Origin of the sequence: Staphylococcus sp. EG-SA-10, assembly GCF_017151945.1 — a bacterium.
In the GTDB taxonomy this organism is placed as follows: domain Bacteria; phylum Bacillota; class Bacilli; order Staphylococcales; family Staphylococcaceae; genus Staphylococcus; species Staphylococcus aureus.
On record NZ_JACVZJ010000017.1, the window covers coordinates 1 to 44,504 of the forward strand.

Annotated in this window: 37 protein-coding genes; 11 read left to right on the top strand and 26 right to left on the bottom strand. The window is 32.7% G+C overall.

Annotation, left to right across the window (positions count from 1 at the left end):
• Window positions 1-243 precede the first annotated feature (243 nt).
• Entirely contained in the window at window positions 244-1,080 is an 837-nt protein-coding gene (locus IDG45_RS10490) for a lipoate--protein ligase family protein (protein ID WP_000362356.1), read from the bottom strand.
• Window positions 1,081-1,082: 2 nt separating this feature from the next.
• Window positions 1,083-2,069: a phosphate acetyltransferase gene (gene pta, locus IDG45_RS10495; protein WP_000774287.1), complete on the bottom strand. Its 987-nt coding sequence runs from the start codon at window positions 2,067-2,069 to the stop codon at window positions 1,083-1,085.
• 167 nt (window positions 2,070-2,236) lie between these two features.
• On the opposite strand from pta, the gene hemQ reads away from it, so the two are divergent.
• The 3 genes from hemQ (at window position 2,237) to IDG45_RS10510 (ending at window position 4,766) form a co-directional block, all read left to right on the top strand.
• Complete coding sequence (gene hemQ / locus IDG45_RS10500) at window positions 2,237-2,989, top strand: hydrogen peroxide-dependent heme synthase (RefSeq protein ID WP_000075712.1); 753 nt, start codon at window positions 2,237-2,239, stop codon at window positions 2,987-2,989.
• Between the two features lie 547 nt (window positions 2,990-3,536).
• Window positions 3,537-4,301 (top strand): threonine/serine exporter family protein, encoded by a 765-nt coding sequence (locus IDG45_RS10505; RefSeq protein WP_000354092.1) that lies wholly within the window; start codon window positions 3,537-3,539, stop codon window positions 4,299-4,301.
• A gap of 12 nt (window positions 4,302-4,313) precedes the next feature.
• Window positions 4,314-4,766: a threonine/serine exporter family protein gene (locus IDG45_RS10510; protein WP_000498572.1), complete on the top strand. Its 453-nt coding sequence runs from the start codon at window positions 4,314-4,316 to the stop codon at window positions 4,764-4,766.
• 140 nt (window positions 4,767-4,906) lie between these two features.
• On the opposite strand, the gene IDG45_RS10515 is transcribed toward IDG45_RS10510, so the two are convergent.
• The 4 genes from IDG45_RS10515 to IDG45_RS10530 form a co-directional block, all read right to left on the bottom strand.
• Window positions 4,907-6,391 carry an APC family permease gene (locus IDG45_RS10515; RefSeq protein WP_000412511.1) on the bottom strand — a complete coding sequence of 495 codons (1,485 nt, stop codon included), beginning with the start codon at window positions 6,389-6,391 and terminating at the stop codon, window positions 4,907-4,909.
• 120 nt (window positions 6,392-6,511) lie between these two features.
• Complete coding sequence (locus IDG45_RS10520) at window positions 6,512-6,880, bottom strand: DUF423 domain-containing protein (RefSeq protein WP_000765183.1); 369 nt, start codon at window positions 6,878-6,880, stop codon at window positions 6,512-6,514.
• A 132-nt stretch (window positions 6,881-7,012) separates the two neighbouring features.
• Window positions 7,013-7,393, bottom strand: a complete 381-nt coding sequence (locus tag IDG45_RS10525; protein ID WP_000248116.1) for a DUF5327 family protein — start codon at window positions 7,391-7,393, stop codon at window positions 7,013-7,015.
• Window positions 7,394-8,050 (bottom strand): uracil-DNA glycosylase, encoded by a 657-nt coding sequence (locus tag IDG45_RS10530; RefSeq protein ID WP_000455258.1) that lies wholly within the window; start codon window positions 8,048-8,050, stop codon window positions 7,394-7,396. It abuts the gene before it with no gap.
• A 183-nt stretch (window positions 8,051-8,233) separates the two neighbouring features.
• Between IDG45_RS10530 and thiD the strand changes: the two genes are divergently transcribed.
• Window positions 8,234-9,064: a bifunctional hydroxymethylpyrimidine kinase/phosphomethylpyrimidine kinase gene (thiD, locus tag IDG45_RS10535; RefSeq protein WP_001185462.1), complete on the top strand. Its 831-nt coding sequence runs from the start codon at window positions 8,234-8,236 to the stop codon at window positions 9,062-9,064.
• Window positions 9,065-9,597: 533 nt separating this feature from the next.
• Window positions 9,598-9,765 carry a C1q-binding complement inhibitor VraX gene (gene vraX / locus IDG45_RS10540; RefSeq protein WP_000587958.1) on the top strand — a complete coding sequence of 56 codons (168 nt, stop codon included), beginning with the start codon at window positions 9,598-9,600 and terminating at the stop codon, window positions 9,763-9,765.
• A gap of 190 nt (window positions 9,766-9,955) precedes the next feature.
• On the opposite strand, the gene IDG45_RS10545 is transcribed toward vraX, so the two are convergent.
• The 9 genes from IDG45_RS10545 to nagB all read right to left on the bottom strand — a co-directional run bounded on the left by IDG45_RS10545 (window position 9,956) and on the right by nagB (window position 18,317).
• Entirely contained in the window at window positions 9,956-10,234 is a 279-nt protein-coding gene (locus IDG45_RS10545) for a hypothetical protein (RefSeq protein ID WP_000671090.1), read from the bottom strand.
• Window positions 10,235-10,236: 2 nt separating this feature from the next.
• The gene (locus IDG45_RS10550; RefSeq protein ID WP_111063867.1) at window positions 10,237-10,602 is read right to left on the bottom strand and encodes a VraC family protein; all 366 of its coding nucleotides are present in this window, start codon (window positions 10,600-10,602) and stop codon (window positions 10,237-10,239) included.
• Complete coding sequence (locus IDG45_RS10555; RefSeq protein ID WP_001070664.1) at window positions 10,577-11,716, bottom strand: thiolase family protein; 1,140 nt, start codon at window positions 11,714-11,716, stop codon at window positions 10,577-10,579. Before IDG45_RS10555 ends, IDG45_RS10550 begins: the two co-directional genes overlap by 26 nt.
• A gap of 1 nt (window position 11,717) precedes the next feature.
• Window positions 11,718-13,094 (bottom strand): long-chain fatty acid--CoA ligase, encoded by a 1,377-nt coding sequence (locus IDG45_RS10560; protein ID WP_001100820.1) that lies wholly within the window; start codon window positions 13,092-13,094, stop codon window positions 11,718-11,720.
• 543 nt (window positions 13,095-13,637) lie between these two features.
• Entirely contained in the window at window positions 13,638-15,038 is a 1,401-nt protein-coding gene (locus IDG45_RS10565) for an MFS transporter (protein ID WP_000347073.1), read from the bottom strand.
• A 501-nt stretch (window positions 15,039-15,539) separates the two neighbouring features.
• Window positions 15,540-16,187, bottom strand: a complete 648-nt coding sequence (locus IDG45_RS10570) for an HAD family hydrolase (RefSeq protein ID WP_111063865.1) — start codon at window positions 16,185-16,187, stop codon at window positions 15,540-15,542.
• Between the two features lie 112 nt (window positions 16,188-16,299).
• Window positions 16,300-16,848 carry a 6-phospho-3-hexuloisomerase gene (gene hxlB / locus IDG45_RS10575; protein ID WP_001051587.1) on the bottom strand — a complete coding sequence of 183 codons (549 nt, stop codon included), beginning with the start codon at window positions 16,846-16,848 and terminating at the stop codon, window positions 16,300-16,302.
• 1 nt (window position 16,849) lies between these two features.
• On the bottom strand, window positions 16,850-17,482 hold the full coding sequence (gene hxlA / locus IDG45_RS10580; RefSeq protein ID WP_000422864.1) for a 3-hexulose-6-phosphate synthase: 633 nt from the start codon (window positions 17,480-17,482) through the stop codon (window positions 16,850-16,852).
• A 76-nt stretch (window positions 17,483-17,558) separates the two neighbouring features.
• Window positions 17,559-18,317, bottom strand: coding sequence for a glucosamine-6-phosphate deaminase (gene nagB, locus IDG45_RS10585; RefSeq protein ID WP_000866414.1), 759 nt, complete (start codon window positions 18,315-18,317; stop codon window positions 17,559-17,561).
• Between the two features lie 275 nt (window positions 18,318-18,592).
• Between nagB and IDG45_RS10590 the strand changes: the two genes are divergently transcribed.
• The 4 genes from IDG45_RS10590 (at window position 18,593) to sdgB (ending at window position 22,297) form a co-directional block, all read left to right on the top strand.
• Window positions 18,593-18,955 (top strand): YojF family protein, encoded by a 363-nt coding sequence (locus IDG45_RS10590; protein ID WP_025174486.1) that lies wholly within the window; start codon window positions 18,593-18,595, stop codon window positions 18,953-18,955.
• Window positions 18,956-18,968: 13 nt separating this feature from the next.
• Entirely contained in the window at window positions 18,969-19,634 is a 666-nt protein-coding gene (gene bshB2, locus IDG45_RS10595; RefSeq protein WP_000129068.1) for a bacillithiol biosynthesis deacetylase BshB2, read from the top strand.
• Between the two features lie 12 nt (window positions 19,635-19,646).
• Window positions 19,647-20,525: a GTP cyclohydrolase FolE2 gene (gene folE2 / locus IDG45_RS10600; protein WP_000134235.1), complete on the top strand. Its 879-nt coding sequence runs from the start codon at window positions 19,647-19,649 to the stop codon at window positions 20,523-20,525.
• Window positions 20,526-20,806: 281 nt separating this feature from the next.
• Window positions 20,807-22,297, top strand: coding sequence for a serine-aspartate repeat adhesin O-glycosyltransferase SdgB (gene sdgB / locus IDG45_RS10605; protein WP_001106115.1), 1,491 nt, complete (start codon window positions 20,807-20,809; stop codon window positions 22,295-22,297).
• Window positions 22,298-22,419: 122 nt separating this feature from the next.
• Here sdgB and sdgA read toward each other — a convergent pair whose 3' ends face one another.
• From sdgA to tadA, 7 genes are all read right to left on the bottom strand, one after another.
• Window positions 22,420-23,892 (bottom strand): serine-aspartate repeat adhesin O-glycosyltransferase SdgA, encoded by a 1,473-nt coding sequence (sdgA, locus tag IDG45_RS10610; protein WP_001106718.1) that lies wholly within the window; start codon window positions 23,890-23,892, stop codon window positions 22,420-22,422.
• Window positions 23,893-24,010: 118 nt separating this feature from the next.
• Entirely contained in the window at window positions 24,011-27,478 is a 3,468-nt protein-coding gene (sdrE, locus tag IDG45_RS10615; RefSeq protein WP_206171620.1) for an MSCRAMM family adhesin SdrE, read from the bottom strand.
• A gap of 393 nt (window positions 27,479-27,871) precedes the next feature.
• Window positions 27,872-31,879 (bottom strand): SdrD B-like domain-containing protein, encoded by a 4,008-nt coding sequence (locus tag IDG45_RS10620; protein ID WP_000934510.1) that lies wholly within the window; start codon window positions 31,877-31,879, stop codon window positions 27,872-27,874.
• A gap of 355 nt (window positions 31,880-32,234) precedes the next feature.
• Window positions 32,235-35,123 carry an MSCRAMM family adhesin SdrC gene (gene sdrC / locus IDG45_RS10625; RefSeq protein ID WP_206171622.1) on the bottom strand — a complete coding sequence of 963 codons (2,889 nt, stop codon included), beginning with the start codon at window positions 35,121-35,123 and terminating at the stop codon, window positions 32,235-32,237.
• Between the two features lie 430 nt (window positions 35,124-35,553).
• Window positions 35,554-36,120, bottom strand: coding sequence for an NADPH-dependent FMN reductase (locus IDG45_RS10630; RefSeq protein ID WP_000677260.1), 567 nt, complete (start codon window positions 36,118-36,120; stop codon window positions 35,554-35,556).
• A 19-nt stretch (window positions 36,121-36,139) separates the two neighbouring features.
• A complete protein-coding gene (locus tag IDG45_RS10635) occupies window positions 36,140-37,009 on the bottom strand; it encodes a Cof-type HAD-IIB family hydrolase (protein ID WP_031927684.1) in 870 nt (289 codons plus the stop codon).
• A gap of 146 nt (window positions 37,010-37,155) precedes the next feature.
• The gene (tadA, locus tag IDG45_RS10640; RefSeq protein WP_000180281.1) at window positions 37,156-37,626 is read right to left on the bottom strand and encodes a tRNA adenosine(34) deaminase TadA; all 471 of its coding nucleotides are present in this window, start codon (window positions 37,624-37,626) and stop codon (window positions 37,156-37,158) included.
• A 66-nt stretch (window positions 37,627-37,692) separates the two neighbouring features.
• Between tadA and IDG45_RS10645 the strand changes: the two genes are divergently transcribed.
• Complete coding sequence (locus IDG45_RS10645) at window positions 37,693-38,310, top strand: deoxynucleoside kinase (RefSeq protein WP_001039519.1); 618 nt, start codon at window positions 37,693-37,695, stop codon at window positions 38,308-38,310.
• A complete protein-coding gene (locus IDG45_RS10650; RefSeq protein ID WP_001067263.1) occupies window positions 38,303-38,965 on the top strand; it encodes a deoxynucleoside kinase in 663 nt (220 codons plus the stop codon). Before IDG45_RS10645 ends, IDG45_RS10650 begins: the two co-directional genes overlap by 8 nt.
• Before the next feature lie 115 nt (window positions 38,966-39,080).
• Here IDG45_RS10650 and IDG45_RS10655 read toward each other — a convergent pair whose 3' ends face one another.
• From IDG45_RS10655 to IDG45_RS10670, 4 genes are all read right to left on the bottom strand, one after another.
• Complete coding sequence (locus tag IDG45_RS10655) at window positions 39,081-39,764, bottom strand: HAD family hydrolase (RefSeq protein ID WP_000454784.1); 684 nt, start codon at window positions 39,762-39,764, stop codon at window positions 39,081-39,083.
• 250 nt (window positions 39,765-40,014) lie between these two features.
• Window positions 40,015-41,091 (bottom strand): branched-chain amino acid aminotransferase, encoded by a 1,077-nt coding sequence (locus IDG45_RS10660; protein WP_000076028.1) that lies wholly within the window; start codon window positions 41,089-41,091, stop codon window positions 40,015-40,017.
• A 335-nt stretch (window positions 41,092-41,426) separates the two neighbouring features.
• Window positions 41,427-42,392 carry an L-threonine 3-dehydrogenase, SDR-type gene (locus IDG45_RS10665; protein WP_000723301.1) on the bottom strand — a complete coding sequence of 322 codons (966 nt, stop codon included), beginning with the start codon at window positions 42,390-42,392 and terminating at the stop codon, window positions 41,427-41,429.
• A 213-nt stretch (window positions 42,393-42,605) separates the two neighbouring features.
• Complete coding sequence (locus IDG45_RS10670) at window positions 42,606-44,243, bottom strand: ribulokinase (RefSeq protein WP_000122357.1); 1,638 nt, start codon at window positions 44,241-44,243, stop codon at window positions 42,606-42,608.
• Between the last annotated feature and the right edge of the window lie 261 nt (window positions 44,244-44,504).

Here is a 44,504-nt window from a genome sequence, read left to right on the forward strand (position 1 = left end):
CAGGGCGTCGGCGGGGAGAGAAAGATATGAAAAAAGAGACAGATATATACCCTATTCTCAATCTATTTAATACGTAAAACATGAAATTTTCTTATTAAATTTATTATTTCAATCATATCATTACTTTTAATTTAATGATGTTCAATTTAAATATTAGGTCAATAACATATTTATGCTATTTATGGATACTGTCAAAAATAACAGCCCCAAACGATAACTTGAAAGGGGCTGTTAAATATTTAACTATTGCATTTGGTCTATCATTTTCTTGTTTCTTTCAATCATTTTATCAAAATACGTATCGTATCTTTGCCATTCTTCTTGAGTAATGGGCGTCATATTTAATACACCGCCAAGATCTTTGATTGCATATAATAGTAAAAACATTACATCTTGAACAGTAATCGTTTTGTTAAGCAATGTCTCTAATGAGGCCATACAAGATGGTTCAATTTCAGGATATTTAAATTTAGTCACTTCACCTTTTAAAGCGTGTTCATAAAATGTTTGCATCATCAATGCACGTTCTGAACCAGAGCCTTCAACACAAAGATAAATTTGTACGGCAATACCGCCTCTAACTCTTCGTTGCGATATGCCTGCAAATTTCTTACCATCGATACTTAAGTCAAATTTTCCTGGGCAATAAGAATGTTCAATTTCCATCGTATCAATATCAACATTCTCATCTTCGAACATTTTGCTAATTAAGAGATACATCACAGTAAACGCTTCATCAATCGTTGTTTCTGTTTGTCCTTTGAACATCAGCGATATATTTAATACACCTTGATCTAGAACAACACCTAGGCCTCCAGAATTTCTAACAATGGCATTATAACCAATCTCATTCGTTAAATAATCAATGCCATCTTTTAAAAACGGCAATCTTGAATCATGAATACCAAGAATAACAGTATGTTGATGAATCCAAGTACGCACAACATTATCTGATATATCTTTGCCCACACTTTCGCAAAATGTATCATCGAATGCGAAAGATTGCATAGGCTCTAATCCAGAAGAATGGTCGATATATCGCCAGTTGACGCCATTAAAATATTTACTCGCTAAATCCATCGTTATTGTAAGGCTTGCGCTGCTGTAATAATTGAAAGATTGTATACATCTTCAATTGAGCAGCCACGTGATAAGTCATTTACTGGAGAATTTAAACCTTGTAATACTGGACCAACTGCATCATATCCACCTAAACGTTGTGCAATTTTGTAACCAATATTACCAGCTTCTAAACTTGGGAATACAAAGACATTTGCATCACCTTGTAATTTAGCACCTGGCGCTTTTTTCTCAGCAACACCTGGTACAATCGCAGCATCAAATTGGAATTCGCCATCAATGATTGCTTCTAATTTTTCTTCTTCAGCTTTTTGTTGTGCTAATTTGACAGCTTCTTGAACTTTTGTCACGTCGTCTGATTTAGCAGACCCTTTTGTTGAAAAGCTTAACATTGCAACTTTTGGATCCATGCCAAAGCTTAATGCTGATTTTGCACTTTCTACTGCAATTTCTGCAAGTCCTTGTGAATCAAGTTCTGGATTGATTGCACAATCACCAAAGATGTATTGTTCATCACCTTTAATCATAAAGAAGATACCTGATGTTCTTGATACACCTGGTTTCGTTTTGATGATTTGTAAAGCTGGACGCACAGTGTCGCCTGTTGAATGTGCTGCACCACTAACTAGACCATCTGCTTTACCAGCATAAACAAGCATTGTACCGAAGTAGTTCACATTGTTTAATAATTCTTGTGCTTGTTCTTCAGTCGCTTTACCTTTACGTCGTTCAACAAATGATTGAACTAATTCAGCTTTCAATTCACTTGTCGCAGGATTAATTAATTCAATATTAGAAATATCAAGATTAAGTTTTTGCGCTAAAGATTGAACCTTAGTCTCATCACCTAACACGATTGGTGTAACATAATCTGTTGCTTGTAATTGTGTTGCAGCTGTTAGAACACGTTCGTCCTCTCCTTCAGGTAATACGATTTTAACGTTTTTACCAGAAAGTTTGTCTTTTAATACATTTAATAAGTCAGCCATAATGTCCTCCTGTAATATAAATCTTATTAATCATTCACGGTATAATTATACGCCATTTTATTTCATAATGCCACGTCACCAATTTGTAATCATAATTTTATCGTTATCCCTTTGCTTTATGATAAAATTTATAAAGAACTGATGATTTTTGAAAAGGAGCGATAAACATGAGTCAAGCAGCCGAAACATTAGATGGTTGGTATAGTCTACATTTATTTTATGCAGTTGATTGGGCATCATTACGTCTAGTTCCAAAGGACGAACGCGATGCACTTGTCACTGAATTTCAATCATTTTTAGAAAATACAGCAACTGTAAGATCATCAAAATCTGGTGATCAAGCTATTTATAATATAACTGGTCAAAAAGCAGATTTGTTATTATGGTTCTTACGTCCTGAAATGAAGTCTTTAAATCATATTGAAAATGAATTTAACAAATTGCGCATTGCTGACTTCCTAATCCCTACATATTCATATGTATCAGTCATTGAATTGAGCAATTATTTAGCTGGTAAATCTGATGAAGATCCTTATGAGAACCCTCATATCAAAGCAAGATTATACCCAGAATTACCACATTCTGATTATATTTGTTTCTATCCAATGAACAAGCGTCGTAATGAAACTTATAACTGGTACATGTTAACTATGGAAGAACGCCAAAAATTAATGTATGACCATGGTATGATTGGTAGAAAATATGCTGGCAAAATCAAACAATTTATTACTGGTTCTGTAGGGTTTGATGATTTCGAATGGGGCGTAACATTGTTCTCAGATGACGTATTACAATTCAAAAAAATTGTATACGAAATGCGCTTTGATGAAACAACAGCACGATACGGTGAATTCGGTAGTTTCTTTGTAGGACATATTATTAACACAAACGAATTCGATCAATTCTTTGCGATTTCTTAATACATTGGTACGTTTATAAATTAATAAAAAATTCCAAGCTTATCGGTTTAAGCTTGGAATTTTTCGTTTATCTTCAGTATATTCCCGTATACATAAGACGTGCTTTGGTAAATAGTTGAAATCTGTATGTTTAAACTTATATATATGTGCTAATGTATTATCAATAACAAAGTACACTTTGCTCATAGCAAAGTGTACCCGAGTAGTATTCCTTGGGAGAACTTTAACTACTATCACTACATATAAACGTTAACCTCAATAGAAATTATACAGTCGCTACTCTATACAATTTTTGTAATGGTTAACTAATATTATTTTAACCTATTTGAAATATTTGAAACATATTTTTGTCGAATTTTTTTCAATAAATTTTCCTTTTTATACTTCAAGAGAATTTTAACCACTAAAAATTCCGATGATTATTATTACAATAGTATCAAATATTAGTTTTTTAAAATCAATAACAACTTATCAAAAAGCTCATGTGGTTATTTTATAGTGTATAAACTATAATGAGTATTAAATTCTTATAAACAATGGTGATGAAATGGACATAAATTCAGAAGAATACAAACAAGAGGTACTTATAAAAGATGTTGTCATGCTTGCTGCTCGCATACTTTTAGAATCTGGTGCGGAAGGTACGCGTGTAGAAGATACCATGACACGTATTGCAAAAAAACTTGGTTACAGTGAAAGTAACAGCTTTGTTACAAACACTGTCATCCAGTTTACATTACATTCGGAATCGTTTCCTAGAATATTTAGAATTACCTCTCGAGATACAAACTTAATAAAAATTTCTCAAGCTAATAAAATTTCGCGTCAAATTACAAATAATGAAATTTCTTTAACCGAGGCAAAAACACAACTTGAAAAAATATATGTTGCCAAGCGTGACAGCAGTCTTCCCTTTAAAGGTTTTGCTGCAGCAATGATTGCAATGAGTTTCTTATATTTACAAGGTGGTAGATTGATTGATGTTTTAACTGCGATATTAGCAGGTAGTCTAGGATACCTAGTCACTGAGATTTTAGATCGTAAGTTACACGCACAGTTTATCCCAGAATTCATTGGTTCATTAGTTATTGGGATTATCGCCGTTATTGGACATACACTTATTCCAACAGGTGACTTGGCAACTATTATCATTGCGGCAGTCATGCCTATTGTTCCTGGTGTATTAATAACAAACGCAATACAAGATTTATTTGGTGGGCACATGTTGATGTTCACAACGAAATCATTAGAAGCCTTGGTTACTGCGTTTGGCATCGGTGCTGGCGTTGGTAGCGTATTAATTTTAGTATAGGAGTATCAGACTATGTTTTGGATCTTAAACTTTATCTTTAGCTTTTTAGCTTCAATGTTCTTCTGCGTCATTTTTGATGCACCTAGAAAATTATATCTATCATGTGGTTTCGTTGGTACGTGTGGATGGATGGTTTACACCTTATTCTTCAACGGCTTTAATGTGCACACTATATACTCTAGTTTCTTCGGCAGTCTTGCCCTAGGTTTATTAAGTCACTATATGGCACGTAAACAAAAAGAACCTGCAATCATTTTTATGGTGACGGGTATTATCCCATTAGTGCCAGGTGGATTAGCTTACGATGCAACGAAAAATTTAGTATTATTAAATTTCAGTACAGCAATCAATACCATGCTAGAGGTTACACTTATTGCAGGAGCCATCGCATTAGGTTTATTATTCGCCGACCAAATTTCCAAATTAATTGTTTCTGGGTTCGTGAAATCTTTTAAACGATTATAAATATTGTTAGAGATGGCTCAGCCCAAACTCTTAGCAATTATATATATGGTTTAACTATCTCGTCTTAAATGTCAATTTATAATACAAAAAATCGCACAATACGCCTTCGAATTAAGAAGGTATATTGTGCGATTCTTTTATTATTTAGTTTTTTCTTTTTCAGGTTCTTCAATCATATCATCAACTTCATTTTCACTTCTATTTAAAATCAAGCGACTTAATTCATCATTATCCATATTTTTCAATTTAGGATATCGAATCACAAAGAATATTAAACCGATGATTAACCATCCAAGTAATGCAATATAAGATGGTGCAGTCAGTGCTGCAGGAGAACCTGGCACTAATAACAACGCTAAGAAAATGAATGATACAAATGAGCCGATAATAGCAAACGTTTTGTAAACCGGTGCATACGTATTACTTTGTTTGTTATAACTGAATAATTTCGCAGCAGACAAACATGTAATAAAGTAGGCAATGGATACACCTGTAGATGACATATCTACAATCCAAGTCAATGCCGTTCTTCCTAGCCAAGGTGCAATTAAAGACACACTTACTAAAAATATGATTGCGACATATGGTGTTTTGTATTTACTATGTAATTTACTAAACATTGTTGGCATAATACCTGAACGTCCCATAGAAAATAACAAGCGACTTGAACTCATCAAGAATCCATTTAAACCAGTAAATATACCCATCATAATTGCAATTGCTAATACACCTAATCCAATATAACCAAATGCTGTTTGTGTAACAGCACCTGTTAACCACAAATGTCCATTTAAACTTTGATGACTTGTTGATAACCAACCAGTGTATAAAATCATGACAACATAAGTTAATGATGCTGCTAATAAACTGTACACGATAAGCTTAAATGTCTTGTTTGGTGCAAAGTTAAACTCTTCTGCTGTTTGTGGAATATTATCAAATCCAACATATGCCCATGGTGCCACGGATACAATAACCACAATAGACACTAACCATCCTTTGCTAGGTTCAGCTAACGGTTGTAAATTTTCAAGTGCAAAATTATTACCAAAGAATGAACCAAAGAACATCAATAATACGACGATTACCATCGCCACACAGAAATAATATTGTAATGATCCAGATACACTTGCGCCACGAATCGTTACTAGCATGAATACAAGTAGTAATACGGTCGCAATAATGATTTCCGTAATATAAACGTCCCAGCCCGCAATGGTGTATAGTTTCCCATTATTTAAGACATCTGGCAATAAGAATTTAACTAGTAAACTGAATGCGGTCGCATTTAAAGCAACGACACAGACATAACCAAAAGTTAAAAACCATGATGAGAAGAAACTCACATATCTGCCGAAACTTAAGAAACTAAAGGCAAACGCGCCCCCTGATACTGGAAATCTCTCTACTAATGCGCCATAACTAACCGCAATTAATATCATTAATAATGCACCAATAACAATACCAATTGATGCTGCAATCGGACCTGACTGCTTAATCCAGTCTCCTGGTAAGATGAATGCGCCCCATCCGATACATGAACCATATGCAATCGCCCATACAAATTTTTCAGATAGGTTTTGTTTTAAATCGCCTCTATCTATTTGCTTATTCTTTTTTTCCATAAATAAAAACTCACCTCGAAGGTATTCTATACCCAAAAGATGAGTTTGTAACTCTTTTTCTTGATTATTTTTATTAAAAATTTAATGTTTAGTTACATAGGTAATCTAAAATTTTAAAATTTAACCAGCAAATTTGAATGTCGCAATGATTAACATTATCCATCCAATGATGAACAATACGCCACCAATTGGCGTAATCGCACCTAAAACTTTAATTTGAGTTAATACTAAAATATATAATGATCCACTAAAGAAAATAATACCAGCAAATATTAACCAGCCAGCCCAGTTAACATTGATTGAAGTTGTACCACTAATTACACCTATAATTAATAATGCTAAGCCATGGTACATTTGATACGTCGTTGCTTTTTCCCATACTGATAAATAGTGATCACTTATTTTTCCTTGTAAACCATGCGCACCAAATGCACCTGTTCCGACAGCCATCATCGCGTTTAATGCACCTAAAATAATAAATAATTTCATTGCTACCTCTCCTTATATAATTCAGTATTAATAAATGTTTAAATCCGAACCCTCGAATAAAAGTATATGCGTCTTGATCATTAACCTACATACTTAACAAGCTATTAAGTAATTATGTTTCATTGTTGCTTTTTAAAAATCAAATATGGATTCACCATTGCCAATGTCATCATCTGTCGCTAATCTTTGTTGTTGGTTTGAAGGTTGTGAATATGACTTATTATGATGATGTGCTGAATGCGTATTTACTTTACCACCCATCGCTTCTATTTCAGCAGCTGTCACTTGATGTGTTGGCTGCGTAATTTGTGAGTGTGGCATTTGATTATGGTTAGCAATACGACGATTCATTTGTTGTTCACCAATATGTGGTGTATTTGATGTTGAAGCATATAAAGATGTTAATATATGTATGGCATACATATGTTTTTCAAAGTCATGGTCATGTTGCGCCTGCTCTGCTTGTACTAATTCTTGCTCAATTCGTGCTATTAAAGTTTCTCTATTCACCATCTACGCCTCACTTTCACACCAATTAATTGGTGATTTTCCTACTGACTCTAAATAGGTATTCGCTTTGGAATACGGTTTTGATCCAAAGAATCCTCTATATGCAGACAGTGGACTAGGATGCACTGATTTTATAATACAATGTTTAGATGTATCGATAAGCTTTATTTTTTGCTGTGCAGGTTTCCCCCACAAAATAAAGACAACATGTTCTTTATAATCAGACACTGCTTTAATAATTTCATCAGTAAATGTTTCCCAACCAATATCACGATGAGAATTTGCTTCACCCTGTCTTACGGTTAAAACTGTATTCAATAACAAGACGCCTTCTCTTGCCCAATCTTGTAAATGTGGTGTTTGTCTAACACATCCAATATCATCTGCTAATTCTTTATACATATTACGTAAAGATGGAGGGAATTTTGCGTTAGGTTGCACTGAAAATGCTAATCCATGTGCTTGGTTTGGACCATGATACGGGTCTTGTCCTAATATAACAACTTTGATATTTTCAAACGGTGTTAAATCAAACGCTTGATATATATTTTCCCTATCAGGGTATACGATTGCAGTCGAATATTCTTTTTCTAAAAAATCATGCATAGCTTTAAAGTCATGTTTCGTTGTTATGTCATGAAAAATTTGCGACCATTCCATTCAATCTCACCTCAGGACATATTTTAACATATCACACTTATCTAAAGTGAATGACATTTTCAAAAGTTACAATAGTATGAATGATTCATTTCAACAATCATCAAATATTGAATGCTTAATATTTTTCAATTAGGTTAAAAATGATATGATGAATACAATATTATTATGTAGGAGTGAAGCTCAATGGCTTTAAAGAAAGTTTTAACAATTGCCGGTTCTGACACAAGTGCTGGTGCAGGTATGCAAGCAGATTTGAAAACGTTCCAAGAATTAGATACGTATGGCATGGTCGCTTTAACTGCCATCGTTACTATGGATAAAGATACATGGTCACACGATGTCACACCATTACCTATGGACGTATTTGAAAAGCAACTTGAAACGGCTTTATCAATCGGACCTGATGCTATTAAAACAGGTATGTTAGGTACTGAGGAGATAATCAAACGTGCTGGAGAAGTTTATGAGGCATCTAATGCACAATACTTTGTAGTAGATCCTGTCATGGTTTGTAAAGGCGAAGATGAAGTGCTTAACCCTGGAAATACTGAGGCGATGATTAAATATTTACTACCTAAAGCAACGGTAGTGACACCAAACTTATTTGAAGCAGGTCAATTATCAGGATTAGGTAAATTAAATTCAATTGAAGATATGAAAAAGGCTGCAACAATTATCTTTGATAAAGGCGCACAGCATGTCATCATTAAAGGTGGCAAAGCTTTAGATCAAGATAAATCGTATGACTTATACTATGATGGTCAAACATTTTATCAACTAACTACAGACATGTTCCAACAAAGTTATAACCATGGTGCTGGTTGTACATTTGCTGCGGCAACAACTGCATATTTAGCTAACGGTAAGTCACCGAAAGAAGCTGTGATTAGTGCGAAAGCTTTCGTCGCTTCTGCTATTAAAAACGGTTGGAAAATGAATGATTTTGTTGGTCCTGTGGATCACGGCGCATACAACCGTATTGAACATATCGATGTTGAAGTAACAGAGGTTTAATGCTTCGTTCATAAAAAATAGATTAACCACACCTTATGATTTGAGTGTCATTACTGTGCGCCAGTAAAGTTAGCTTTCAAAGTCTAACTTTGGGTCTCAGTACACAATAAAGTCACTTTCGGTGTGGTTATTTTAGTTATTAAATACTTGTTTGATTTTCACAGTTAAATTGGGCAAATAAGTATTGTAAGTCATCATTATAAGTAGTTTTATTTCAACATATGTATATAACATTCATTTACAGTGTCACGAATCAGTTATCCTAAAAAAACAAATCCTTTCGGAACTTTGTTATGCCCATGTTTAAACATAACGTTTTATCCCGCTCTACTAATTCTGCCATTTTTTTGAAATTAAAAATAACTTCTCAACGACTTTATAAAAATATATTCCTTTTAAAACATGATACATAAATAGTCTTAGTAAATCATACGTTCTATGTCTGATAAAAAGTTGATACTTAAGGTTGATGTCACACATAAAAATGTTATTTATAATATAACCATAGAGTAGCAAAGGAGGTAATATAGGTTATGATTATTTATCGACAGTATCACCATGAAGGCGCACCAGTTTATGAAATTATAACCAAAACGTTTCAGCATGTTTCAATTAAATGTGACGATTCATTTAGTGATACTGAAATATTCAAATTGCTCTCTTTATTACAAGACGATATAGATCATATGAAAGTTAGTTAAATTGACTAATCGTTCCAATAATCCAGAATTTATTAAACATTGATATAGTTGTTATTATTATTTTAGATTAATGCATCCCCGTGCAAAGAAAGAAACGTAACCTATATATATCTCTGTTCCCAATAATAATAACAATACATAACTGATATTAGCTGTCCTTTCATCTCCTAATTAATATGCGTTCATGCAGCTAATATCGGTTATTTTTTGTGCTCAAAGAAATCTTTACTTTAATCTCTCCATCGTCATTAATTGCTATCATTTCTTGCTCGTGTTCTTCAATGAATTCGATATTTTCATTTATTAAAATAGGTTTAACGTAGTTAATTTGACACTGGTTCGCCTCTATTGACATAGCCATCAGCATCATTTGACTCACTAATTGTCCTGGCACAATCTCATTATGTATTGGATTATCATCATTTACGAGCGCCAAATATTCATTTATCCATATCTCATTAAACTTCATATCTACTTCATCGCCTTAATAAAAGTTTGTGTAACCGTTATGACATGCTGATTATTTTTAGTTAATGTTAAAGCCATTGTATAACGTGTGATATTGCGAATCTGTCGGCATTCAATATCTTCTAAATGCCCTACATATATTGTGTCTACTTTTATCTTTTGAGTTTGATTAATTGCTGATTTTGTTAAAATCAGTTCGCTATTTGCATATTTTTTAAATAAATCAAATTTTGACCATAATGACGCACACATTAATGGTGGTACTTCTTTTCTATAAGGTTGGTTAAAACACTGATAATATGCAGCCACACTATCCTTAGAAAATGACACATTTAATCGCTGGTTAGAATCGAATAAATAATGCTGCATTTCCTAGACCTCCTCCAATCCCCATAGATGCAATCATAGTCTCTTTGTCAAACATATAAAATAATCGCGTCACTAATTGGGCACCGCTTGCACCGTATGGATGACCTGATGCTAATGCACCACCCCATATATTTAATTGCGTATTTGAAATATTTAAAGCTTGTTGGCAGGCAACCACCTGTGCACTGAACGCTTCGTTAATTTCAATGACTTCAATATTTTCTATCGTTAATTGATTTCTTTTTAGTAAGTTGGAAATGGCTGGTACTGGACCAATGCCAGGCAAATTAGAATCAACACCTACCGTAACACCATCTTTAAATAATAAACCATGCTCGAAACCTAATTCGTATGCCATATCTTTTTCCATAATAAGCAATAAAACTGCACCATCATTTTTCATACAACTATTCGCAGCGGTAACGGTCCCACCTTTGATCACGGGCTTAAATCGGCCAAAGTTATCTTTCGGAATATGTGATTTTAGACTTTCATCAGTGTTGAATATTTCTCCTTTAACGGTTATAGGTAATATTTCCTGAGAAATATTTCCATTCTTTACATTTTCCGCTGTCAATTGATGACTTCGATAAGCAAATTCATCTTGTAATTCTCTTGAAACATCATACATCTTGGCTACATTTTCAGCACCTTGAATCATTGATGGGTCGCTCATTTCAGGTGCAAATGATGCACGCTCATAAAACTCAGGTAATGCTGTTTCGTACACAGAATGCGGTCGTTTGATTTTCCAAGGTGCTCGACTTGTACTTTCAACACCGCCTGCAATATATACCTTGCCAGCTCCGGCTTGAATCATGCGACATGCATATTGAACACTTTCAAGTCCAGACCCACATTGTCGATCGATTGTGACGCCAGGTATTGAATCTTTAAGCCCCGCTTCAAGTAATGCTTTTCTTGCAATATTGCCACCATTCCCAACAACATTACCTAAAACTACATCATCTATTTTAGATATTACCTCTGGATACTTCTCTTTAAAATGTTGGAATAAAGGTTTGAGCAATTGTTCTGGCTCTAAATGTTTTAAAGTGCCTCCAAATTTCCCAAATGCAGTTCGTTTAGCTGCAACTATGACTGCTTGATTCATATTATAATTCACCTCTCAAATACATCGATATCATTTTTTCTCTAGCAATTTTACCACTTGCAGTGTAATACATCTTTTCTACATGATGAATCATCGATGGAATTTCATAGCGTTTCACTTTCTTATTTAAAAATTGTTTTACATTTTTATGTGTAAGTGTCACATCACCAGAATAAAGCAATACACCTATTTGACCAAAACGCTCATTTGGAATACCGATTATAATTGCTTCATCAATGCTCGACGATTGCGTTAAATGGCGTTCAACATGTGCTGGATATATATTTTGACCACCAATAATTAACATATCATGTTGTCGTCCCGTTAAATATAAATACTGCTCTTTTACATAGCCATTATCATTAGTAACAAACCATTCATCATTATTTATACATTGTTGGCTTACATAGCCACTAAACATCATATTACTCTTTATACAAATAGTTCCTATACCATTGTGATCGTGATTCGTTGTTTTCAATTCCACATTTGGAAATAGCACACCTACTGATTCAACTGGTGCTTGCTGATTCAAGTTATAGCTGATAAAACTGGTTTCCGATGTACCAAAAAATTCAATCAAATTTATGTCATTTGCTTGATTTTTTATCTTTTTAAAAATAGAAGAATGCAGCTTATCTCCACTGCTAAAAAATGATTGGATTGTATGTTCATTGTTGTAAACTAACAATAATGATTTAATCATCGTTGGAACAAGAAACATAGCAACTTTGTATGATGATATTTTACGACATTGATTAAGTAACTTTTCAGGATGAAAAGTGGTCTGTCCTATAAAAGTACGACCAGAACTTAAAGCAAACAATAACGCATATAATGTTAACGAGTACGATAGTGGTCCGGGGGCTGCTATGGCATTTTCATTTTTTAACATCAACATTTCATTAACTTCAAAAGAAGCCAACCATGAATCTTCATCACGATAATATGCTTTTGGCAGTCCAGTTGTTCCTGAAGTAAAACCAATATGTAATAAATTGGGGTAGTGCTGTAATTGCATTGAATCAATAAACATCGGTGTGTCTATACTCTGCATGAGACCTGTATCTTCAATTACATCTTTAATACCATATTTTTCAATCAATTGACGATGTATAGTACTTTGCCATTTACCTTCCATCATCATAGGCACTTTATGTAAACGATGCAAAGCTAAATAACAAATAATACTTTGAACCGGTGATTTCATATTAATAGCAACGACAGGGTTAAGTGAATATTTCTGCAAAGATTCAACTGCGCTAGTGATGCGGGCATTTAGTTGACTATATGTAATTATTTCATCATCTATATGTAATGCTATGTCATTAGGTTTATTTTGAGTATGTATTTTCAACTGTTCTAAAATTACGTTCATCAATATCCCTCACTCAATGTAAACTTTAAAATACATCTTGTTAACATTATATAATGAACAAGCATTTTTATCAGGTCATACTACCTATGATAAAAATCAAACTTAAGCCCTAGATAAATTTGATACTGTAGTACCATGTTTTTTATTAGATAAGACGTTACTATATGTATATAGAGAAAAGAAGTTATCGCAATCGCAATAACTGACACAAATAAGTCACCCAATCTATTTAAGTTTGTGTTCTCTATAATAATATTGAAGGTTAGAGTCTCAATATTAATTGCGTTGGACAAAATACTCTAAGACATATTTACATCCTAACATTTCAATAGCAAGAGAATTTTAAGTATTCAAAGCTAAACATATGCTTTAAGTCCCCTCTTTCCCCCATTGCGATAATCATTGCAGTGGGGGTTTATGTATATACAAAAACTTTATTTCGGCTAATTACAGTTCTCAATTTAAAAAGCACTTTAAAGTTAGCAGAACCTACTAGCTTTAAAGTGCTTATATACGATTGATTTATACTTTTTATTAAAATCTCTAATTCTTACGTTCTTTAACCCACCATAATGCTTCTTTTGGATGTTCTGCATAATAAGCTCTATCTTGCTCGTTATCTACATTTGGATACGAACCTTTTAGAGATTTTCCTGCTGTACTTAAATGTAAGAATGTAATAACTAAAAAGCCAATAACACTGATTGCTGTTAAATAATACGCAGGTGCTAATGGATCTCCAGTTTTCGTAACTAACCATGTTGCAACTAATGGCGTCGTACCACCAAATATCGAAACAGAGATATTAAATGTTACTGATAAAGTTCGATATCTTATATGACTGTAAAACATCGTTGGTAACGACCCTGGCATTGTCGCTTCGTAAGTTGATAAGAAAAATCCTAATATAAATATACCGATTACTATTACAACAAATGATTGTGAATGTAATAACATAAATGCGATGATACTAAATAATGTTAGCCCACCAGTACCAATTAGAAATACTTTCTTTTCACCTATTTTATCCGCTAACTTACCAAACATTAATGCTAATGGAATCATTATTGCCATGACACAAGTAATTAATACACTTGTTGTCGTTGCATCTAATTTAATAACTTGTTCTAAATAGGTTGGTAAATATGCAGTTACCATATAGTTCGTAACATTGAAGAATACAACAGCTACAAAACACACAAATATATCTTTGTAATAAAATCTGATGATTTGTAAAAAGTTAATGTTATCTCTTTCTGGTTGTGTTGCAACATCATTTTCGAAAACTGGTGATTCTTCAAGCTTACGACGTAAATATAAGCCAAATAATCCTAGGAATAAACCAAGTAAGAATGGGATTCTCCAACCAAATGATGCCATTTGTTCATCTGTTAAAAAGAATGTTAATACAGCAATCATAATTGAAGCAGCTATGTAACCTGATAATGTCCCAATTTCTAGTCCACTACCTAATGAGTTACGACGCTTATCTGGAGATGACTCCGCAACATATGTCATTGCCCCCGCATACTCTCCACCTGTTGAAAATCCTTGTAGTACTCGTGCAAGTAATAATAGTATTGGTGCCCAAAGTCCAATTTGATCATAACTTGGTAATAATCCAATGGTTAATGTTGAAAATGCCATTAAAATAATTGTTGATGTTAATACAACTTTACGTCCATATTTGTCACCAATAATACCAAATACAACACCACCAATTGGTCTTAATAAAAACGCAATGGCTAATGCTGCGAAAGTCAACATTTGTCGAATGTCTGCACTCTCTACTGGAGAGAAGAAGTTCGCTCCAATGTACGCAGTTGTATATGCATAGACACCAAAATCAAACCATTCCATTGCATTACCGATACCGGTTGCAACAACGGTTTTTTTGGCTTTCTTTGCATCCACCATGTTAATATTCTCTTTATTAAAATCCATGAATTCATACACTCCCTTTTGTATGTTTCATAATTATACGGAGTTAATTAGTTTTGTCAAATTTATACAAATATAAACTTTTATATAAATGCAAAAGTATGTTCGACAAAAAATTTCACTTTAACGAATTAAATTCAATGATTTTATACCCTCGTACATTTGAATTAAACAATAATAATTCTTAAATCATCGAACGATCAACAAATTAGATTTATAATTAAAAATAGCGATAGCACACAACTTCATGTAAGTCATATGCTATCACTATTTTCCTCATCATATTTAAATGTTTATATTCAATTTACTTCAATAACTTTGTCATTACTTTAATTTATTTTCACAAAAATAAATGATCAACGAATCAGACATCACTCTTTAAGAATTCATAATGTTTAATAAATATTTATTTTAAATTCCTAATCTAAAGCGAAATATTTCTATGTATAATCTAATATTTATGAATATGCATTTTAACCATGGTATTCTCTGTTTTAACAAATTTTATAATACTGTATTAATTTCTGATGGATCATTGATTATAAAATCTGGATTTGAATGAAGTAATGACCTTGCATCATGTGCTCCCCATGTTACTGCTGCAGATGGTACACCGGCATGTTGCGCCATCTCAACATCAAATGTTGAATCACCAATATAAACCGTTTGTTGGCTATTTAAATTGTAGCGTTGCACAATTGTGTGTATGCCTTCAGGATTTGGTTTATATGCACTTACTTGGTCGGATCCAACAGCTTCGGTAATCAAGTGATTTAATCCAATAGCCGATAAATTTCTTTCTAATACATCACTCTTCTTACTAGACACCACGAAAAGTTTTTTCCCTTGGTTATACAAACTTGTAATAGCTTCAGTTATACCCGCAAATTCATAAATATAGTCCTTTTCAATAGATTGATATGTATGTCTAAATGTATCGATTAACTTTGCTAATGCTGCTTCATCTAATGGTCGGTCTGCTAATTTTAAAAATGATTCTTCAATAGGTATTCCCATATAATGCGTTATTTCTTTAGATGATGGTTCCGTTAAACCAGATGCTTTAAATGCATTTTGTGTAGCTACTTCACCACATTTTTTCGTGTCTGCTAATGTACCATCGAAATCAAAAATATAATTGTCAAACTTCACTATTAACACTCCCGTTCGTTTGTTAATGACATTATACTATAATTTAATATTTAAATAAAAAAATAGTCGATAATATTATCACAATGGCATAATATTATCGACTATCTTTTATTTATTCTAAATTAGCATGATTTTGTTGCATTGTTTGTTCCGTAACATTCATTTCAGTCATCAATCCCATTACAACACTATCTAAAAATAATTGTGATGCTTGTTCAAACAAACTTCCTAATGGTTGTGCCGAACCTTGTTCATCATATTTTGTACCTGCAGGCAAAACGATGTTCGTCCCAGCTATATTGCCTATTGCAGAATCTTTATTTGTAGTAATTAATACGATGTCAGCACCTACTGATTTTGCTTTGTCTGCTAATAATTTTAAATGTTCCGTGGAACCTGAACCAGAGATAATTACAAATACATCATTCGACTTAATCGCAGGTGTCGTTGATTCTCCAACAACATGTGCCTGTTTGCCGAGCTGATTTAAGCGCATTGCAAAACTATTCGCCACGAATCCTGAACGTCCTTTGCCAGCTACAAATATATGTTCAGCATGTAGTATTTTGGACGCAAACGTTGAAAACTCATCCGCTTCAACATGTGACAAAGTCATCTTTAATTCATCTAGAATTAATTGATAGTCACTAAATTTAGCCATATTACTTACCTTCGATTGCAGCGCGACATTGTTTTGCAGCTTCTACTGGATCATCTGCATTTGCGATTCCGCCACCAACAATAACAAGATCAGGACTTTCAGCGACAATTTCTTTAATTGTATCTGGTTTAATTCCACCTGCTACTGCAACTTTAGAATTTTTAATAACAGATTTAACGGTTCTTAAACTTTCTAATGGTGATTGCCCTTCTGCTTGTAAATCATAACCAGTGTGTACTGCAATATAATCAGCACCCATTTCATCTAGTTCTTTTGCACGTTTTTCTAAATCTTGAACAGCAATCATATCAACTAGTAATTGTTTATTATTTTTATGAGCTTCTTCAATAGCTGCTTTAATTGATGCATCTTCTGCAACACCTAGTATTGTAATTACATCCGCGCCAAATTTAATTGCTTGGCTAACTTCATAATCAGCTGCATCCATAATTTTCATGTCTGCTAATACTTTTACATTACTAATGTTGTCTGCCATATGTTTAACTGCTGGTAAACCTTCGTTGTAAATGATTGGCGTACCGATTTCTACGATATCTACATAATCTTTTACTTTATTTGCTAACTCAGCCGCGTCTTCTTTGTTTAATAAATCAATTGCTAATTGTAATTCCACTAAAAATCATCCTTCCAATGCTTTTTATCTTTCTATTGGAACCTTTCCCGAGGCATTTCTTAATTAAACATTGCAATCAATCCATTTCATCGACATGAATTTTCGCAACATTTTTCGGGCAAGCTTCGTCGTCTAAATATATCTCAACATTCGGGTGTTTGTGAAGTAATGTGGCTGGAACATCAACAGAAATTTCCTGATTTAATAGATGTGTAATAGCAGCACGTTTCTTTTCACCAAATGCGAGTAAAATGATACGTTTAGCTTGAAGAATATTAGCAAGTCCCATCGAAATGGCTTGCTTTGGAACATCATCTTCGTTTTCAAAATATCGACTATTAGCCTTAATAGTACTTTCAGTCAAATCAACGATATGAGTAACGCTATCAAACGGCGTGCCAGGTTCATTAAATCCAATATGACCATTTTCTCCAATACCTAAAATTTGAATATCACGTTGACCTTGTTGTTCTAAAACGTCATTATATTTTGACGCTTCCGCATTCATATCATCGGCATCTCCATTCGGAATATGAATGTTCTTTCTATTAAAATAAGGATATTGTTTGAAAAGCATGTCATCCATATAATAGTGATAACTTTGCGGATGTGATGCGGTTAAACCTACATATTCGTCTAAATTAAACGTGGATACATTGTCTACGTTTAACTGATTTTTATTTAATAACTTAACAAGTTGTTCATACAAATCTGTCATTGTACCACCAGTTGCTAAACCTAGTTTACAGTGCTGATTAAATGCCATCTCTTTATATAACTCACATGCAACATAGAATGATGCTTGTTTTTTCGATCCTAAGTTTAATACTTTCATTGTTTACATGCCTCCACAAATTTAATACATTTTAAAAACTTATGAATTCATTCATACACCATTAATATAGCATCATTTTTAATGTTTAACACTTTTCAAATTCCAACAAATTTTTGATTTTTAAAAGTAAAAAACTAATGCTGTATGATTGTGTAATCCTGAGTAATTACCCTTCATGAAAATTAATTTATAAATAATTGAGCAATCGTATACAATTATTGAATAGTTTTTAGTAAAATAGAAAGATAAACACATTGATAGTGTAAGGAGTGAACGTGTTGGAACCAATTAAAGAACAAGAAGTTATAGATTTACTTGCTTCTTTTGAACATAAACCTGTGTATCTGCATGTTGAAACGACAAATGGGGCCTATGCGAACCATTTCGATCAACGTGTTTTTAATGCTGGTACATTTTTAAGAAACATACAAGTAACATATACGCATGCACAACTAAAAGGTGGTAATAAAGAACCTTATCGCATTGGTCTTAAACTATCAAATGGTGGTTGGGTTTATGTACAAGGTCTAACGCATTTTGAGATCAATGAGCATGCTGAATTTTTAATTGCAGGTTTTAATTACGAAGGTCAACTCGCTGCAGCACTTCAAATTAGTGAGCGACCATTTAATTTATAGAGGAGGCATCAACATGACTGACGAAAGACATGTATTAGTAATATTTCCACATCCTGATGATGAAACCTTCTCATCTGCAGGCACATTAGCAAGTTATATCCAAAAAGGCATACCTGTAACATATGCATGTTTAACCCTAGGACAAATGGGCAGAAATTTAGGTAATCCCCCATTTGCAACACGCGAATCATTACCAAGTATTCGTGAGCGTGAACTAGAAGAAGCTTGTAAAGTTATTGGTATTACTGATTTAAGAAAAATGGGTTTACGTGACAAAACTGTCGAATTTGAACCCTATGAACATATAGATGGTATGATTAAATCTTTAATCGATGATACAAATCCATCATTGATTATTTCATTTTATCCTGGATATGCAGTACATCCTGACCACGAAGCAACAGCAGACGCTGTAATTCGAACGGTTGAACGCATGCCTAAAGAAGAACGCCCTCGTTTAACTTTAGTTGCGTTCAGTAATGATGCAACCGAAGCTCTTGGAGAGCCTGATATTCAAAATGATATTACAGATTTTAAAGAACTTAAAATTAAGGCATTTGAAGCACATGCTTCTCAAACAGGTCCATTTTTAAAACAATTAGCAAGTCCTGAAATCGATGGTAAACAACACAGCTTTTTAACAGTCGAACCATATTGGACATATCACTTTAAATCTTAACGGAGGAAAAAAATGACTGAATTTGATTTATCGACACGAGAAGGTCGTTGGAAACACTTTGGTTCCGTAGATCCTATTGAAGGCACAAAACCTACTACTAAGAACGAAATGACAGATTTACAAAGTACACATAAAGATTTCTTATTTGAAATAGAAGAAGTTGGTATTAAAAACTTAGTGTACCCTGTACTTGTTGACCAGTATCAAACAGCTGGCACATTTAGTTTTTCAACAAGTTTAACAAAAGACGAAAAAGGTATTAATATGAGCCGTATTATTGAAAGTGTTGAAAAGCACTATGATAATGGTATTGAACTTGAATTTAATACACTTTATCAGGTGTTACGCACTTTACAAACGAATATGAAACAAAATGCGGCAGGCGTTGATGTTTCTGGGAAATGGTTCTTTGATCGCTATAGTCCAACCACAAATATTAAAGCAGTTGGTAATGCCGATGTCACTTATGGATTAGCAATTGACGGTGATAAAGTTACACGTAAAGAACTTACTATTGAAGCAACTGTCACAACGCTATGCCCTTGTTCAAAAGAAATAAGTGAATATTCAGCGCACAACCAACGTGGTGTTGTCACTGTTAAAACATATATTAATAAAGATCAAGGCATAGTTGATGACTATAAAAACAAAATTTTAGATGCAATGGAAGCTAATGCAAGTTCAATTCTATACCCTATTTTAAAACGTCCTGATGAAAAACGTGTGACAGAGCGTGCATATGAAAATCCACGTTTTGTCGAAGACTTAATTCGTTTAATTGCCGCGGACTTAGTTGAATTTGATTGGTTAGACGGTTTCGATATCGAATGTCGCAATGAAGAGTCTATCCATCAACATGATGCTTTCGCTAAATTAAAGTATCGTAAATAATATCATATGATTAATTCAAACGCGTAACAGTAGTTGCGCGTTTTTATTATACCTCCTAGAGTTGTATATCTCTTTTATAAATCTTCTCATTTGATGTGCCTGAGTCATAAATCAAATTCCTAAGCTCTACAATGATATATTGGTCGTAGTTGACTGAATAACTACTACCATTATAAATATCAAAACTTGTTGTTTTATAAATAAACACATCTTCCAGTTAAAAGAAGTAATTAAATATTATGTGATATAATTATAAAAAATAGATATAAGTGGTGTTGTAAATGAATTATTTTGTAGGTAATAGTTTAGGTGTTAATTTAACTGGGATAGAGAAAGCAATTATTAATCGTTTAAATTTATTTAAAGAAATGGGAAGACCAGCGCAATGTGTATTTCTGTCATGGAATAGATATTTATATAGAAATGCCCAAAATTATATTACTAGTTCTGACTATATTAATATGTATGATTTCTTCCAAGAAGCAACATATTTAGAACGCAATGAACCATTTGACTGGTTGTCATATTGGACTGATGAATGTCATTATACTTTAAAACATGTTGAAAATAGTCATGACTTTAGAATATATGATCAAGAGCGTTTCTTAATGTATGCCCATTTTCAAGATCCTAAATATCGTATATTAGATTATGTGAATCATTTTGATAGTCAAAGACGAAAAGTAAAACGTGATTTTTATGATGTGCGTGGCTTTTTAAGTTGTAGTAGGATCCTTGTTGATAAACAACAAACATTATGTGAATTTTTCTATAATCCAGAAGGTGACACAAAATTAGAAAAGTATTTTTCTTACAAAGATGGCAAACCAGAAGTACAAAAAATTATTGTTTACTATGCTAACAAACAATATTTCTTTAATAATGAAACGGAATTAGGCGCATTTTTCATTAAACAACTATATCAACATGGGGATTTATTTTTCAGTGACCGTAATGTGTATACAGCACCTATTTTCAACTTAACACCTGAGTCAATCCCAGTAGTAGCTGTGCTTCACAGTACACACATTAAAAATATTGATGCATTAGATTCATCGCCATTTAAAAATGTATATAAAGCGATGTTTGAAAATTTATCTCGATATCGTGCAATTATCGTTTCTACTGAGCAGCAAAAATTAGATGTTGAAAAACGTATTAACCATACTATTCCAGTTGTTAATATTCCTGTCGGCTATAGTGAAACAATTGATACATCAGTCCAAACATTAGATCAGCGCAGTGTTAAATTAATTTCCGTTGCTCGTTATTCACCTGAAAAACAATTACATCAACAAATTGAATTAATTAAACGCTTAGTATCTTATGTCCCAAAAATAGAGCTTCATATGTATGGTTTTGGTTCTGAAAGTAAAAAATTAAATGAATTGATACAAAAATATGGATTGGAAAATCATGTTTACTTACGTGGCTTTTTAAGCAATCTAGACCAAGAATATAGCGATGCCTATTTGAGTTTAATAACAAGTAACATGGAAGGTTTCTCTTTAGCACTACTTGAATCTTTAGCACATGGTGTTCCAGTTATTAGTTATGATATTAAATATGGACCTAACGAATTGATTACGCCTGATTTCAATGGTTATTTAATTACTAAAAATGATGAAGATGCCCTATTTGATAAAGTGAAATATGTGATTGATCATCCTGAAGTACAACAACGACTGTCAAAAGGTAGTTTGGCAAAAGCGCAACAATATAGTAAAGCGTCGTTAATTAAACAATGGGACCAATTTGTTCGTCTTATATAAATGTACTTTACCTTTATTTTTATAAAAAAGCATTTTCCTATGTTATTTAACTAAACATGTAAGTTCATATGAACGTGGTTTGTTAAATAGATAATTCTAGGAAAATGCTTTTTTCTTTTGACTTAGTTTAAAATATTTTGCCACTTTGTACTGATAGTAGTTGCATTGTACTGTTGAGCATACTCTATACTATTAATCGAAAACTGTTGTAATTTTTGAGTATTAATTAGTAATTGGTCAACTCTTTCAACCATTTGATTGATGTCACCTTGAGGTACTAAATAGCCATTAAATCCATCTTGAATCAGTTCTGATGGCCCATAATCTACATCATAACTGATCACTGGTGTACCTACTGAAAGCGACTCTAAAATTGCTAAGCCAAAACCTTCCATTTTACTTGTCGATAACATCAGTTCTGCTTTAGCAATCTCTTCATTAATATGCGTCTTAAAACCATGAAATTTAACATGTTCCGATAAATGATAATCTTCTACAAGTTGTCGATATTCTGACAAACCATTTCCATGTCCATAAATATTCAATTGAATATTGGGATGTTTTGTTACTAATTGCTTGATCACTTCAATTTGATGTTTAATTTGTTTATTTTCAACGAGGCGAGCAATTGATATGATATGATTTTTATCCTTTTGATTGCTGTCAAATTGATACTTTAAGTTTGCCACGTAGCCAACCGGAATATTGATAACTGGTATTTTATTTTCAATATATTGTGAAATATCTTGGCATTGCTTTTCTGTTGATACAACAATCGCTTTATAACGTGTTAAATTATTAAACACTGTTTTATAAAAACTTTTTATATCATTACCGGTGCCGGATAAATGTGTACTGTGGAGCACAACAATAACTGGAATACTTTGATTTAATCCCGCAATAACATTTCCTAATTCATGAGGACGGTCTAATATGATTTGATCATTATTTTTACATAATTGATGGAGAAAATATTGAACTAATTCATCTTCTGTATCAAAAAATTGTTGATGCTGGTCTTCATTTAAGATAACCTTTGTGAGCGTGTTTTTCCCTTTTATATCGTCGAAATATTTTTGGATGACGATTTCCCCATTAGGTGTATAGTAATTTTCGAGTACAATCCGTTGTCCTTCACCTAAAATTCGAGAACAACTTAAAAAGCCTCTTCCATCATACAATTCACGTTTTACTTTTCTTCTTTTATGATCAAAATAATTCACATAGTTTAATTGATGATACTGTTTATCTAAAAAATGAGCATACATTATAAATTGCTCTTCATCATATATTCTGACATCATTTGAATTTTCCACAAATTTCAATGTGTACCTACATGACTTTTCCCAATACTGTATCCAGTTAACTTGCTTTGTCTTTTTATAATTAATTGCTTTTTGAAAATAGTCATACATTGTAAACAGATCATTTTCAATCTGATGTTGCTTCGCATATGTGTATGAATAAGGATTCCATTTAACATATACACATTTTGAAGATATGCCGTGTTGTTTGAACAACTTCAGTCTATTTATTTGTGCTTTTTCTACACCAGTAATTTTACTTTCTAAAATTGTTCCTAAAATGTAATTCATATTATCGCCTCATATAAGTTTTATTCCGTATCTTTATTGTTTATTTTATATGAAAAATACATCTATTGCATGTGTAATCATAAAAAAACCAGGCCACAAGGACCTGGGTCAAATTGTATTATTTGTTTTGTTTTTTGCGACGACCGAATAACAATAATGAACCTAATGCTGCGAATAATCCGCCAAATAATGTTGCGTTATTTGAGCCGTTATTTTCACTACCTGTTTCTGGTAATGCTTTTGCTTTATTGTGATGGTCTTTAGTAGTACTCATTGGTTTAACAGGTGTGTGTTTTCCTGCATCTGAATCTCTATCTGAGTCACTGTCTGAATCTGAGTCGCTATCTGAATCTGAATCGCTATCTGAGTCTGAGTCGCTATCTGAATCTGAGTCACTGTCTGAATCTGAATCGCTATCTGAATCTGAGTCACTGTCTGAGTCTGAGTCGCTGTCTGAATCTGAGTCACTGTCTGAATCTGAATCGCTATCTGAGTCTGAGTCGCTATCTGAATCTGAGTCACTGTCTGAATCTGAGTCACTGTCTGAGTCTGAGTCGCTATCTGAATCTGAGTCACTGTCTGAATCTGAGTCACTGTCTGAATCTGAGTCGCTATCTGAATCTGAATCGCTATCTGAGTCTGAGTCACTGTCTGAATCTGAGTCGCTATCTGAATCTGAGTCACTGTCTGAGTCTGAGTCACTGTCTGAGTCCGAGTCACTGTCTGAATCTGAATCGCTGTCTGAGTCTGAGTCACTGTCTGAGTCTGAGTCACTATCTGATGTATCTTCTTCGAAGTATCCGTTATCAAGTGTGAAATCATCATGATCCGTAATTGTTACGTCAACTTCGCCACCATCTGCATCTTTATCATCTTCAGTTGTATTTGTACCTGTTTGTGTTAAGCCAGCAGGCTTTTCAAAAATAACTTTGTATTTACCGCTATCTAAATTATCGAAACGATATTTACCATTTTCATCTGTTTTAGTTGTTCCAATTACTTCGCCTTTTTCGTTTTGCAATGTAACTATCACATCTTTGATACCTTTTTCAGTTGAATCTTGTTTGCCGTCTTTATTACTGTCGTACCAAACATAATCACCTAAACTGTATTTTGGTGTTTTATAGAAACCACTGTCTAATGTCATATTATCTGCATCTTTAATGACACCTGTTGTTGTTAAACCATTAGAATCTTTATCTTCAGCTGTAGTGTTTTTAACCGTTGGCGTGTAACCTGCTGGTGTTTCAAATTCTACTGTATAGTTACCATTATCTAAATCTGTAAATTTATATTTACCCGAGGCATCAGTAGTAGTTGTTCCAATAACTTTTCCAGTACTATCTTTTAATGTAACCTTAACATCTTTGATACCAGGTTCATTAGCATCTTGGATACCATCTTTATTTGTATCTTCCCATACATAGTCACCAAGATTATATTTAGGTTCTTTATAAAAACCAGTGTCTAAAGACATATCATCTTTACCATTAATTTTAACAGTAACCGAACTACCATTTGAGTCTTTTTCACCATCAGTTGTTCCATTTACTTTTGTTGGAAGATATCCAGCTGGCGTTTCGAATTTAACTGTATAAGTTTCTCCGTCTTTCAAACCACCGAATTCGTAATGACCATTAGCATCTGTTCTTACTGATTTTGTAGTACCGTCCGGGTAAGTTAATGTAACTAAAACGTTTGCCATTGGCTTTTCTTTTGAATCTGTACCTTGAACACCGTCTTTATCAACGTCTTCCCATACATAGTCACCAATTTTGTATAACTTTTCTTCAGGTTTAACAGTACCGTCACCACCACCAGTGTCAGTAGTTGATAAAATAGTATTAGTGTAACCTGCATATGATGAATAATTATATTTATTTGTTGTAGTCATTCTTACACCCTGTTGAACTGCTAAGTCATCCTCAGCACCCGGTGTATATTTACTAACAACTTTAACTATATATGCAGAATCAATGTCACCAAAATTAATATTAGCCATGTTAGTACCATAATTTTTATTAATAGTTACTGAATTGGTAACATCTTCATATTGACTATAATCATAAATTTTATTACTTTGAGGTAATTGTTGACCCGATGCAACTTTATAGACTTTAATTTCCGTATTACTATCAATTATAGTACTACCGTCTCCAGTATAATAATCACCATTATCTGCTACACCACCACTTTTTATAGTAACATTTGTGTTTTTAGCATTTAATTTTAATGGATTCACATAAATAGTCTGTTCTACCTCATGCTTAGTAGTATCTAAATGGCTAAATATAGATTGAATATTTGACTCATCTTTTACAATAGGTTTTTGATATTCAACTTTAACATTTTTACTAGTTTCTTTATCTGCTGTAGCAAATGTTAAATTTAAATTTGTTTCATTTGGGACTTCTTTCTTATCAATATATGAGTTTAGTTCTAATTTTGCATTGACATTCTCATATCTATCAACATAATCAGTAAATTTGTAAGTAATTGTTTTCGTATTTAAATCAAATGTTCCCTTCGCTATTACTTCACCTGATGGATCTGTAATATCAACTGGTGTGAAATCATCCGTAATATCTGAAGGAATTGTATGCTTATCATACTTTACTGTCATTGTATCCCCAGCTTTTACAGCATTATCAATTTTAAAATCAGATGTATAAATAATATGTTCACCGTCATGTGCTTGAATAAGACCATCATCTTTAATACCTTCAGTAATCGTCTGTTTTGTAACTGTAATTAAGTCATTTACATTGTTTGAAGCAACTGCTGCTGGTTGTGCAACTGCAAAGCGCATTTTTGCGTTTACACGTTTTGGTGCAACACTTGTTGGTGCTGTAGCAACTGGTTTAGTTGAACGATCTGTGTTGCTATCATTTCTAACTAATTCTTTTAATTTCTCAGGATTATTTTTAAGTTCTTCTTTTGACACATTTACTGGTTCTTTTGGATTAGTTGCATCTGTAACTTGATTGTCTACTTTTGAAGGCGTTGGTTGCGGTTGTGAATTTTCAATATTTGTAGATTCTTGAGGTGTAGTTGGTTTTGTTTGAATTTCACTTGTAGATGGTTTTGTAGTTACATCGTTATTTGTATTATTTGGTGCTTTCTTCTCTTCTAAAATAACAGATGTATCTTCTGTCGCAGTTTTATCAGTTGAAGGTTTAACATTTTCTTTTTCAATGTTTTGAGGCTTAGTTTCAGTTGTAGCTGTAACGTTATTTTGCTGTTGTTGAGTACTTGATGTAGTTGATTCTTCTTTATCTTCTGGTTGTGAATCAGTATTTTTTTCTTTCTTAATTGGATTTGTTGAATTATTTTCTGTTGTCGAATTATTTTCAGTTTCTGACACTACTTCTTTATTATCACTAGTCGTTGCATCATCTTGTTTTGCATTTTCTGTACTAGTGTTTTCAGCAGCTTTAGCTTCTTGGTTCCCTAGACCAAAAATCAATGTCGTACCTACTAAAATTGATGCAGTTCCTACAGTATACTTTCTAATCGAAAATTTGTTTAAGCGATTTGAAATCATACCCTTTTTTGTTATTGCCTTTTTATTATCCCTGTTAATCATATAAATCTCCTTTAAAATATCAATATTTGCAAAAAATTAATATTTTTACATATAAAAATTTGTATTCCCATCGTAATACATTTTTAGATAAAGCACAATACTTTAAATAAATTTATTTATCTAAGACTGTTATTTTACACTTTGGTTTGAATAAATTAATTCTAGTAATGTTTAATTATTCGTTTGTTTTTTATATCAATTGTTTTAAATGGTTCGATACTGTGTTTAATTGCTTTTCTTATTCGTTTGTACTTTTAACGTAAAGATGAATTAAATTTATGTGGATTTATTTTATATTTTTTTAAAAATTGCACTATTTAATCTCAAACATAAGATACATTTCATAAATTTTGAAATAAAAAACCAGGCCTCACGGACCTGGTATAAGCTGTATTATTTATTTTGTTTTTTACGACGACCGAATAACAATAATGATCCTAATGCTGCGAATAATCCGCCAAATAATGTTGCGTTATTTGAGCCGTTATTTTCACTACCTGTTTCTGGTAATGCTTTTGCTTTATTGTGATGGTCTTTAGTAGTACTCATTGGTTTAACAGGTGTATGTTTTCCTGCATCCGAGTCTGAATCGCTGTCTGCGTCTGAATCACTGTCTGAATCTGAATCGCTGTCTGAATCTGAGTCACTGTCTGAGTCTGAATCGCTATCTGAGTCTGAATCGCTATCTGAGTCTGAGTCACTGTCTGAATCTGAGTCGCTATCTGAGTCTGAGTCACTATCTGAATCTGAATCGCTATCTGAATCTGAGTCACTGTCTGAATCTGAGTCACTGTCTGAATCTGAGTCGCTATCTGAATCTGAGTCGCTGTCTGAGTCTGAGTCACTATCTGAATCTGAATCGCTATCTGAGTCTGAATCGCTGTCTGAATCTGAGTCACTGTCTGAGTCTGAGTCGCTATCTGAATCTGAGTCACTGTCTGAGTCTGAGTCGCTATCTGAGTCTGAATCGCTGTCTGAATCTGAGTCACTGTCTGAGTCTGAGTTGCTGTCTGAATCTGAGTCGCTGTCTGAGTCTGAGTTGCTGTCTGAATCTGAGTCGCTGTCTGATGTTTCTTCTTCGAAGTATCCGTTATCAAGTGTGAAATCATCATGATCCGTAATTGTTACGTCAACTTCGCCACCATCTGCATCTTTATCATCTTCAGTTGTATTTGTACCTGTTTGTGTTAAGCCAGCAGGCTTTTCAAAGATAACTTTGTATTTACCGCTATCTAAATTATCGAAACGATATTTACCATTTTCATCTGTTTTAGTTGTTCCAATTACTTCGCCTTTTTCATTTAACAAAGTAACTTTAACACCTTTAATTCCTTTTTCAGTCGAATCTTGTTTACCATCTTTATTACTGTCGTACCAAACATAATCACCTAAACTATATTTTGGTGTTTTATAGAAACCACTGTCTAATGTCATGTTATCTGCATCTTTAATGACACCTGTTGTAGTTAGTCCATTAGAATCTTTTTCAGTATCATTTCCAGAAGTTACTGAAGTTGGTGTGTAACCTGATGGTGTCTCGAATTCAACTTTATAAGTTCCATTGTTTAAATCAGTGAATTGATATTTACCATTTTCATCTGTTGTTACTGTTTTTAAAACTTTGTCGTTTTCATCTTTTAACGTAACTGTTACACCTGAAATGCCCTTTTCATCTTTATCTTGAACACCGTTTTTATTTGTATCTTCCCATACATAGTCACCTAAGTTGTAAGTCGGTTTGTAGAAACCAGAGTCAATAGTATCGTTATCTTTATCTTTAATGACACCAGTTGTTGATGTACCATTTGAATCTATGCCTTCATCAGTTCCTGAACCTACTTGTGTTGGTGTGTAACCTGATGGTGTTTCAAATTCAACTTTATAAGTTCCATTTTCTAATCCAGTAAATTGATATTTTCCATCTTTATCTGTTTTAGTTGTTTGTAAAACTTCACCGTTTTCATTTTTCAATGTAACTGTTACGCCTGAAATACCTTTTTCAGATGAATCCTGCTTACCATCTTTATTTGTATCTTCCCATACATAATTACCTAAATTATATTTTGGTGTTTTGTAGAATCCACTATCTAATGTCATGTTATCAGCACCATTAATAACACCTGTTGTTGTTAAACCATTAGAGTCAACAGTATCATTTCCACCTGTATTTGTAGAAGTCGGTGTATAACCTTCTGGTGTAGTAAATTCAACTTTATAATTACCATTATCTAAATCAGTAAATTTATATTTGCCATCAGCATCTGTTGTAACTGTTTTTAACACGTTACCGTTTTCATCTTTTAATGTTACCGTTACGCCAGATATACCTTTTTCATCTTGATCTTGGATACCATTTTTATTTATATCTTCCCATACATAGTCGCCTAGATTGTATTTAGGTTTGTAAATACCTAAGTCAGCAGATAAATTATCTTTGCCATTAACTGTAATAACTGATGATACACCGTTTGAATCTAATTCTTCGTTATTACCTTGTTTTGAAGGGGTTACTTCATAACCTTGTGGTAAGTTTGAAAATTCTACACGGTAATCTCCATTAGGTAAGTTTGGAATCAAATACCCACCTTTTTCATCAGTAATTGTTCTTCCAACTTCTTTATTAGTTTTATTGTCATATGCAACCACTGTTACACCTTTTACTCCAACTTCCCCTAATTCTTGAACACCGTTTTTATTTGTATCTTCCCATACGTAGTTACCAATTTTATATACTTCTTGACCAGCGCCGCCACTTTGATTGTTAGTGAATCCTAAAGCATTACCAGTAGAAACGGATCTGTTTCCATCAGAAGTCAAAGTTGCCATTTGAACAAGAGTTGGACTTTCGCTATTTGTATATTGGAATTTTGTTTTAACCATTACAACATACGCTGATGTAATATCACCAAAATCGATATTAACACTTTGATTTGTTCCATAGGCCATTTTATTTTTAAATTCATCGGTTACGTCTACTAAATCATTAGCATTTACGTCGTATCCCTTATTCAATGTATATCCTTCAGGAACACGATATATTTTTATATTAGTAACGTTTTGATTAATTTGACCAATATTAGCGGGATATTTCGGATGATACGCTTCAACTTTTAAATTAGCCCCTTTTAAATCTTTATCCATAGGATTCACATAAACTACTTGGTTATAATAACCAGGATCTTCAGCATTTCCTGCATGAGAAACTGTTTCTGTAAAAGCTGACCCTATTGAATTATTATCAGCTTCTTTATAAGCCGGATAAGTAATATCTGCTGTAGTTGTTGTAGTTTGATTCCCAATAGTTACACTAAAAGGAACATCTTTCTTGTCTACAGGAATTGTATCTGCATCCATATAAATTGAGTAATTAATTCCCATTTGTACAGAATTAAATCTATCGACATAATCTGTAAATGTATATGTAATTAAATTATTTGCAGTATCATGTTTTGCAGTCGCAATTGTTTCACCATTATTTGGATCTTTAATATCACCAATATTTTTAATATCTTCCGGATTCAATCCATATACTTGTACTGTATCTGAGTATTTAATTGTGAAATAATCACCTGATTTAACTTTGTCATCAACTGTAATTTGTGATTTTAATGATAAATAATCTTGGGCTGGTACAATCGTTTTGCTATTATCTGCATCAACGACAGTTAATGTTGTATTTGATGTGATTAAATCATTAACATTTTTAGAATCTGTTGAGTTTGGTTGTATTGCTGCTATACGCATTCTTGTATTCAAACGTTTAGGTTCTGTAGTTTTTGGCTTTATTAATTCTGAACTATTTGCATTGTCAGTATTATCGCTTTTTTCTCCTACATTTCTTACTTCTTCATTATTAAATTTTAAGTCATCTTTACGTACATTAATTGGTGCTGACGACATTGAAGTTGTGTTATCAGTATTTAATTGCTGTGAATTAACTGTAGTAGTAACTTGATCATCTGAAGTTGCATTATTATCTTCAGTTTTTTTAACATCAGACGTTTGTAATTTTCCGTTTTCAGATGGCTTAGAGTTATTATTTTTTTCTGAAGCGACACTATTTTCCACTCTAGTTACTTCTTTTTGATTAGCAACTTTATTAATATTCTCATCTTTTAGTTGCTCTGTATCAACTTTACTAGTATTACCGTCATTATTTAGTTGCTCTGTATCAACTTTTTTAGACACTTGATCATTATTTACTGATGTTGCATCTTCCTTCATTTCCTTGTTGGTTACTTCTGCAGCTTTAGCTTCTTGGCTCCCTAGACCAAAAATCAAAGTTGTACCTACTAAAATTGATGCTGTTCCCACTGTGTACTTCCTAATCGAGAATTTGTTTAATCGATTTGATACCATGCCTTTTCTTGTCATTGCCGTTTTGTTTTCTCTGTTTAGCATTTTATTGCTCCTAATCCATCAAATTTTTAAATAATACAATTGTTTTAAATACAAAAATGTATATTAATATAGTATTACAGATTTAGATAAAGCACAATACTTTAATTATTTTTCTTTATCACAAAAAGTTATTTAGGTTTTATATTTAAATAAGATTTTTTATGAGTTTTTTAATTTTTATTTGATTATCACAAAAATATTATTATCCAATATTGAAATGAATATATGAGTTTTTTTAATTCATAGACACTTACATTTTTACGTCAAATTAAATTGCATATGCTACTTACAATTTTCGATTTATGTATTCCATATAAATAAAAAACCAGGCCTCACGGACCTGGATGAAATAATATTATTTATTTTGTTTTTTACGACGACCGAATAACAATAATGATCCTAATGCTGCGAATAATCCGCCAAATAACGTTGCATTATTTGAACCGTTATTTTCACTACCTGTTTCCGGTAATGCTTTCGCTTTATTGTGATGGTCTTTAACTGCACTCATTGGTTTAGCCGGTGTATGCTTACCTGCATCTGAGTCTGAATCACTGTCTGAGTCTGAGTCGCTATCTGAATCTGAGTCACTGCCTGAATCTGAATCGCTATCTGAATCTGAGTCACTGTCTGAGTCTGATTCACTGTCTGAATCTGAGTCACTGCCTGAATCTGAATCGCTATCTGAATCTGAGTCACTGTCTGAGTCTGATTCACTGTCTGAATCTGAGTCGCTATCTGAGTCTGAATCGCTGTCTGAATCTGAGTCACTGTCTGAGTCTGAGTCACTTTCTGAGTCTGAGTCGCTGTCTGAGTCTGAGTCACTATCTGAGTCTGAGTCGCTGTCTGAATCTGAGTCGCTATCTGAATCTGAATCACTGTCTGAGTCTGAGTCGCTATCTGAATCTGAATCACTGTCTGAGTCTGAGTCGCTATCTGAATCTGAATCACTATCTGAATCTGAATCACTATCTGAATCTGAGTCGCTATCTGAATCTGAGTCGCTATCTGAATCTGAATCACTATCTGAATCTGAGTCACTATCTGAATCTGAGTCGCTATCTGAATCTGAGTTGCTGTCTGAATCCGAATCGCTGTCCGAATCTGAGTCGCTATCTGATGTTTCTTCTTCGTAGTAGCCATTATCAAGTGTGAAATCATCATGATCCGTAATTGTTACGTCAACTTCGCCACCATCTGCATCTTTATCATCTTCAGTTGTATTTGTACCTGTTTGTGTTAAGCCAGCAGGCTTTTCAAAAATAACTTTGTATTTACCACTATCTAAATTATCAAAGCGGTATTTACCATTTTCATCTGTTTTAGTTGTTCCAATTACTTCGCCTTTTTCATTTAATAAAGTAACTTTAACATCTTTGATACCTTTTTCAGTTGAATCTTGTTTACCATCTTTATTACTGTCGTACCAAACATAATCACCTAAACTGTATTTTGGCGTTTTATAGAAACCACTGTCTAATGTCATATTATCTGCATCTTTAATGACACCTGTTGTTGTTAAACCATCTGAATCAACAGCATCATCAGTTCCTGCATTTGCAGTGGTTGGTGTGTAACCTGCTGGCGTTGAAAATTCTACACTGTAAGTCCCATTTCCCAAACCTGTGAACTGATATTTACCATTTTCATCAGTAGTAGTACGATCTAATTCTTTACCATTGCTATCTTTAAGAATGACATACACGCCTTTAATACCCTTTTCGTTAGCATCTTGTTTACCATCTTTATTTGTATCTTCCCAAACATAATCACCAAGATTGTATTTTTTTTGATCGCCATTTGCAGTTGATGAGCCATTCACATTTGAATAACTATTTGACCAACTATATTTAGTTTTGTCAGTGTCTAAAGTATAATCAATTTTCCCATTATCTGTTGAACTATTATCTGGATAAGCAACTTGTTGAATGATGTATTGTTTATTACTGCTTGTTTGGCCTTTCATTAAATCGACTGTAGCTGTTTTATTATCATTACTATAAATAACATCGAATTGATCAGTAACATCTTTAAGTTTTGAAGTATCAGGTGTAAAGCTATCAACAAATTGATTTTGGTCTGTCACTTCGTAAATTTTGAAGTTTTTTGCATTTGGATTAAATTTATATCCAGTTAAATTAGTAACAAACGTTTGTTTAGTATATGTATTTTTAGGTTGATTTACATATGCAGTCATATTACGCGATAAATCTTCATTGTTGATATAGTTTGTACTTGAAATAAGCGGTTGTGCTTTCTTGTTACCATAATCGACAATGACATCTTTACTATATTTATCGTTTCCTAATGTAACTTCCATTGGATAAGCAGTTTTATCAGTCGTTGCATTTTCACGTTTCGCAAATGCGACTTGTTCAAAGCTACCGCTAATATTTGTATATTGATCTACATAATTCGTAAAAGTATATGTTGTTGTGTTTGTATTACTATCATAAATACCTTTTGCAATAATATTACCTTGGGCGTTATATAAATTTTGAGTTTGTGAAGGTAATCTTACAGAACCCGGACGGAAATACTGTCCATATTTAAATGTAAATGTATCGCCCTCTTTAACAGAATCATCGATTGTGTAATTCGCTTTTAATTTTAAAACATCACTAGAAGTCGCCCAAAATTCAGTTTTGCCAGTATCTTTATTGACATGTCCTTTATCAATAGCAATATCAATATTTGAAAAATGAACTTTATCATTAACATTTGTACCTTGTTGTGGTGCCGCTACTGTGTTCACAGCCATACGGTTTAATGTTCTTGGCTTAATATTCGTTGTTTTGGGAGTAGTTGAAACATTTTTAGCCTGCGTTGAAATATTTTGAGCCGCTAAATTATCTTTATTTGCCGTCGCATCGTTATTTTGTTTAGTTGGTTGTGTAGAAGTTGTATTTTGAGGTTCTTCAGTAGTTTCTTTAACTGAAGTATTATCAGACTCATTTACTTTTGGTTGGTCTGACGTTGTACTTTGTTCAATATTATTTTGTTGACGACTATCAACTTTTTCAGTTGTTTTATTCTCACTTGGAGCTGTCGTTTCATTTTTTGATTGATTTAATTCTCCATTCGTATGTTCTGCCGCTTTAGCTTCATGACCACTTAACCCAAAAATCAATGTTGTCCCCACTAAAATTGAAGCATTACCTACAGAATACTTTCTTATCGAAAATTTGTTTAATCGATTTGGTATCATGCCTTTTCTATTTGTTGCTGTCTTTTTATTATTCATTTAATAATACTCCTTTAAAATATCAAAATTTGATAAATATAATATTTTGCATATATAAATTTATGCATTACTATCGTAATATAAATTTCAATAAAGTGAAATACTTTAATTATTTTTCTTTATTTTACAATGTTATTTGCAGTAAATATTAATATGAATTTCAGTTTAAGAATTGCAATTTTTAATACTTTTTTTCTTCAATTGTTTTAAATTATTTATCTATATTTTTAAACCTTACTTTTAATCTAAGCTTGTTTTCATTTCGCTATTACATCTTATTTTAATTAATAACATTGCTCACAACAGTAAACTCAAAGGCTTACTATTGGTGCATTAGAACAAAAAAATAGGCATGTGACTTAAAAGCATTCTCAATGAAACACCTTAAGCTACATACCTATTTTTAATGTATATTTACATATTTTTTAATTTATTTTAAATGTTCATATGGACTATTATGCGCAAATGATACAATTTGATCGACGAATAATCTTGCTCGTAATTGGAATTCACTATCATTTAAGTAATATGAACCATCTTCATTTTTAGCAAAATCAGAATCATGTGTTGCTATTTGAGTTGGTACAGCAATGCCTAGTAAACTTCTGACGATTACTCTTAAATGTGACAATGGCTCTGAACTAACAATACCACCACTATTTCCTATTAAGCCTACAGGTTTCATTTTAAAATAATCCATATTTAGATGATCTAATGCATTTTTCAATATTCCAGAATATGAACCATGATAGTTTGGCGTTCCTAATATTAAAAAGTCCGCCGCCATTGCTTTCTCTTTTAAATCTTTCATATTTTGTTTGATTTCATCAATAGACGGTGTTGTTCCTGAAAAATCTAATTGATTTAACGGTTTTTCTGCTAAATCGAATATTTCCGCTTCAATATCATGTGTTTTAAAATGCTCAGTTAAGTATCTTGCTAGTGCACTTGTATGTGAATTCACTTGTGCACTGCCAATAATAATTAATCCTTTCATATTTGACCCCTCTTTTTTATTAAACTTGTTGTTCACGTAATAATTTCATAATAGCTTTTCCAACACCACTATTTTCATTCGTATCTGTGACATATTTCGCTATTTTTTTAACTTCTTCTGCACCATTTTCCATCGCAACTGGATAGCCAACTTTCTCTAACATTGATAAGTCATTTAAATTGTCACCTATTGCCATGACATCTTTCATTTCAATCTCTAATCTTTCGGCAATTGTTTCTAGCGCAATACCTTTTTGTGCATCTGAATGCGTTATTTCTATATTTCCTCTCGAAGATGATGATATAGCTAAATTCGGAGATTCAGCTAAAATTTTACTAGCTTTGTCAATTTTTTCTAAATTTCCATCAAATGCTAATATTTTCATAATTAATTCACCAGGTATGTTTTCAATAGCATCATAATTATCAACAACTTTCAACGTACCATTATCTATGCGTCTTTGAATACCATTTTTAATACGCTCAACGTTTGCGTGTTGACCTGCACGCTCAGCAATATCTATATAAATGTCTAAATCTCTTTGTGGATCTTCAGTATAAATTGCACGACTCGTGTATACTTGATAATAAATATCTGCATCTTTTAAAACATTTGTAATTTTGTGTACTAACGATTTATTAAGGTGTGAAGTGCTCATTACATTGAAAGTTTCATCACGTACTTCAGCACCATTCAAACAAATATATGGTACTGTTAAATCTGTGTCAGCAACTGGTGCTTGTGCTTCATAAAATGCTCGACCTGTCGCGATAACAACCGTTATCCCTTGTTCTTGAGCGTATTTAATCGCATCAATATTAGGTTGAGAAATTTCATGTGCTGCATTAAGTAGCGTGCCATCCATATCAGTGGCTATTAGTTTTATCATTATGTTACCTCGTTTCGTAAATTTAAAATCTTGTTCTTAAATAAGAATATATACTCAGCGCACATACTTTTCTATTAACATTTATATTGTCATTAATTTATCATATAATGTAATTCTAACAAATTTTAATTAGTATGTACTATCGTCTAATTGGTGGATTTCTTATTGGCTCTTAAGTTTTTAAAAAATGTTGTTAATAATGTGCTACATGCTTCTTTAAGTACACCTTTATCAACAATTGCACGATGATTAAAATTAGATTGTTGCAATAAATTCATTAAACTGCCACTACAACCACCTTTAGGATCATCTGCGCCATAGACGACTCTTGGAATGCGACTCATTACAATTGTTCCTGCGCACATGACACATGGTTCTAAGGTTACATATAATGTGCAACCTTCTAAACGCCAACTACCTAACACTTTGGCTGCACGTTCAATTGCAATATGTTCAGCATGCGCCGTTGGTTGTTGTAGTGTTTCTCTTAAATTATGTGCTCTAGCGATAACTTCATCATCTTTAGTGATGATAGCACCTATAGGTACTTCGCCTAGTTGAGCTGCTTTTTTAGCTTCTTCAATCGCTAATGTCATAAAATATATATCATTTGTCATTTATGTCCAGATACCTCACTTATGGTACAATACTCAATGTCTATTTTAACATTTGGAGATGTGAATATGAACAAACCTTTTATAGCAATTGAAGGCCCTATTGGCGTAGGTAAATCTTCACTTGCACACAAATTAAGTCAAACTTTAGATTTTTATGAAGAAAAAGAAATCATCACAGAAAATCCATTTTTATCAGACTTTTACGAAGATATCTCTAAATGGAGTTTTCAAACTGAAATGTTCTTTTTATGCAATAGATATAAGCAATTTCAAGATGTAACACAACTAAATCAAGGTGTAGTTAGTGATTATCATATACATAAAAATAAGATATTTGCTAAAAATACTTTGAGTTCTGTTGAATTTCAGAAATTCAGTAAAATTTATGATATTTTAACTGAAGATATGATTATGCCGAATATGATTATCTTTTTAGATGCAGACCTTGATGTGTTAAAATCTAGAATTGCTAAACGTAACCGTAGTTTTGAACATCAAATAGAAGATGAATATCTGTTAAAGTTAAAAAAAGATTATCGTGAGTATTATGAGTCCTTACAAAGTAATGGTTCAAATGTAGTTTTAATCGATACAACTTCTATTGATTTTCTAAAAAATGAACAAGATTACGAAGATATATTACATATTATATTACCTATGATAGGAGATATTACCAATGAATAATTACGGTATTCCACAAAATGCCATTATAACCATTGCAGGTACAGTTGGTGTTGGGAAATCAACACTAACGCAAGCACTTGCAGATAAATTAAACTTTAAAACGTCTTTTGAAAATGTCGAACATAATCCATATTTAGATAAATTTTACAGCGATTTTGAACGATGGAGTTTCCATTTGCAAATTTACTTCTTAGCTGAACGTTTTAAAGAACAAAAGCGTATGTTTGAATATGGTGGTGGCTTTGTCCAAGATCGATCAATTTATGAAGATGTTGATATTTTTGCAAAAATGCATGAAGAAGAAGGCACAATGAGTAAAGAGGATTTCAAAACATATTCAGACTTATTTAATGCCATGGTCATGACACCTTATTTTCCTAAACCTGATGTAATGATTTATTTAGAATGTAACTATGATGAGGTCATTGATCGTATTATTGAACGTGGTCGCGAAATGGAAATAAATACTGATCCTGAATATTGGAAAAAGTTATTTAAACGTTATGACGATTGGATTAACAGCTTTAATGCATGTCCAGTTGTACGTATCAACATTAATGAATATGATATACACAAAAATCCTGATTCTTTAAATCCTATGATTGATAAAATCGCTCATATTATAAAAACGTATCGACAAGTAGATACACGATAAAAGACTAAAGACATAGTGTATGTGCTTTAATTCAATGTAACTTCCATAGAAATCATCGATTATTTTATCAATTCTATCGAATACATTAATTCACATATACACTATGTCTTTCTTTTTAATTTAAAGCTTCTAAAATATCTGCCGCACTATTTAAAATAATATCAGCTTCATGTAATTCTTCTTTTGTTGCAATACCTGTTAATACGCCTATTGCCATACCTAAATTTGCATTACTTGCAGTCTTCATATCATTAGCAGTGTCTCCTACTATAGCTACTTTCTGAGGATCTACATTATATTGCTCAAATAAAGGCGATAATACTTTAGGATTTGGCTTCTCATAGGCATCCGCTTCGGTAGAAATGATCAAATCGAACAACGAGGTAGCATTGGTATGTGCTAAAAATTGTTCTACGCCTTTTTTAGTATCACTCGTAACAATACCTAGTTGATAGCCTTTTGCTTTCAAATCGATAAGTGCTTCTTTAACACCTTCTACCCAATTAATTTCAGGAATACGTTCATCTACCAACTTTTGACTTGTTGACTTGGACCAGTCGGTTGTATCTTGTCCAGTCACATCATTAAATGCCTGAATAATTTGTTGTAAAGATCCTGAACCCATCACTGATTTTGGATCAATAGATTCTTTAATGACACCGAGTTGTCTTAAAGCAGCTTCTTTATTATGTACTGGGAAAGTCTCAAGCAATGATTGTACAAATCTTACCCCTATTTTTTCCCAACTTCTATCAAATTCAATTAACGTACCATCTTTATCAAATAATATCCATTCCATTAATATCAATACTCCTATTTATTTATTTCGTATTATGCTGATTCTATGATGTTCGTTATTTCCCTGAAAATGAACTCGTAGTATTGTTCTTTTTAAATATTGAATTAAATATAATAATAAGTGAAATCCCCTTCAATACTTAACAATAAACATTGTAAACTTAATTTATTACCATGCTTCGCTTCATTGAAAGGGATTTTAGTCATGATTAACTTTTACATATTGTTTTCATGATCATATTCAATTTTTATTAATATTTTGGTACAACGACTCTCCAACCATTTTTATCTTCTAAAGTACCATTTTGAATACCAGTATAGACGTCGTATAATTTTTGAGTAATTTCACCAGTCTCATTATTATTAATAACGATTTCACGATCTTCGTATCTCAATGTACCCACAGGTGAAATAACTGCTGCAGTACCACTACCAAATACTTCTGTTAACTCACCTTTATCATATGATTCGAATAATTCATCGATTGAAACGCGGCGCTCTTCGACTTCATATCCTAAGTTTTTAGCTAATTCGATGATAGATTTACGTGTAATACCAGGTAAAATACTGCCATTCAACTCTGGTGTAATTACTTTGCCATTTTCAACGAAGAAAATGTTCATGCTACCAACTTCTTCGATATATTTCTGTTCAACACCATCAAGCCATAATACTTGGTCATAACCTAATTTATTTGCATTAGTTTGTGCTAATAAACTTGCCGCATAGTTACCTGCAACTTTCGCAAAGCCTACACCGCCACGAACAGCACGCACATATGCATCTTCTACATAGATTTTAGTTGGTTTTAAAGTTTCACCACCATAATATGCACCTGAAGGAGATAAAATAATTAATAATTTATACTGATGTGATGCACCAACGCCAAGTGCCCCTTCTGTTGCAAAAACAAATGGACGAATATATAATGATTGACCTTCCCCTTCAGGAATCCAATCTCTCTCTATATCAACTAATTGTTTTAGCCCCTCTAACAATTCTGCTTCGTCTACTTGAGGCATTTCTAATCGTGCTAACGAGTTATTAAGACGCTTAAAATTTTCTTCAGGACGGAAAAGTGCAACTTCCCCATCTCTTTTATATGCTTTTAATCCTTCGAATACCGATTGACCATAATGAACACCTTGTGCAGCAGGTGAAATTTCAATAGGACCATAAGGTACTATCTTCAAATCATGCCATCCTTTATCTGCATCATAATCATAACTCAACATATAATCAGTAAAATATTTACCAAAACCTAGTTGAGATGTATCTGGTTTTTGTTTTAATGTTTCTCGTCGTTCAACTTTAACTGCTTGTGACATGGTGATTGCCTCCTAATAATATTGTATAAGAATTTGTTTAACTTAAATTATAACAATCCATATTTTGCTGTTCAATAAATTTTCTAAAAATTCAAAATTAATTAACAGATTTTCTAGAAAGACTATATCTTTTAGTATAAACGTATTAATTTCACAGAGACAAGTAATCTGTGTTTTACTAATATACTTTACATACAAAAAACTCTTTACTTTAAAATGAACTAAGCTCGCGAATTCAATACATATAATGAATAATATTAGAATTCATGTACTAGTTTATTAAAATAAAGAGTAATTTAAAATATCATTCCGTGTATTAAAGTGAATGGAAATGATTAGTTATTATTTTTAACAGTATCTTTTTGTTCAATAGCTTCTAACATTAATTTAGTCATGCTCGCTAAATCATATTTAGGATCAAATCCCCATTCGCCACGTGAACAGCTTGTATCAATAGAATCCGGCCAACTATTAGCGATACCTTGTCTAATAGGATCAACATCATAATCTAATGTAAAATTTGGATAGTATTCTTGAATTGCTTCTTTTACCATCTCTGGATCAAAACTCATTGCGCTCAAATTATAACCATTTCTAGTTTCTAATTTAGCGTCGTCTGCTTCCATAAGTTTAATAATTGCTTCAATTGCATCATCCATATACATCATATCCATATATGTGCCTTTATCTATGAAGCTTGTATAATGACCTTCTCTTACTGCTTTGAAGTATATTTCAACAGCATAGTCTGTAGTACCGCCACCTGGCTCTTTAACATGAGAGATTAAACCTGGGAATCTAACACTTCTTGTATCTACACCAAAACGTTTGAAATAGTATTGACACAATAATTCTCCCGCTACTTTATTTACACCATACATTGTCGTAGGTTGCTGAATCGTTACTTGTGGCGTATTAACTTTAGGAGTTGAGTCTCCAAATGCACCAATTGAACTTGGTGTGAAAAAGTGCAAATTATAAGTTCTTGCAGCTTCTAATGCATTCATTAATCCACCCATATTTAAATCCCAAGCAAGAATTGGATTTTTCTCAGCAGTTGCTGATAATAATGCTGCCATATGCATTAGACTATCCGCTTCAAAGTCCCTAACTAACTCAAACATGCGGTCACGATCTGTTACGTCTAAGATTTCAAATGGTCCATTTTGTACAGGTGAGTCTGCTTCAGGTTCCCTAATATCTGTAGCAAGAACATTATCCGTCCCATAAATCTCTCTGCACTTAACAACTAATTCTGTACCAATTTGTCCTAATGCACCAGTAATCATAATTTTTTTCATAGAAATATCTCCTTTGTCTCTTCTATATAACCATAGTCCATCACAAGTGGACATAATATTCATTTTCATAATAATTATAATATAAAAGCGCTTTCTTGTATATATGACATGTACATGTTGCTGATATTTCTGTAAATGAAAATTCTAGCTGTATTAATTAATTTTAGTAATTTATAGCGTTGAATATTACTAATTACTGTCAAATTAAATTTTTTATCCCTCAACTCTTAAACTCTGGATATCTTTCATTATATTAGCTTTTTTATATCCATGGATATCATGTAAAGCCTTATAAGCTTTAAATAATGTTTCATATCTTTGTACTTTTTCCGCTTCTGGATTAATTTCGTATAAAATTGGCTCTTTCATAGCATCAACTGCATCATTAATTGAATTATGTGCGCCACCACTGACTGCACCTAATATTGCTGCGCCTATTGCTGGTGCATACTCACTATCCATAACAATTAGTTTTTTGTTCAGTACATTCGCATAGATATCCATCATAACAGCATTCTTTTTAGGTATACCGCCACATGCAAATACTTTTTCTACTTCCATATGCCAATCTTGATACTGTTGCATAATCATCTTAGTACCAAATGCTGTAGCTTCTAAATATGCTCTATAAATATCCTCATGCTTAGTTTGTAAAGTTAATCCAAAGATACAACCTGTTAAATTACTATCACTTAATACACTTCGATTTCCATTATGCCAATCAAGAGCAATGAGCCCACTTTCACCTGGCATTTGATGTTTTATCTTTTCATTCATTAATTCAAATACAGTCATATTTCTATTTACTGCTTCATCTACATATGACTTTGGTGCTTGCTTAGCGACATACTCAAACAAATCACCTACTGCTGATTGTCCCGCTTCATAAGCAAATAATTCTGGAATAATTGCTCCTTTTACAGAACCTGATATACCTGGCACTTGATGTTGCTTTTCATTTAACATAAGATGGCATGTACTTGTTCCCATCACCATAGTCATTTCTTTATCTTTTTCAGACCCAATACCTAATAAACTAGCATGGGCATCAATAATAAAAGGACTTACCATAGTCTCTTTTGATAATCCTAATTTCTGTGCCATTTTATCGTCCAGTTTCCCTACTGCTTCACCAATATTAACAACCGGTGCAGATACTTTATCTTGAATTACTTTTGATAATTTGGGGTCTATTTTATCAAATAAATCATAATGAAACCCTGTTTCTTCTTCCCAAAATGCTTTGAAACCTAATCCACAATTCGAGCGTACATTTTTATTAGTTAATTTATTTACAATCCAATCGCCCGCTTCCATAATATAAGCCGTTTTTTCCATAATTTCTGGTGCTCGATTCATGACCTCCATTATTTTGGGAATCATCCATTCACTACTAACATTATATCCATAATGGCCTAACCACTTATTATTATTTTCAATAGCAGTTTGATATAATTTCTCTGCCTCTTTATATGCACCATGATGTTTCCAAAGTTTCACATACGCATGTGGATTGTTTTTAAATTGTTTTAAATTATGTACCGGGTTAAGGTTTTCGTCAGTAAAAACAATAGTAGATGAAGTAAAGTCTATACCAATACCTACTATATTGACTGGATCTATTTTTGATTCACGTACTATATATGATATTCCTTCTTCCATAATTTCTAAATAATCATTACTATTTTGAAGTGCATATGTATGTGGTATTTTTAAACCATTTAATTCACTCTCAATGACACCATGTGTATATGGTTTCACAAATTTTGATACTACTTGACCGTTAGTTGTATTAATTAAAAACACACGGCCTGAAGCAGTTCCATAATCAATTCCAATGCTATAAGACATCATGTTTCCTCCATATCGCTAGTTGCGGTTATTATTTTTGCAAGCGTTTTCTTAAATCATACTCATAATAGGTTCTATTTTACAAGTATCACTTAAATTTTGCCAAAAAAAGAGCCCTCATACATTTACATATGGTGAACTGCACCCAGTCTAGTAGACAATTAAATAATTAAAATTAATGGTTGGTTTTGTTGTTATACAGAATCAGCCATTTTTAATGTAATTCTTTCATGATTAAAGAAAAGAATAAAATCATGAATT

What these genes read in the sequence shown, in the direction of transcription:
- hxlB (WP_001051587.1), bottom strand. Translation starts at nt 16,848, where the DNA reads ATGGCTAAATTTAGTGACTATCAATTAATTCTAGATGAATTAAAGATG.
- bshB2 (WP_000129068.1), top strand. Translation starts at nt 18,969, where the DNA reads ATGACTGACGAAAGACATGTATTAGTAATATTTCCACATCCTGATGAT.
- IDG45_RS10505 (WP_000354092.1), top strand. Translation starts at nt 3,537, where the DNA reads ATGGACATAAATTCAGAAGAATACAAACAAGAGGTACTTATAAAAGAT.
- IDG45_RS10665 (WP_000723301.1), bottom strand. Translation starts at nt 42,392, where the DNA reads ATGAAAAAAATTATGATTACTGGTGCATTAGGACAAATTGGTACAGAA.
- IDG45_RS10490 (WP_000362356.1), bottom strand. Translation starts at nt 1,080, where the DNA reads ATGGATTTAGCGAGTAAATATTTTAATGGCGTCAACTGGCGATATATC.
- IDG45_RS10525 (WP_000248116.1), bottom strand. Translation starts at nt 7,393, where the DNA reads ATGGTGAATAGAGAAACTTTAATAGCACGAATTGAGCAAGAATTAGTA.
- folE2 (WP_000134235.1), top strand. Translation starts at nt 19,647, where the DNA reads ATGACTGAATTTGATTTATCGACACGAGAAGGTCGTTGGAAACACTTT.
- IDG45_RS10635 (WP_031927684.1), bottom strand. Translation starts at nt 37,009, where the DNA reads ATGATAAAACTAATAGCCACTGATATGGATGGCACGCTACTTAATGCA.
- vraX (WP_000587958.1), top strand. Translation starts at nt 9,598, where the DNA reads ATGATTATTTATCGACAGTATCACCATGAAGGCGCACCAGTTTATGAA.
- nagB (WP_000866414.1), bottom strand. Translation starts at nt 18,317, where the DNA reads ATGAAAGTATTAAACTTAGGATCGAAAAAACAAGCATCATTCTATGTT.
- IDG45_RS10530 (WP_000455258.1), bottom strand. Translation starts at nt 8,050, where the DNA reads ATGGAATGGTCGCAAATTTTTCATGACATAACAACGAAACATGACTTT.
- IDG45_RS10555 (WP_001070664.1), bottom strand. Translation starts at nt 11,716, where the DNA reads ATGAATCAAGCAGTCATAGTTGCAGCTAAACGAACTGCATTTGGGAAA.
- hemQ (WP_000075712.1), top strand. Translation starts at nt 2,237, where the DNA reads ATGAGTCAAGCAGCCGAAACATTAGATGGTTGGTATAGTCTACATTTA.
- IDG45_RS10620 (WP_000934510.1), bottom strand. Translation starts at nt 31,879, where the DNA reads ATGCTAAACAGAGAAAACAAAACGGCAATGACAAGAAAAGGCATGGTA.
- IDG45_RS10520 (WP_000765183.1), bottom strand. Translation starts at nt 6,880, where the DNA reads ATGAAATTATTTATTATTTTAGGTGCATTAAACGCGATGATGGCTGTC.
- IDG45_RS10560 (WP_001100820.1), bottom strand. Translation starts at nt 13,094, where the DNA reads ATGAACGTAATTTTAGAACAGTTGAAAATACATACTCAAAATAAACCT.
- IDG45_RS10655 (WP_000454784.1), bottom strand. Translation starts at nt 39,764, where the DNA reads ATGGAATGGATATTATTTGATAAAGATGGTACGTTAATTGAATTTGAT.
- IDG45_RS10670 (WP_000122357.1), bottom strand. Translation starts at nt 44,243, where the DNA reads ATGTCTTATAGCATTGGAATTGATTATGGAACTGCTTCAGGCCGTGTG.
- IDG45_RS10550 (WP_111063867.1), bottom strand. Translation starts at nt 10,602, where the DNA reads ATGCAGCATTATTTATTCGATTCTAACCAGCGATTAAATGTGTCATTT.
- IDG45_RS10660 (WP_000076028.1), bottom strand. Translation starts at nt 41,091, where the DNA reads ATGTCACAAGCAGTTAAAGTTGAACGACGAGAAACATTAAAACAAAAA.
- pta (WP_000774287.1), bottom strand. Translation starts at nt 2,069, where the DNA reads ATGGCTGACTTATTAAATGTATTAAAAGACAAACTTTCTGGTAAAAAC.
- IDG45_RS10630 (WP_000677260.1), bottom strand. Translation starts at nt 36,120, where the DNA reads ATGAAAGGATTAATTATTATTGGCAGTGCACAAGTGAATTCACATACA.
- tadA (WP_000180281.1), bottom strand. Translation starts at nt 37,626, where the DNA reads ATGACAAATGATATATATTTTATGACATTAGCGATTGAAGAAGCTAAA.
- IDG45_RS10565 (WP_000347073.1), bottom strand. Translation starts at nt 15,038, where the DNA reads ATGGATTTTAATAAAGAGAATATTAACATGGTGGATGCAAAGAAAGCC.
- sdrC (WP_206171622.1), bottom strand. Translation starts at nt 35,123, where the DNA reads ATGAATAATAAAAAGACAGCAACAAATAGAAAAGGCATGATACCAAAT.
- IDG45_RS10545 (WP_000671090.1), bottom strand. Translation starts at nt 10,234, where the DNA reads ATGAAGTTTAATGAGATATGGATAAATGAATATTTGGCGCTCGTAAAT.
- sdgA (WP_001106718.1), bottom strand. Translation starts at nt 23,892, where the DNA reads ATGAATTACATTTTAGGAACAATTTTAGAAAGTAAAATTACTGGTGTA.
- IDG45_RS10515 (WP_000412511.1), bottom strand. Translation starts at nt 6,391, where the DNA reads ATGGAAAAAAAGAATAAGCAAATAGATAGAGGCGATTTAAAACAAAAC.
- thiD (WP_001185462.1), top strand. Translation starts at nt 8,234, where the DNA reads ATGGCTTTAAAGAAAGTTTTAACAATTGCCGGTTCTGACACAAGTGCT.
- IDG45_RS10650 (WP_001067263.1), top strand. Translation starts at nt 38,303, where the DNA reads ATGAATAATTACGGTATTCCACAAAATGCCATTATAACCATTGCAGGT.
- sdrE (WP_206171620.1), bottom strand. Translation starts at nt 27,478, where the DNA reads ATGATTAACAGGGATAATAAAAAGGCAATAACAAAAAAGGGTATGATT.
- sdgB (WP_001106115.1), top strand. Translation starts at nt 20,807, where the DNA reads ATGAATTATTTTGTAGGTAATAGTTTAGGTGTTAATTTAACTGGGATA.
- IDG45_RS10510 (WP_000498572.1), top strand. Translation starts at nt 4,314, where the DNA reads ATGTTTTGGATCTTAAACTTTATCTTTAGCTTTTTAGCTTCAATGTTC.
- IDG45_RS10645 (WP_001039519.1), top strand. Translation starts at nt 37,693, where the DNA reads ATGAACAAACCTTTTATAGCAATTGAAGGCCCTATTGGCGTAGGTAAA.